The sequence below is a fragment of the Caulobacter sp. FW305-C-30-S16 genome, from assembly GCF_058783025.1.
This window is the reverse complement of record NZ_JBYSYH010000001.1, coordinates 496409-550681: the sequence shown is the minus strand read 5'-3', so window position 1 is coordinate 550681 and position 54273 is coordinate 496409. Positions and strand designations below refer to the sequence as shown.

At 68.6% G+C, this 54273-nt stretch carries 58 protein-coding genes (2 of these 58 only partly in view); 18 read left to right on the top strand and 40 right to left on the bottom strand.

What is annotated here, in order from left to right:
* The 4 genes in view from AC3WJT_RS02640 to queG are tightly spaced (at most 55 nt apart) and all read left to right on the top strand, a layout consistent with a single transcriptional unit that may run on beyond the window.
* A protein-coding gene (locus AC3WJT_RS02640; RefSeq protein ID WP_492341510.1) for a citrate synthase/methylcitrate synthase crosses the window boundary here: on the top strand, nt 1–362 show its 3' end. It extends 724 nt beyond the left edge of the window; 362 of the gene's 1086 nt are visible here — the last part of the coding sequence; the start codon falls outside the window, past its left edge; the stop codon is at nt 360–362.
* Between the two features lie 55 nt (nt 363–417).
* Nucleotides 418–1356 carry a cation diffusion facilitator family transporter gene (locus tag AC3WJT_RS02635; protein ID WP_492341509.1) on the top strand — a complete coding sequence of 313 codons (939 nt, stop codon included), beginning with the start codon at nt 418–420 and terminating at the stop codon, nt 1354–1356.
* Between the two features lie 55 nt (nt 1357–1411).
* The gene (fzlA, locus tag AC3WJT_RS02630; protein ID WP_492341508.1) at nt 1412–2098 is read left to right on the top strand and encodes an FtsZ-binding protein FzlA; all 687 of its coding nucleotides are present in this window, start codon (nt 1412–1414) and stop codon (nt 2096–2098) included.
* Nucleotides 2079–3161: a tRNA epoxyqueuosine(34) reductase QueG gene (gene queG, locus AC3WJT_RS02625; protein ID WP_492342362.1), complete on the top strand. Its 1083-nt coding sequence runs from the start codon at nt 2079–2081 to the stop codon at nt 3159–3161. Before fzlA ends, queG begins: the two co-directional genes overlap by 20 nt.
* Nucleotides 3162–3233: 72 nt before the next feature.
* On the opposite strand, the gene argE is transcribed toward queG, so the two are convergent.
* Nucleotides 3234–4403: an acetylornithine deacetylase gene (gene argE, locus AC3WJT_RS02620; RefSeq protein WP_492341507.1), complete on the bottom strand. Its 1170-nt coding sequence runs from the start codon at nt 4401–4403 to the stop codon at nt 3234–3236.
* Nucleotides 4404–4533: 130 nt separating this feature from the next.
* Here argE and purU point away from each other — a divergent pair, with 130 nt between their 5' ends.
* Nucleotides 4534–5376, top strand: a complete 843-nt coding sequence (gene purU / locus AC3WJT_RS02615; RefSeq protein WP_492342361.1) for a formyltetrahydrofolate deformylase — start codon at nt 4534–4536, stop codon at nt 5374–5376.
* A gap of 29 nt (nt 5377–5405) precedes the next feature.
* Here purU and AC3WJT_RS02610 read toward each other — a convergent pair whose 3' ends face one another.
* The 3 genes from AC3WJT_RS02610 to AC3WJT_RS02600 are packed head-to-tail and all read right to left on the bottom strand — an operon-like array spanning nt 5406 to nt 8248.
* Entirely contained in the window at nt 5406–5924 is a 519-nt protein-coding gene (locus tag AC3WJT_RS02610) for an FKBP-type peptidyl-prolyl cis-trans isomerase (RefSeq protein WP_492341506.1), read from the bottom strand.
* Between the two features lie 11 nt (nt 5925–5935).
* The gene (locus tag AC3WJT_RS02605) at nt 5936–7138 is read right to left on the bottom strand and encodes a threonine ammonia-lyase (protein ID WP_492341505.1); all 1203 of its coding nucleotides are present in this window, start codon (nt 7136–7138) and stop codon (nt 5936–5938) included.
* Nucleotides 7139–7168: 30 nt separating this feature from the next.
* The gene (locus AC3WJT_RS02600; protein ID WP_492341504.1) at nt 7169–8248 is read right to left on the bottom strand and encodes a GNAT family N-acetyltransferase; all 1080 of its coding nucleotides are present in this window, start codon (nt 8246–8248) and stop codon (nt 7169–7171) included.
* Between the two features lie 145 nt (nt 8249–8393).
* Here AC3WJT_RS02600 and AC3WJT_RS02595 point away from each other — a divergent pair, with 145 nt between their 5' ends.
* On the top strand, nt 8394–9656 hold the full coding sequence (locus AC3WJT_RS02595; RefSeq protein WP_492342360.1) for a Xaa-Pro dipeptidase: 1263 nt from the start codon (nt 8394–8396) through the stop codon (nt 9654–9656).
* 119 nt (nt 9657–9775) lie between these two features.
* Here AC3WJT_RS02595 and yihA read toward each other — a convergent pair whose 3' ends face one another.
* The 8 genes from yihA to AC3WJT_RS02555 form a co-directional block, all read right to left on the bottom strand.
* On the bottom strand, nt 9776–10345 hold the full coding sequence (gene yihA, locus AC3WJT_RS02590) for a ribosome biogenesis GTP-binding protein YihA/YsxC (protein ID WP_492342359.1): 570 nt from the start codon (nt 10343–10345) through the stop codon (nt 9776–9778).
* 65 nt (nt 10346–10410) lie between these two features.
* Nucleotides 10411–12339 carry a membrane protein insertase YidC gene (gene yidC / locus AC3WJT_RS02585; protein ID WP_492341503.1) on the bottom strand — a complete coding sequence of 643 codons (1929 nt, stop codon included), beginning with the start codon at nt 12337–12339 and terminating at the stop codon, nt 10411–10413.
* Between the two features lie 7 nt (nt 12340–12346).
* A complete protein-coding gene (gene rnpA / locus AC3WJT_RS02580) occupies nt 12347–12748 on the bottom strand; it encodes a ribonuclease P protein component (RefSeq protein WP_492341502.1) in 402 nt (133 codons plus the stop codon).
* Between the two features lie 49 nt (nt 12749–12797).
* Nucleotides 12798–12935, bottom strand: coding sequence for a 50S ribosomal protein L34 (gene rpmH, locus AC3WJT_RS02575; protein ID WP_488901179.1), 138 nt, complete (start codon nt 12933–12935; stop codon nt 12798–12800).
* A gap of 101 nt (nt 12936–13036) precedes the next feature.
* Nucleotides 13037–14017 (bottom strand): NADPH:quinone oxidoreductase family protein, encoded by a 981-nt coding sequence (locus tag AC3WJT_RS02570; RefSeq protein WP_492341501.1) that lies wholly within the window; start codon nt 14015–14017, stop codon nt 13037–13039.
* A gap of 41 nt (nt 14018–14058) precedes the next feature.
* On the bottom strand, nt 14059–15105 hold the full coding sequence (locus AC3WJT_RS02565) for an alpha/beta hydrolase (RefSeq protein WP_492341500.1): 1047 nt from the start codon (nt 15103–15105) through the stop codon (nt 14059–14061).
* Nucleotides 15106–15118: 13 nt separating this feature from the next.
* On the bottom strand, nt 15119–15742 hold the full coding sequence (locus tag AC3WJT_RS02560) for a TetR/AcrR family transcriptional regulator (protein WP_492341499.1): 624 nt from the start codon (nt 15740–15742) through the stop codon (nt 15119–15121).
* A gap of 79 nt (nt 15743–15821) precedes the next feature.
* Nucleotides 15822–16475 carry a 2-hydroxychromene-2-carboxylate isomerase gene (locus tag AC3WJT_RS02555; protein WP_492341498.1) on the bottom strand — a complete coding sequence of 218 codons (654 nt, stop codon included), beginning with the start codon at nt 16473–16475 and terminating at the stop codon, nt 15822–15824.
* Nucleotides 16476–16554: 79 nt separating this feature from the next.
* On the opposite strand from AC3WJT_RS02555, the gene AC3WJT_RS02550 reads away from it, so the two are divergent.
* Nucleotides 16555–17217, top strand: coding sequence for a TetR/AcrR family transcriptional regulator (locus tag AC3WJT_RS02550; protein ID WP_492341497.1), 663 nt, complete (start codon nt 16555–16557; stop codon nt 17215–17217).
* Between the two features lie 36 nt (nt 17218–17253).
* On the opposite strand, the gene AC3WJT_RS02545 is transcribed toward AC3WJT_RS02550, so the two are convergent.
* Nucleotides 17254–18621 (bottom strand): flavin-containing monooxygenase, encoded by a 1368-nt coding sequence (locus AC3WJT_RS02545; RefSeq protein ID WP_492341496.1) that lies wholly within the window; start codon nt 18619–18621, stop codon nt 17254–17256.
* A 78-nt stretch (nt 18622–18699) separates the two neighbouring features.
* Nucleotides 18700–19020: a hypothetical protein gene (locus AC3WJT_RS02540; protein ID WP_492341495.1), complete on the bottom strand. Its 321-nt coding sequence runs from the start codon at nt 19018–19020 to the stop codon at nt 18700–18702.
* Nucleotides 19021–19130: 110 nt separating this feature from the next.
* On the opposite strand from AC3WJT_RS02540, the gene AC3WJT_RS02535 reads away from it, so the two are divergent.
* Nucleotides 19131–19670 carry a lysozyme gene (locus tag AC3WJT_RS02535; RefSeq protein WP_492341494.1) on the top strand — a complete coding sequence of 180 codons (540 nt, stop codon included), beginning with the start codon at nt 19131–19133 and terminating at the stop codon, nt 19668–19670.
* Between the two features lie 29 nt (nt 19671–19699).
* Here the strand turns inward: AC3WJT_RS02535 and AC3WJT_RS02530 are convergent, their stop codons facing one another.
* Genes AC3WJT_RS02530 through AC3WJT_RS02520 form a run of 3 tightly spaced genes read right to left on the bottom strand, consistent with a single transcriptional unit; the run spans nt 19700 to nt 21706 of the window.
* Entirely contained in the window at nt 19700–20179 is a 480-nt protein-coding gene (locus AC3WJT_RS02530; RefSeq protein WP_492341493.1) for an NUDIX hydrolase, read from the bottom strand.
* Nucleotides 20176–21081, bottom strand: coding sequence for an SDR family oxidoreductase (locus AC3WJT_RS02525; protein WP_492341492.1), 906 nt, complete (start codon nt 21079–21081; stop codon nt 20176–20178). Before AC3WJT_RS02525 ends, AC3WJT_RS02530 begins: the two co-directional genes overlap by 4 nt.
* Before the next feature lie 58 nt (nt 21082–21139).
* Nucleotides 21140–21706: a septation protein IspZ gene (locus AC3WJT_RS02520; protein ID WP_492341491.1), complete on the bottom strand. Its 567-nt coding sequence runs from the start codon at nt 21704–21706 to the stop codon at nt 21140–21142.
* A gap of 199 nt (nt 21707–21905) precedes the next feature.
* Between AC3WJT_RS02520 and greA the strand changes: the two genes are divergently transcribed.
* The 3 genes from greA to AC3WJT_RS02505 all read left to right on the top strand — a co-directional run bounded on the left by greA (nt 21906) and on the right by AC3WJT_RS02505 (nt 24153).
* Nucleotides 21906–22385, top strand: coding sequence for a transcription elongation factor GreA (greA, locus tag AC3WJT_RS02515; protein WP_492341490.1), 480 nt, complete (start codon nt 21906–21908; stop codon nt 22383–22385).
* 116 nt (nt 22386–22501) lie between these two features.
* Entirely contained in the window at nt 22502–23422 is a 921-nt protein-coding gene (locus AC3WJT_RS02510) for a class I SAM-dependent methyltransferase (protein ID WP_492341489.1), read from the top strand.
* Complete coding sequence (locus tag AC3WJT_RS02505) at nt 23419–24153, top strand: pseudouridine synthase (protein ID WP_492341488.1); 735 nt, start codon at nt 23419–23421, stop codon at nt 24151–24153. Before AC3WJT_RS02510 ends, AC3WJT_RS02505 begins: the two co-directional genes overlap by 4 nt.
* A 23-nt stretch (nt 24154–24176) precedes the next feature.
* On the opposite strand, the gene AC3WJT_RS02500 is transcribed toward AC3WJT_RS02505, so the two are convergent.
* The 9 genes from AC3WJT_RS02500 to AC3WJT_RS02460 form a co-directional block, all read right to left on the bottom strand.
* Complete coding sequence (locus AC3WJT_RS02500) at nt 24177–24863, bottom strand: helix-turn-helix transcriptional regulator (protein WP_492341487.1); 687 nt, start codon at nt 24861–24863, stop codon at nt 24177–24179.
* Between the two features lie 137 nt (nt 24864–25000).
* Nucleotides 25001–25519: a methylated-DNA--[protein]-cysteine S-methyltransferase gene (locus AC3WJT_RS02495; protein WP_492341486.1), complete on the bottom strand. Its 519-nt coding sequence runs from the start codon at nt 25517–25519 to the stop codon at nt 25001–25003.
* Entirely contained in the window at nt 25500–26987 is a 1488-nt protein-coding gene (locus AC3WJT_RS02490) for an AlkA N-terminal domain-containing protein (RefSeq protein WP_492341485.1), read from the bottom strand. The genes AC3WJT_RS02495 and AC3WJT_RS02490 overlap by 20 nt, the downstream gene beginning before the upstream one ends.
* A gap of 321 nt (nt 26988–27308) precedes the next feature.
* Nucleotides 27309–28109: a DUF72 domain-containing protein gene (locus tag AC3WJT_RS02485; protein ID WP_492341484.1), complete on the bottom strand. Its 801-nt coding sequence runs from the start codon at nt 28107–28109 to the stop codon at nt 27309–27311.
* A gap of 128 nt (nt 28110–28237) precedes the next feature.
* Nucleotides 28238–29626, bottom strand: coding sequence for an L-serine ammonia-lyase (locus AC3WJT_RS02480; protein ID WP_492341483.1), 1389 nt, complete (start codon nt 29624–29626; stop codon nt 28238–28240).
* 161 nt (nt 29627–29787) lie between these two features.
* The gene (locus tag AC3WJT_RS02475; protein ID WP_492341482.1) at nt 29788–31464 is read right to left on the bottom strand and encodes a M28 family metallopeptidase; all 1677 of its coding nucleotides are present in this window, start codon (nt 31462–31464) and stop codon (nt 29788–29790) included.
* Between the two features lie 76 nt (nt 31465–31540).
* The gene (locus AC3WJT_RS02470) at nt 31541–32272 is read right to left on the bottom strand and encodes an SDR family NAD(P)-dependent oxidoreductase (RefSeq protein WP_492341481.1); all 732 of its coding nucleotides are present in this window, start codon (nt 32270–32272) and stop codon (nt 31541–31543) included.
* A gap of 61 nt (nt 32273–32333) precedes the next feature.
* Nucleotides 32334–33542, bottom strand: coding sequence for an alanine racemase (locus AC3WJT_RS02465; RefSeq protein ID WP_492341480.1), 1209 nt, complete (start codon nt 33540–33542; stop codon nt 32334–32336).
* Nucleotides 33542–34522, bottom strand: coding sequence for a threonine ammonia-lyase (locus AC3WJT_RS02460; protein WP_492341479.1), 981 nt, complete (start codon nt 34520–34522; stop codon nt 33542–33544). Before AC3WJT_RS02460 ends, AC3WJT_RS02465 begins: the two co-directional genes overlap by 1 nt.
* A 65-nt stretch (nt 34523–34587) precedes the next feature.
* Between AC3WJT_RS02460 and AC3WJT_RS02455 the strand changes: the two genes are divergently transcribed.
* The gene (locus tag AC3WJT_RS02455; RefSeq protein ID WP_492341478.1) at nt 34588–35808 is read left to right on the top strand and encodes a M20 metallopeptidase family protein; all 1221 of its coding nucleotides are present in this window, start codon (nt 34588–34590) and stop codon (nt 35806–35808) included.
* Nucleotides 35809–35815: 7 nt separating this feature from the next.
* On the opposite strand, the gene AC3WJT_RS02450 is transcribed toward AC3WJT_RS02455, so the two are convergent.
* The 11 genes from AC3WJT_RS02450 to AC3WJT_RS02400 all read right to left on the bottom strand — a co-directional run bounded on the left by AC3WJT_RS02450 (nt 35816) and on the right by AC3WJT_RS02400 (nt 45675).
* A complete protein-coding gene (locus AC3WJT_RS02450) occupies nt 35816–36796 on the bottom strand; it encodes a type II secretion system F family protein (protein ID WP_492341477.1) in 981 nt (326 codons plus the stop codon).
* Nucleotides 36797–36806: 10 nt separating this feature from the next.
* A complete protein-coding gene (locus AC3WJT_RS02445) occupies nt 36807–37787 on the bottom strand; it encodes a type II secretion system F family protein (protein ID WP_492341476.1) in 981 nt (326 codons plus the stop codon).
* A 6-nt stretch (nt 37788–37793) separates the two neighbouring features.
* Nucleotides 37794–39323, bottom strand: coding sequence for a TadA family conjugal transfer-associated ATPase (locus AC3WJT_RS02440; RefSeq protein ID WP_492341475.1), 1530 nt, complete (start codon nt 39321–39323; stop codon nt 37794–37796).
* A 6-nt stretch (nt 39324–39329) separates the two neighbouring features.
* Nucleotides 39330–40805 (bottom strand): CpaE/TadZ family protein, encoded by a 1476-nt coding sequence (locus AC3WJT_RS02435; protein WP_492341474.1) that lies wholly within the window; start codon nt 40803–40805, stop codon nt 39330–39332.
* Between the two features lie 3 nt (nt 40806–40808).
* Nucleotides 40809–41492, bottom strand: coding sequence for a CpaD family pilus assembly protein (locus tag AC3WJT_RS02430; protein ID WP_492341473.1), 684 nt, complete (start codon nt 41490–41492; stop codon nt 40809–40811).
* Nucleotides 41493–41497: 5 nt separating this feature from the next.
* Complete coding sequence (locus tag AC3WJT_RS02425; protein WP_492341472.1) at nt 41498–42979, bottom strand: type II and III secretion system protein family protein; 1482 nt, start codon at nt 42977–42979, stop codon at nt 41498–41500.
* Nucleotides 42976–43863: a Flp pilus assembly protein CpaB gene (gene cpaB / locus AC3WJT_RS02420; protein WP_492341471.1), complete on the bottom strand. Its 888-nt coding sequence runs from the start codon at nt 43861–43863 to the stop codon at nt 42976–42978. The genes AC3WJT_RS02425 and cpaB overlap by 4 nt, the downstream gene beginning before the upstream one ends.
* 143 nt (nt 43864–44006) lie before the next feature.
* A complete protein-coding gene (locus tag AC3WJT_RS02415) occupies nt 44007–44528 on the bottom strand; it encodes an A24 family peptidase (protein WP_492341470.1) in 522 nt (173 codons plus the stop codon).
* Between the two features lie 128 nt (nt 44529–44656).
* Complete coding sequence (locus tag AC3WJT_RS02410) at nt 44657–44821, bottom strand: Flp family type IVb pilin (RefSeq protein WP_492341469.1); 165 nt, start codon at nt 44819–44821, stop codon at nt 44657–44659.
* Between the two features lie 268 nt (nt 44822–45089).
* A complete protein-coding gene (locus AC3WJT_RS02405; RefSeq protein WP_492341468.1) occupies nt 45090–45254 on the bottom strand; it encodes a Flp family type IVb pilin in 165 nt (54 codons plus the stop codon).
* 256 nt (nt 45255–45510) lie between these two features.
* Complete coding sequence (locus AC3WJT_RS02400; protein ID WP_492341467.1) at nt 45511–45675, bottom strand: Flp family type IVb pilin; 165 nt, start codon at nt 45673–45675, stop codon at nt 45511–45513.
* A gap of 295 nt (nt 45676–45970) precedes the next feature.
* On the opposite strand from AC3WJT_RS02400, the gene AC3WJT_RS02395 reads away from it, so the two are divergent.
* The 3 genes from AC3WJT_RS02395 (at nt 45971) to AC3WJT_RS02385 (ending at nt 47587) form a co-directional block, all read left to right on the top strand.
* The gene (locus AC3WJT_RS02395; protein ID WP_492341466.1) at nt 45971–46450 is read left to right on the top strand and encodes a pilus assembly protein N-terminal domain-containing protein; all 480 of its coding nucleotides are present in this window, start codon (nt 45971–45973) and stop codon (nt 46448–46450) included.
* Between the two features lie 61 nt (nt 46451–46511).
* On the top strand, nt 46512–47057 hold the full coding sequence (locus tag AC3WJT_RS02390; protein ID WP_492341465.1) for a TadE/TadG family type IV pilus assembly protein: 546 nt from the start codon (nt 46512–46514) through the stop codon (nt 47055–47057).
* The gene (locus AC3WJT_RS02385) at nt 47054–47587 is read left to right on the top strand and encodes a TadE/TadG family type IV pilus assembly protein (RefSeq protein ID WP_492341464.1); all 534 of its coding nucleotides are present in this window, start codon (nt 47054–47056) and stop codon (nt 47585–47587) included. The genes AC3WJT_RS02390 and AC3WJT_RS02385 overlap by 4 nt, the downstream gene beginning before the upstream one ends.
* On the opposite strand, the gene AC3WJT_RS02380 is transcribed toward AC3WJT_RS02385, so the two are convergent.
* Genes AC3WJT_RS02380 through AC3WJT_RS02370 form a run of 3 tightly spaced genes read right to left on the bottom strand, consistent with a single transcriptional unit; the run spans nt 47580 to nt 51252 of the window.
* The gene (locus tag AC3WJT_RS02380) at nt 47580–48332 is read right to left on the bottom strand and encodes an aminotransferase class IV (protein ID WP_492341463.1); all 753 of its coding nucleotides are present in this window, start codon (nt 48330–48332) and stop codon (nt 47580–47582) included. The genes AC3WJT_RS02385 and AC3WJT_RS02380 overlap by 8 nt on opposite strands.
* Nucleotides 48329–49663 carry an anthranilate synthase component I family protein gene (locus AC3WJT_RS02375; RefSeq protein WP_492341462.1) on the bottom strand — a complete coding sequence of 445 codons (1335 nt, stop codon included), beginning with the start codon at nt 49661–49663 and terminating at the stop codon, nt 48329–48331. The genes AC3WJT_RS02380 and AC3WJT_RS02375 overlap by 4 nt, the downstream gene beginning before the upstream one ends.
* A 38-nt stretch (nt 49664–49701) precedes the next feature.
* The gene (locus tag AC3WJT_RS02370) at nt 49702–51252 is read right to left on the bottom strand and encodes an MFS transporter (protein ID WP_492341461.1); all 1551 of its coding nucleotides are present in this window, start codon (nt 51250–51252) and stop codon (nt 49702–49704) included.
* Between the two features lie 288 nt (nt 51253–51540).
* On the opposite strand from AC3WJT_RS02370, the gene rpoN reads away from it, so the two are divergent.
* The 3 genes from rpoN to hpf all read left to right on the top strand — a co-directional run.
* On the top strand, nt 51541–53037 hold the full coding sequence (gene rpoN, locus AC3WJT_RS02365) for an RNA polymerase factor sigma-54 (RefSeq protein ID WP_492341460.1): 1497 nt from the start codon (nt 51541–51543) through the stop codon (nt 53035–53037).
* 54 nt (nt 53038–53091) lie between these two features.
* Nucleotides 53092–53712 (top strand): exopolysaccharide biosynthesis protein, encoded by a 621-nt coding sequence (locus AC3WJT_RS02360; RefSeq protein ID WP_492341459.1) that lies wholly within the window; start codon nt 53092–53094, stop codon nt 53710–53712.
* 75 nt (nt 53713–53787) lie between these two features.
* Nucleotides 53788–54273 carry the 5' portion of a ribosome hibernation-promoting factor, HPF/YfiA family gene (gene hpf, locus AC3WJT_RS02355; RefSeq protein WP_492342358.1) on the top strand. 135 nt of this gene lie beyond the right edge of the window, so 486 of the gene's 621 nt are visible here — the first part of the coding sequence; the start codon lies at nt 53788–53790; the stop codon falls past the right edge of the window.

Here is a 54273-nt window from a genome sequence, read left to right as displayed (position 1 = left end):
TTGGCCACCGGGTCTATCGGGTTCGCGATCCCCGCGCGGATGTGCTGAAGGCTGCTGTGCGGCGGATGAGCGAAGGCTCCAGCGTCCTGCCCGGCCGTGTGGCCTTCGCCGAGGCCGTCGAGAAGGCCGCCCTGGCCATCCTCAAGGACCGCAAGCCGGACCGGCCGCTGGACATCAACGTCGAGTTCTACACCGCCCTGTTGCTGGAGGCGCTGGCCTTTCCGCCCACGACCTTCACCGGCGTCTTCGCCATGGGTCGCGTGGCCGGCTGGATCGCCCATGCGCGCGAACAGCTGGCCGGCGGACGCCTGATCCGCCCGGCGTCGCAGTACATCGGCCCGCAGCCGCGCCAGGCGGCCTGACACCCGCGAGTCGTTCGCGCTGGGGTCGGCGGGCGCGGGACGCTAGAACGGCGGCATGACAACCACGCCCCTGACCCCGGCCCAGACCGCCGTCCTGACCCGGCGGGTCACCAGCCTGTCGGTGGCGACCGCCGTGGTCCTGGTGGCCGCCAAGACGGCCGCCTGGCTGGCCAGCGGCTCGGTGGCGCTGCTGGCCTCGCTGGCCGACTCCGGCCTCGACCTGCTGGCGTCGCTGATCACCCTCTACGCGGTGCGCTACGCCGTCGCGCCGCCGGACGCCGAGCATCGTTTCGGCCATGGCAAGGCCGAGGCCTTCGCCAGCCTGATGCAGGGCGGGCTGGTGTTCGCCTCGGCCGCCCTGATCGGCCGAGAGGCCATCGTCGGCATCATGGATCCGAAGCCGATCGCGGCCGGCGGCTGGGCGATCACGGTCATGGGCCTGTCCGTCCTGCTGACGCTCGGACTGATCACCGTCCAGTCCTGGGTGCTCAAGCGCACGCGGTCGGTGGCCGTCGCCGGCGACCGGGCCCACTACGCCGCCGATCTGGCGTCCAACATCGCCGCCATGGCCGGGATCGCCGGCGCGGCGTTGCTGGGTCTCGCCTGGCTCGACGCCGCCGCGGGCCTGCTGGTGGCGGCCTGGCTGCTGTGGGGCGCCATCGGCGTGTTCCGCGAGGCGGGCAACCAGCTCATGGATCATGAGCTGCCGGAGGGCGACCGGGCCCGGATCATCGCGCTGATGAAGCAGGACCCGCGCATCCAGGATGTGCACCAGCTGCGGACGCGCGCGTCCGGACCCTATATCCACATCCAGATGCATGCCGACCTCGACCCGGACAGCACGCTGGCCGCGGCGCACGAGGCTATGGTGGCGGCGGAGAACCGGGTCCTGGCGGCCTTTCCGGCCGCGGACATCATCATTCACCCCGATCCTCACGGTCGGGCGGAGCCGCACGGCGGGACTTTCGGCGAGGCCGAGCACGCGGCGCGGTAAACGCGCCCTTAACGCCCCCCGGCGTTAGCTGCGCGACGAATCAGTCAGGCCCGCGATGAGCGTCGAACGCATCCTCCATCACTTTCCGCTCGATCCGGCCTCCCGGCAGGTGCGGCTGGCGCTGGGCGAGAAGCGGCTGCCGTTCACCGAGGTGCAGGTGCGCTGGTGGGAAAGCCCCGCCGACTTCGCCCTGCTCAACCCGTCGGGCGTGCCGCCGGTGCTGGTCGAGGGCTCAGGTCCCGGCCGGATCGTCGTCTGCGAAACCCGGGCGATCCTCGAGCACCTGGAGGAGCAGAACCCCGAGCCAGCGCTGCTGGGCCGCGAACCTGCCGAACGCGCCGAAGCCCGCCGCTTGCTGCAGTGGTTCGACCGCAAGTTCGACGCCGAGGTCTCCGGCTTCCTGCTGCACGAGAAGATGGAAAAGCGTCTGCTGGGCCTGGGCGCCCCGGCGCTCGCCAACATCCGCGCCGGCCGCGACGCGCTGAAGCTGCACATGCAGTACATCGAGGGCCTGCTGGCCCACCGCGACTGGCTGGCCGGCAAGCGCATCTCGCTGGCCGATATGGCCGCCGCCGCCCACCTGTCGGTGATCGACTACTTCGGCGACGTGCCGTGGAACGACTTCACGATCGTCCGCACCTGGTACATGAAGATCAAGTCGCGGCCCTGTTTCCGGCCGCTGCTGGCGGACCGCTGGCCGGGCATGGCCCCCGCGCCGCACTATCACGACCTTGATTTCTGACCCTGACAGAGCTCGCCTGCGCGCCGGAGCCCTCGGCCTCGGCTTTGACGTTTGCGGGTTCGGCTCGGCCGCCGACGCCTGGCCGGCCGGCGCGCGGCTGGAGGCCTTCGTGGCCGAAGGGCTGCACGGAACCATGGGCTGGATGGCCGAGACGCTGCCCCGCCGCGTCCATCCGACCGGCATGTGGCCCGAGGCCCGCTCCGCCGTTGTCCTCGGCCTCAACTATGGTCCCGACCGCGACCCGCTCGAGGCGCTGAAGGCGCGGTCGACGGGCGCGATCTCGGTCTATGCGCAGGGCGACGACTATCACGAGGTGATCAAGGGGCGGCTCAAGACGCTCGCCGGCCAGATCGTGGCGCGGCATGGCGGCGATGTGAAGGTGTTCGTCGACACCGCGCCGCTGATGGAGAAACCGCTGGCCCAGCGGGCGGGCCTCGGCTGGCAGGGCAAGCACACCAATCTCGTCTCGCGCGAGTTGGGGTCGTGGCTGTTTCTCGGCTCGATCCTGACGACGCTGGAAATCACGCCGGACGCCGCCGAAGTCGATCACTGCGGCAGTTGCCGCGCCTGCCTCGATATCTGCCCCACGGGCGCCTTCCCGGAGCCCTACCGGCTCGATGCGCGGCGCTGCATCTCCTACCTGACCATCGAGCACGCGGGACCGGTCCCGGAGGACCTCCGGGCGGCGATGGGCAACCGCATCTACGGCTGCGACGACTGCCTGGCCGTCTGCCCCTGGAACAAGTTCGCCGCCGAGGCGCGGGAGAGCGCCTTTCACGCGCGGGAGGAACTGCAGTCGCCCCCGCTGGCCAGTCTGGCGGCCCTGGACGATACAGCCTTCCGGGCGATGTTCCGCAAGAGCCCGGTCAAGCGCATCGGCCGCGACCGGTTTGTACGCAACGTCCTCTACGCCATCGGCAACAGCGAGGATCCAACGCTGTCGGCGTCGGCGGCGGCGCTGACGGGGGACGCGTCGGAGGTGGTGCGCGATGCGGCAGTGTGGGCGTTGGGTCGGCTGGGGGCGATGCTCCCCTTCGGGGGAGCTGTCCGCGAAGCGGACTGAGGGGGTCACCCGAGATCTGAGCGGACCCCCTCCGTCGCTGCTGCGCAGCGCCACCTCCCCCGATGGGGAGGATCAGGAGGCTCGCAGCGTCTCCGCCAGCCGGATCATGAAGGCCGCGCCCTGGCGCATCTGGTCGATCTCGACGTACTCGTCCGGCTGATGGGCCTGGTCGATCGCGCCGGGACCACAGATGACGGTCGAGAAGCCCGCGCCCTGGAACTGGCCGCCCTCGGCCGCATAGGGCACGGCGCGAACCGGGCCGTTGTCGCCGGTCAGGCCACGCACGAAGGCCTCAGCCGCGCCGTTGTCCGGCGCCATCGACGGCACATTGGCGAGCATCTCGAACACCGCGCCGCAGTCGGGATCGCGGGCCTTCAGTCGCGCGTCCAGGTCGACGACCCGGGCGATGAACGGCGCCAGCACGACCAGCGGGTCGTCGCCGGGCTCGGCGCGGACGTCGAAGACGATCTCGCAGCGACGGGCGAGGATGTTGGCCGCCGTGCCGCCGTCGATCCGGCCGATCGTCAGGCTGGTCCCTTTCGGCTCGAACGGCGAGGCGGGGTCGGCATTCGCCGCCAGATCATCGGCCAGTGTCGACAGGGCGCTGATCAGCTCCACAGCCGCCATGTTGGCCGAGACGCCGAGGTGGGTCTGGCTGGAGTGGGCCTCGCGGCCGCTGACCACCACGCGGAAGAAGGCCGCGCCCTTGTGGCCGCCGACCGCCTTCATCAGCGACGGCTCGCCGACGATGCACAGGGCCGGCCGGGGCAGGTCGCGGGCGATCACCGCGATCATGTCGGGCGCGCCGAAACAGCCGACCTCCTCGTCGTAGGAGAAGGCTAGATGGACCGGCCGCTTCAGGCCGTCGTGGAACAGCGGCACGGCGGCCAGGGCGAGGGCGATGAAGCCCTTCATGTCAGAGGACCCGCGGCCATACAGCCGGCCGTCGCGCTCGGTCAGGACGAACGGATCGGACGTCCAGGGCTGGCCGTCGACGGGGACCACGTCGGTGTGGCCCGACAGGATGACGCCCCCTTCGGCAGCAGGGCCGATGGAGGCCAGCAGATTGGCCTTGTCGCCGTCGCGGCTTGCGATGCGTCGGCTGACGATCCCCTGGTCCGCCAGATGAGCCTCGACCCAGTCGATCAGGGCCAGGTTCGATCCGCGCGAGGTGGTGTCGAAGGCGACGAGCTTGCCCAGAATGGCGATGGCGTCGTCGACGAGAGAGGCGGCGTCGGTCATGGGGTCTGTTTAGGATCGATCCGCCAGGGCGCCTATCCTCTCCCGATTGGGAGATGAACGCGTGGCGCGCGCAAAGGCTTGCCCTGAACGGCCTTCCCCCCTTAAGCCCTCCCCCATGTCGACCCAGGGCCTGATCCTCACCCTCGCCTGTCCAGACCGCCGCGGCATCGTGGCGGCGGTGTCCGCGTTTCTGGCGGAGCGGGACTGCAACATCCTCGACGCCCAGCAGTATGACGACGCCGAGACGGGCGTCTTCTTCATGCGTGTGGTGTTCTATCCGGACGGCCATGGCGCCGACGCCCTGCGCGTGGACTTCGCGCCGGTGGCCGACAGCTTCTCGATGACCTGGAGCCTGCGCGATCCGGCAGTGCGCAAGAAGGTCATGATCCTGGCCAGCAAGTCGGACCACTGCCTTTCGGACCTGCTCTACCGCTGGCGCATCGGCGAGCTGCCGATGGACATCGCCGGGGTGATCTCCAATCATCCGGCCGAGACCTATCGCAACGTCGATCTCACCGACCTGCCGTTCCACCACCTGCCGGTGACCAAGGACACCAAGCTGGAGCAGGAGGCGCAGGTCTGGTCCCTGATCCGCGACTCCGGCGCCGATCTCGTGGTGCTCGCCCGCTACATGCAGGTGCTGTCAGACGGCCTGGCGGCCAAGCTGGAGGGGCGCTGCATCAACATCCACCACTCCTTCCTGCCGGGCTTCAAGGGCGCCAAGCCCTATCACCAGGCCCATGCACGCGGGGTGAAGGTCATCGGCGCCAGCGCCCACTTCGTCACCGGCGATCTCGACGAAGGCCCGATCATCGAACAGGACGTCGAACGCATCAGCCACCGCGACACCCCCGATGACCTGATCCGCAAGGGCCGCGACATCGAACGCCGCGTGCTGGCCCGGGCCCTGCGCTGGTCGCTGGAGGACCGGGTGCTGCTGAACGGTCGCAAGACGGTGGTGTTTACGGACTAGGACGACCTCTCCCACTTGGGAGAGGAAAGCTAGTTTCCGAACCCGGTGCTCCCAGCCGCCGGGAGAACCCCGATCAGCTGGATGCGGAAGATCAGCACGGCGTTGGGCGGGATCGGGCCGCCGGGGGTGCCCTGCTCGCCGTAGCCGAGCGCGGGCGGGACGTAGAGGATCCATTCGTCGCCGGGCTTCATCTTCTGCAGCGCTTCGATCCAGGCGGGGATCAGGCCGCCCAGCCGCATGACGGCCGGGGCGCCGCGCGCGAAAGAGCTGTCGAAGATCTCGTCCGTGACCAGCTTGCCTTCGTAGTGGACCTTGACCTCGTCCTGACGACGCGGCGACACGCCGGAGGCCGGGCCGGAGGCGACCACCTTGTAGAGCACGCCCGACGGCAGCTTCTGGATGCCCGGCTCCTTGGCCGTCTTTTCCATATAGGCGGCGGCCGAGGCGGCGTTGGCCTGGATCAGCGAGGCGTCGGCTTCCGCATTCTTTGCACAGCCGGCGACGGCGAGGCTGGCGAGGGCGGCGACGATGAGGACGCGTTTGAGCATCAGCGAAACTCCTAGACCGTGCGCGGCGGGTAGCCGCAGTCGCGCAGGGCGACCATGATTTCCTGGGTGTGCTGGGCGTCGCGGGTCTCGATCATGATGTCGAACTCCGCGCCCTTGGCCGGCACGTCGAGGGCGAGGCGGTTGTGGGCCACCTCGATGATGTTGCCGCCCATCTCGCCGATCACCCGGCTGACGGTGGCCAGCAGGCCCGGGCGGTCGTCGCCGATGATCCGCAGCGAGACGAGCCGCTGGGCCCGCACCAGTTCGCGGGTCAGGACGGAGGCCAGCAGGCGGGTGTCGATGTTGCCGCCGCAGAGGATCAGGCCGCACTTCTTGCCGCGGAACCGCTCCGGGTAGGCGAGCAGCGCCGCCAGCGACGCCGCGCCGGCGCCCTCGGCGATGGTCTTCTCGACATTGCAGTAGAGCGCCACGGCCCGCTCGATATAGGGCTCTTCCAGCAGCAGCACGTCGTCGATCAGGGGGCGGGCGACCGCATAGGTCTTGGTCCCGACCTCTCGCACCGCGATACCCTCGGCGATGGTCTGGCCGCCGGCCTCGGCGTTCAGGCCGCGCATGCGGGCGGTGAAGCTGGGGAACATCGCCGGCTCGCAGCCGATGATGCGGATGTTCGGATTGATCGCCTTGGCCGCCGTCGCCACGCCGCTGATCAGCCCGCCGCCGCCGATCGGCACCGGCAGGATTTCCAGGTCGGGCACGTCTTCCAGCATTTCCAGGGCGATCGTGCCCTGGCCGGCCATCACGTCGTAGTCGTCGAACGGATGGACGAAGGTCAGGCTGCGCTCCTCGCGCAGCTGCTGGGCGTGGGCGGCGGCCTCGTCATAGGTGTCGCCGAAGATGACCACGTTGGCGCCGTGCTGGCGGGTGTGCTCAACCTTCACGAAGGGCGTGCCCTTGGGCATCACGATGGTCACCGGCACGCCGAGGCGGGCGCCGTGATAGGCGAGGCCCTGGGCGTGGTTGCCGGCGCTGGCGGCGATCACGCCGCGCGAGCGCTCCTCGTCGCTGAGCAGCAGCAGCTTGTTCAGCGCGCCGCGCTCCTTGTAGGCGGCGGTGAACTGCAGGTTCTCGAACTTGACCCACACCTCCGCGCCGGTGATCTCCGACAGGGTGCGGGAATAGCGGCAGGGCGTGCGCTCTACGTGGCCTTCCAGCCGGGCGGCGGCGGCCCTGATATCGTCAAGGGTGATGGTCATGGGGACTTCAGACGGGCGGGGCGCCAGCCTTCACCGCAAACCCCGCATGAGGTCAAGCCGCCGCATGGCCTTTCCGGGCAGTTCCGACATCCGGCCAAGCGGCAGGGACTCGGCGGCCTTGCGCACCGCATAGGCCGTTTCGCGCATCAGCGCCGCCGCCGACGGGGCGCCGATGAAGCCGTGGGTGACCCCGACCTGCACATTGCCGAGCTCGCGCTTGAACCGGTAGGTCCCCGCGCCGAGATCGAGCCGGCTGTAGGGCGTGTCGTCCATCCAGCGCAGGATGTCCTGGAACAGCAGCATGCCCGGCGAATAGCGATCAAACTTCGGATCGTGACTGATGATCCAGCTGTGGATGTTGCGCCCGCCGCGCAGGTTCATCTGCGCCGCCGCCAGCTCCTCGCCGATGTGCAGGGTGAACAGGATGCCGCCGAAGTCCGGATCGCGGCTGGCGAACAGACTGCGCACGAGCGGCAACGGCCAGCCGTCGGCGAACAGGTCGGTCTGGCCTGTCGCCTGCCACTGCGCCTGTTTCCAGGCGACGAGCTGGTCGAAGTCGGACTTCGAGCGGGAGAAGGCGGTGAAAGTCACCGGGCCGAGGTCGCGCTCGGCCTTGCGGCGCTTCTTGTCGGTGTCCTTCAGCGCCGAGACGCCGGCGGCCTTGCGCTCGGCTTCGTAGGCCGCGTAGCCGCCCGCGACGTCGATGACGTGGGAGTCCTCGCGGCCGCGCGCCAGCGGCGCGAACAGGGGCTGGTCCTCAAGCATCTGGGAGAAGTCGAACCGGCCGACGCCGAAGGCCTCGGCGATCCGGCGGGGATCGATCCGCAGGCCGGGTTCGGCCACCAGGCCCTGATAGTCGCACATCGGCGCGCCGGCCGGCATGGCGGTGAAGGCGTTGACCTTGGCGGCGATGAAGCCCTTCGGATCGGCCATTCCGCCCAGCACGGCGACGCGAAGACGCGACCCGGCGCCCTGGGCGCGGGCCACCGCGCGCGGCCAGAACGGCGAGAGGAACGGACTGTCGAGGGCCGGGTCGGCCGCCTGCAGCGCCGCCCACCGCTCGACGGCGAACGCGGTCATCTCCCAGGGTCTGACGACATCGATCTGCACGGTAGCTTCCCCGGAGGCGGCGTATTCCGAAAGACCCTAGCGCCCAACTGTTGCGGGAGGGTTTAGGCGCGGACCGATCTGGTCCGGACCGGCAAATACCCATAAGGGTCGAAGGGACACAGAGGGGATCCCTGTCATGCGCCGTATGCTCGCCGCCTTCACCCTGACGTTCGCGGTGCTGTCCGCCGGCGTCGCCCAGGCCAAGACCGTGGCGGTCACCGCCGCCCGCCTGCTGGATGTGGCGACCGGCAAGTATGTCGAGCAGCCGGTGGTACTGATCACCGACGGCCGGATCACCGCCGTGGGGGCCGCCGGTACAGTGACGATCCCGGCCGACGCCGAGCGGGTCGATCTGCCGGGCCAGACCCTGCTGCCCGGCCTGATCGACATGCATGTGCACCTCGATTCCAACCCGAAATACGGCGGCTACGGCGGCCTGCGGTTCACCGACAGCTTCTGGGCTGTGGTTGCGGTGCCGAACGCGGCGGCGACGCTGAACGCCGGCTTCACCACCGTGCGCAATGTCGGCGCCGACCGCTACAACGACGTGGCCCTGATGGAGGCGATCAGCGAGGGCCTGATCCCGGGACCGCGGATCGTTCCGGCCGCCTACGCTCTGGGCGCCACCGGCGGTCACTGCGACTCGACCTACTTCCCTCCGTCTGTCGAGCTGACCTCGCCGGGCGTCTTCGACGGACCGGAAGAGGCCCGCAAGATGGTCCGCAAGATGAAGAAGTACGGCGCGAAAGTGATCAAGATCTGCGCCACGGGCGGCGTCTTTTCCAATGACGCCGTCGGTATCCAGCAGCTGACCGTCGAGGAGATCAAAGCGATCGTCGACGAGGCCCACATGGATGGCATGAAGGTCGCCGCCCATGCCCACGGCCCGGAGGGCATCCGAGCGGCCATCCTAGGCGGCGTCGACACCATCGAACACGCCAGTCTGGTCGACGACGAAGGCATTCGCCTGGCCGTCAAGGCCGGCTCCTACTTCGGCATGGACATCTACAACACCGACTACACCCAGGCCGAGGGCCGGGCGAACGGCGTACGCGAAAGCGAAATCAAGAAGGACGCCGACATCGGCGAGGCCCAGCGGCAGAACTTCTGCAAGTCGATCAAGGCCGGGGTGAAGCAGGTCTACTCGACCGACGCCGGCATCTATCCGCATGGCTGGAACGCGAAGCAGTTCGCCGTGATGGTCCGCTATTGCGCGACGCCGCTGCAGGCGATCCAGGCCGCCACGGTCAACGCCGCCGCCGCGCTGGGCCAATCGGGCGATGTCGGCCAGGTGGCCGTCGGCCGCTACGGCGACCTGATCGGCGTCCAGGGCGACCCGCTGGCCGACGTGACGGTGCTCGAGCGCGTGACCTTCGTGATGAAGGGCGGCGTGGTGGTGAAGCGGTAGCTTGCGTGGTTCGAGACGCTCGCTTGAGGCTCACTCCTCACCATGACGACCATGGGTGCGCCCATCCCTGGACGTCATCCTGAGGAGCGATCCCTCAGGATCGCGTCTCGAAGGACACCCTAAACCCCGCAGGTCGCCTTGATCTCGGCGCGCAGGACCGGGATGTTGAAGCCCTTCTCCGACGAGGTCGCCAGCACGCGCGGGAAGGCGGCCGGACGTTTGACGATCTGGCCCTGCGTCTTTTCGACGACCGCCTCGACCTCGGCCGGTTTGATCTTGTCGGCCTTGGTCAGGATGATCTGGTAGGACACCGCCGCGTTGTCCAGGGCGTCGAGCGCCTCGGTATCGGGCTCCTTGAGCCCGTGCCGCGCGTCAATCAGCAGATAGACCCGCTTCAGGTTCGGCCGGCCGCGCAGATACTGGCGGCCGAGGTTCTGGAACTTGTCCTTCGAGGTGCGGGAGACCCGCGCGAAACCGTAGCCGGGCAGGTCGACCAGCCGCATCTTCTCGTCCAGCAGGAAGAAGTTGATCTCCCGCGTGCGGCCCGGCTCGTTCGAGGCGCGGGCGAGGTACTTCTGGCCGACGAGGGCGTTGATCAGGCTCGACTTGCCGACGTTCGAGCGGCCGGCGAAGGCCACCTCAGGCAGGTCCGCCGGCGGCAGCCCGTCCATCTTCACCGCCCCCATCATGAAGGTGCAGGGGTGGGCGAAGAGGACCCGGGCGGCCTCGATCTCCTCGGCGTCGAAGGCCTCGGTCACGCTGGCGCCTTACCCTCCCCGCGGATGCGGGCGATGAAGTCGTCGATCGGGTTGTCGGTCTTGAGCCGGTGCATGATCACGTACTGCTGGAAGATCGAGAACACGTTCGAGAAGGTCCAGTAGACCAGCAGGCCGGCCGGGAAGGCCGCCATGATGAAGGTGAACATGATCGGCATCAGCTGGAAGATCCGCTGCTGCATGGGATCGGGAGCCGGCGGGTTCATCGCCGTCACCAGCCACATGGTGAAGCCGTAGAGCAGCGGCAGAACGCCGATGTGCAGGTACTGGGCGAGCAGGCCGCCGATCACCGGCACCGTCGCCGGGTCATAGGGCAGCAGGCCGAACAGGTTCAGGATCGTCGTCGGATCCTGCGCCGACAGGTCGTGCAGCCAGCCGAAGAACGGCGCGTGACGCATTTCAATCGTCACCGACAGCACCTTGTAGAAGGCGAGGAAGACCGGGATCTGGATCAGGATCGGGATACAGCCGGCCATCGGGTTGACCTTCTCGCGCTGCATCAGCGCCATGGTCTCCTGCTGCGCCTTGACCGCGTCGTCCTTGTAGCGGGCCTTGATCTCGGCCATCGGCTCCTGGAGCTTCTTCATCCGGGCCATCGACTCGGAGCTCTTCTGGGCCAGCGGGTAGACCAGCAGGCGCACGCAGAGGGTCACCGCCAGGATCGCCAGGCCGAAGTTGCCCAGGTGGCTGAAGAAGAACTCCAGCGCCAGGAAGAACGGCTTGGTCAGGAAGCTCAGCACCCCCCAGTCCACGGCGTCCTCGAAGCGCGGGATGCCGAAGGTCTTCTGGTAGGCCTTGAGCGTCTTCACTTCCTTGGCGCCGGCGAACAGCCGGGTCGTGGTGGTGATCTGGCGACCCGGGTTGATCAGCCGCGGGGTCCCGCCGAAGTGGGCGTCATAGATGTCCACGCCCTGGGTGGTGGTCAGGCCGTACTCGCCGGTTATCTTCTCCGACTGGTCCGGCACCAGGGCCGCGAGCCAGTATTTGTCGGTCAGGCCGAGCCAGCCGCCGGGCGACTGGAAGCTCTTGACGATCACGGCCTGCCCGGGGGCGTAGACCTGTCCGGCGCGGGCGGCTTCGCTGGCCAGGGACTCGGCCTTCTTGGCGGCGTCCTTCTTCCAGGGAGCGAACTTGAGCAGACGCAGCTCGGCGGCCGCCTTGTCAGGCAGGTCGCCCATCGCGCCCACGGCGCCTTCGTGGACGTTCTGGGCCTTGTCCTGGTGCTTGGGCAGGCCTTGCCGCTGGACCGAGGCGTAGGGGCGGATCGTGATCGGCGCGGCGCCGAGGTTGGCCACGGTGTCGGTGACCGTGAACATGAACTTGTCATCGATCGCGATGGTGCGGGTGAACACCAGACGGTTGGGCGCGACATAGGTCAGCTCGACGGGCTTGCCGGGGGCCAGAACGGTGTTGGCCGAGGTGACGGTCCAGACGGTGTCCGGCGTCGGCAGGCCCGGGACCTTCGGAGTCGGCACGCCGGGGGCGACCTCGTCGGTCCAGCCGAAGTCGGCGAACCAGGCGTTCTGCGCGCCTTCCGGGCGCAGCAGCTCAACCGGCGGCGATCCCTTGGCCAGGGTTTCGGCGTAGCGGAGGGCGTCGCCGTTGCGCGCGGTCAGGAACAGGTCGTCGATCCGCGCGCCCTGCAGGCGCAGCGAACCGGTCAGGGACGGCGTTGCGATGGTGATCCGGGGACTGGCCGCCTTGGCCGCATCGCGCGAGACGATAACGGTGGGGCCGCTGACCGCCTTGGGCGCGGCGGCCTGCTGGGCGGCGACGGCGCGCTCCCGCTTCAGCGCGTCCTGCTTCTTCTTGTTGGCCGGATCCAGAACCAGGGTCTGGTAGCCGATGAGCATGGCGAACGCGATCACCATGAAGATGATCATGTTGCGGGAATCATTGTTCGGCATGACGCGCTTAACCGGTGCGGGAGGGATCGGACGTCGCGGCGGGTTGCGCGGACGCAGGGTCTTGATCGGCGGCGAGCCTTAACAGCGCGCTTTTCACATCGTCAAGGAGACGGGCCCAGGGGCGCGTCGTCGTGCCGCCCCGGGCGATGAAGACATAGTCGGATCCGGCGCGTCCCGCCTCGGGCAGGAGAAGCCGTGCGGCCTCGCGCAGGCGGCGTCGGGCGCGGTTGCGGACGACCGATCCCCCGACCCGTTTGGTGGCGGTAAAACCGGCCCGGATGACGGAGTCTTCGTCGGCCCGGTCGCGTCGCTGCACGACCACGGCGCCGCGGGCGACGGAAGGCGCTTTGGCGGCCGCGAGGAACTCGGGCCGCTTTCTGATGCGCTCTATGATGGGTTTCGTATCCAAGTCGTCCCGGCCCCGTGCACGAGGCAGATGGGGACGCGCGCCGCCAATACTAGGCGGTCAGGCGCTTGCGGCCCTTGGCGCGACGACGCGCAACGATCTTCTGACCGCTCTTGGTGGCCATCCGCGCGCGGTAGCCGTGACGGCGAGCGCGCACGAGACGCGAAGGCTGAAAGGTCCGCTTGCTCACGGGTTAGCTCCGAAATCTAAAGGTCTGGACGCGCCAGGCGGGGCCCGTCGCGATGAGCGGGGGTGGATACGGGAAGGCAGGGGGCGAGTCAACCCAAGGCCCTACAGGTCCGGGCGGATGATCGCCTTGCCGACCACCTTGCGGTCGGCCAGCAGGTCGAACGCCTCACGCCAGTCGGCCAGCGGCAGTTCGGCATGAACGCGCGGACGGATCGTCCCGGCCTCGGCCATGGCCCAGACCGCGGCCATGTTCTCACGGCCACGCTCGGGGAACTGACGGCCGTACTCGCCGGCGCGCACCCCCATCACCGAGAAGCCCTTGATCAGCGGCATGTTGACCGAAACGGTCGGAATCCGGCCGGAGGTGAAGCCGATCACCAGCAGCCTGCCGTCGAAAGCGATGCAGCGCACGCTCTCGTCGAACACCTCGCCGCCGACGGGGTCATAGATGACATCCGCACCGCCGCCGGTGATCGCCTTGACCTCCTCGCGGAAGCCCTTGCCGACATTGAGCACGGCGTCGGGCGCATACTCGTCGGCGACGACCTTGAGCTTGTCATCCGAGGCCGAGGTCGCGATGACCCTGGCGCCGAGGGCCTTTGCGAGGTCCACGGCGGCCAGGCCGACCCCGCCGGCTGCGCCGTGCACCAGCACCCACTCGCCGGGCTCCAGCCGCGCCCTGCGGACCAGCGCCACGTAGGCGGTCAGATAGGCCGCCCCGACGGCGGCCGCCCGCGAATAGTCGAGGTTGTCAGGCTTGCGCCGGATCGCCGCGGCCGGCAGCACGGCGAACTCCGCGAACCCGCCGAGCTTGGCGCCGCCGACTACCGCGTCCCCGACGGCGAAGGTGGTGACCCCCTCGCCCAGGGCCACGACATCCCCCGCCAGCTCCATCCCGCCAACGAACGGCAGCGGCGGCTTCATCTGGTACTCGCCGCGAGTCATCAGCAGGTCGGGGAAGTTGACGCTGGCCGCGCGAACCCGGACCAGCACCTCGCCGGGACGCGGCGCGGGGGTCGGAATGTCACGCAGGGCGACGCCGGCATAGTCCGGACCCAGGCTGTCGACGACGAGCGCGCGCATTTCCACCCCTGATCCGCTCATCCCGGTGAAGCCTGCAAGGCCTACTTCAGCATCCCGTCCGCCGCCTGGCGGACGAAGCCGGCGATCTCGCGGCAGGCGGTGTCGGCGGGCGGGATCGCGCCGGTGAAGGCGGTGAACCCGTGCGCCAGACTGTCGTAGCAGCGGTAGATGACCGGCACGCCCGCGTCCTTCAGCCGCTTGGCGTAGCACTCGCCCTGGTCGACCAGCGGATCGAACCCGGCCGTGACCACGATGGCCGGCGCCAGGCCCGACAGATCCTCGGTCTTGATCGGCGACAGGCGCGGGTCGGCGGGGTCGGCGTCGGGGCCCATGTAGTGGCCCATGAACCAGGTCATGGTGTCGCGCGACAGGGGGTAGGCGTCGGCGTAGGTGGTCATCGACTGGGTTTCGCTGGCCACGTCCACGGCCGGATAGATCAGCAGCTGCAGGGCCGGCTGGGCCTCGCCGGCGCGCTTCAGGTCCTGGGCGACGATGGCGGCGAAATTTCCGCCCATGGAGTCGCCGCCGATGGACGCTGTGCCCGGCGCCGCGCCGAAGCGGGCCGCGTTGTCCCGGCCCCAGCGGAAGGCCGCCAGCACGTCGTCGAGGCCGGCCGGGAAGCGATGCTCGGGCGCCAGTCGGTACTCGACCGACAGCACGGCCGTCCGCGCGATCCGGGCGAGGATGCCGCAGAAGGCGTCGCAGGTTTCCAGGTCGCCGATCACGCCGCCGCCGAAGTGGGCGAAGACCATCAGCGGCGCCGCCGAATCCTGATCGGCCGGGCGATAGGCGCGCAGCTTCAACGGCCCGCCGGGGCCGTCGATCGACAGGGTCTCGGTACGGACGCCGGCTTCGGGCTTGCCGCTCATCATCGCCAGACCGCCGGCGCTGGCCGCACGGGCCTCCTCAGGCGACAGCGAGGACATCGGCGGCATGCGCCCGGCGCTGGCCGCAAGGAACTGCAGGCGCGGGTCGAGCGTGCGGCCGCCCTGCCAGACCACCCCGCCGCCGGACATCATGCGCAGCACCGGAGACGGCAGCGACAACATGACCTTCAGGATGGCCTTCTGGACGGCGGGATCAGCCATTCGGTCTCTCGGGTCAGGGCGCCAGTCGGGGCAGGGCGGGCAGACCGCCCAGGATCAGTCTGGTGGCGAAGTCGGTGGCTTCGACGGTGTTTATCGGTCGCCGTTCGAGCATCTTGTCGCCGACCTGCCGCGCCACGGCGATGCAGGCGGCCGCCAGATAGTCGGCGTCGACCCGCGGCGCGCCGCCGTGCTCGATCGCCTTGGAGAAGGCGTCGCGAACCTCTTCGAACACCCGCTCCATCTCCGGCGTCTGCACGGCCATCTGCGGGTGGCGCTCGCCGGCCGGCCGGTTGGTCTGCCAGGTTTCATGCTCGTCGGCGATGAAGTCGAAATAGGCCTGGATCGCCGCGCGGAGGTAGCCGTCGAAGCTGTTCGACGCCTCCCAGCAGGCGCGGAGGATCGGCCGGAACCGCGCCGCGCCGTCGTCGGCCAGGGCCTCGAACACCTCATCGCGCGAGCGGAAGTAGTTGTAGAAGGTGCCGGACGCCAGGCCCGTGCGGCGGATGATGTCGCGCACCGTCGCGACTTCGTAGCCGAGCTCGGAGAACACTTCGCGCGCGGCGTCCAGGATCGCCCGGCGATTGGCGACCTTGGTCTGCTCGCGTTTTCCCGAGGCAAGAATGGCGACGTGACTCATCTCCGGCAGGCTAACAGGTCGCGCCGCCCGCCGGGAAGAGGAAGGTGAAGCTCTGTCACGCTTTGAACGGACCGAAAGTTCAGGCCCGCGCCTGCAGCCCGTTCTGCTTCATCCGCCAGATCAGCACGTCGAGACGGTCCTGGCCGAAGAAGACCTCGCCCTCGAAGACCATCGTCGGCACGCCCCAGTGGCCCGCCGCCTCCAGCGCCTGCTGGTTGGCCTGTATGGCAGCGTCCAGACGCTCGGCGTCATCGCGGGCGGCTGTCTCGAGGGCCACGGGGTCGAGCCCCGCCCGCTCCGCCGCGCCGGCCAGGTGGTCGCCCTCGTGCCAGTTGTCGACAGACCCGCCCCAGATCACCCGGCCCGCCTCGGCGATATAATCCAGTCCCCTGCCCGCCTCGGCGGCGGCCTGACCCATGCGGGTGATGCGGTAGATGTAGGGCTGGTCCTTCGGCACTTCGCCGGTGGCGATATCCATGACGACGGGGTCTGGCCGCGGCCAGCGGATCGGCGTGCCCTGCATCTGGCCCAGGCGGTAGACGTCGCGCGCCAGATAGGGCGGCCAGAGCGGGTTCACCTGCTTGAAGAAGCCGTCGATCCGCACCGCGATCGGCATGACGGGCCGGACGTTGATCGCCACGTCATACTCAGCCCGGAATTTGACGAGGCTCGGCGCGATCAGCCACGAATAGGGGCTGCGGAATGACCAGAAGACGTCGACACTGAGAGTCATCGTTCCACTTCCTGATGCGGAAACCGTTTTGTTACCGGCGAGTATACCGAACGATGACCGGTGAGCCATGGGGGATTCTATGACTGGTCGAATCGGTACAGCGCCGCCGCCCGCGCGGGCGCTGACGGCCGCCGCCCGCAGCGAACGGGCCCGCGCCCGTCCGCGGGAGATTCTCGATGCGGCCCGCGACGTCTTCGCCCGCAAGGGTTTCGAGGCGACGCGCATGGACGAGGTGGCCACGGCCGCCGGAGTCACCAAGCCGGCGGTCTATCGCTATTTCCCCGGCAAGGACCGGCTGATCGCCGCGTTGCTGGAAGAGGACCTGGCGATCCCGTTTCGTCAGATTTCCGCATGGACCGAGGCCTATAACGGTCCGATCGAGGGCCTGATCGAGGGCTTCGCCGATCGGGTGGGCGACATGCAGTCGCGAGGCCTGACCCGCGGCTACCTGATCCTGGCGCTCGACGAATCGGGACGCCGGCCCGAGATCGCCGCCTTCATCCGCGACCAGATCCTCGCGCCGGGCATGATGGTCCTGGCTCGCGCCTTCTTCCTGGCGATGGAACGGGGAGAGCTGAGCAAGGGCCATGATCCGGCGTTCATGGCGCGGATGTTCTTCGCGCCGTTCCTGCAGTCCTCGCTGGGCGCGATCGGATACGCCCTGCCGGTCGGCGACGATGTCGAACAGGCGCGCTACCGCCGCTTCCACACCTCGGCGTTCCTGCAGGCGTTCAGGGCGTAGCGCGGGGACAAGCACTTCAGTGCGCGTCCCTGATCTCTAGGCCTTCACGGCTTCCGCGCGCGCCTTGACCGGCAGGGTATTGCCGGCCGCCTTCGCCCGCTTCTCGCCCTTGACGATCTCCTTCATCAGGTCATGGCAGTAGATGCCGAAGTCGACCTGGATCGTGTGGCGTTTGGAGGCGTAGTACTGGCCCTTGTGGGTCTCTTCGTCCTTGACGGTGATCGCCTTCATGTCGGCCTCCGACGGCGGCAGGTACTTGCCCGTCAGATAGGCGGCGACCAGCTTGGACTGCTGCTCGGCGAAGTTCACCAGGGTCGGCAGCGGCTGGGCCAGGGCCATGTAGAACAGGTTCGGCACGCCGGGTTTCATCATCCGCTTGAACAGCGGCAGTTGGTGATCGGCGTCCGGGACGAGATCCGCGTCATCAAAGAACGGGAACCGCATGTCGTAGCCGGTCGCGAAGATGATGGCGTCGACCTGTTCGACCGTGTCGTCGGCGAAACGGACGTTGCCGCCCTCGAGCGCCTTGATCGCCGGCTTGAACTTGATGTCGCCGCAGCCGGCGCGGGTCAGGAACTCGCCGCTGACGGACGGGTGGGCTTCCAGTGGCTCGTGGTCGGGCTTGGGCAGGCCGTAGTCTTCCATATTGCCGAGCGTCTTGCGGATGGTCTTGCGGGCGAGGCTCAGGCCGAGCTTGCGCGGCATCCAGTGCGGCATCGACGATTTGTCCGCCGGCTTGCCGTTCATGTACTTGGGCAGCACCCAGACGCCGCGGCGAGCGGAGACCCACAGGTTCTTCGCGATGGGCCGCTGGGCCAGTTCACTGGCGATATCCATCGCCGAGTTGCCCATGCCGACGACGACGATGTTCTTGCCGCGCATGTCGACCGGCTCGAACGGGTCGCGATAGGCGTGGCTGTGGAAGGCAGCGCCCTCGAACTCGCCGGGGTAATCCGGAATGCGCGGGCTCCAGTGGTGGCCGTTGCAGACGAACAGGACGTCGTACAGCCGGGTCTCGCCGGTCGAGAGGGTCACCTCCCAGAGGCCGTCGGCATTGCGCCGGGCCTTCTCGACGCCGGTGTTGAAGGTGATCGTCTCGCGCAGGCCGAAGTGGGCGACGTAGTCCTTGAAGTACTGGAACAGCTGGGCGTGCGACGGGAAGTCCGGCCAGTCAGACGGCACGGGATAGTCCTCGAACGCCAGCCGCCACTTTGACGTGTCGATGTGCAGGCTCTCGTAGCAGGCCGACATCCCGTTGGGGTTCTTGTAGTACCAGTTGCCGCCGATCTCGTCGGAGACCTCAAAGCAGTCGTAGGGGACGCCGACGTCCTTCAGCCGCTTGGCGGTCGTGAAGCCGGAGCAGCCGGCCCCGATGATGCAGGCCTTCGGCAGACGTTCGGCCATGGCGGCGCTCCCTGACTTATCGTTGTTCAGGGAACCCTATCGGGCATGACGTGCGCGTCAACCGTGACGCAAGGGCGCCTAGCCGCAGCTGGCGACGCAGCGACTCCAGTACTGCGGGCAGAGCTCATCCTCGCCCGCGAGACAGAAGTAATAGGTCTGGGAGCAGCTCAGCCGGCACTGGCTGCCGCCGGTGGTCGCGAGCGTGACGGCGGTCGGCTGAAAGGGCGGCGGCAGAAGCGGCGCCTCTTCCTCCGGCGGCGGCGCAGGGGCGGCGCTGACGCTGCCGCGCAGGCCGGCCTGGTCGCCTGACGTCTGACCGACCGCGATCCGGCCCTGCTGCGCCGCGGCGGGCGCGGCGAGGGCGAGGGACAGGACCAGACAGGCGACGAGGCGGCGCATGGCAGCCACCTTGCGGCAGGTTCGTTAAATCCCGATTAACCATACCCCTTGCGCAAAACGGGTATTTTACGCCAGCATCCGACAGGGTTGTATCAATGTCGGGGGCGACCATGACGACCATGAGGATGTCCATCGCGGGCGCGAAGGAACTCGCCGGGCATGAGGCGATCGTTCTGACACGCTATCTCGACTCCGTCGGGGTCTGGACGATCGGCATCGGCCACACGGCGGCGGCCGGTCCTCCGGACCCGGACCATCCTGCACCCGCGCTGTCGCTCGCGGAGGCCTTCGCCCTGTTTCGGCAGGACCTCGCCACCTATGAGGCGGACGTGAACGCCGCCGTCCGCATCCCGCTGGCGCAGCATGAATTCGACGCCCTGGTCTCGTTCCATTTCAACACCGGCCGGATCGCTACGGCGTCGCTGACGGCCTCGATCAACGCCGGGAACACGACCCTCGCGGCGACGCAGTTCATGAACTGGAAGCGTCCCGCCGCAATCATTCCCCGGCGCAGGAAGGAGCAACTGCTGTTCCGCAGCGGGGTCTACTCCAACGCGGGCAAGGCGACGCTGTATCCGGCGACGGCCGCCGGCGCAGTTCAATGGAGCAAGGGCAAGCGCGTCAGCCTGGACGACCTGTCGCCGTCCTGAACACGGCCTTCAGGGACAGGGTGCTGACCTCAGCGTCCGAGGATCACCGGTTCAGCGGGCAGGTCGCCCGCCAGCACCGCCGGAAGATGAACGATCAGTTCCTCCGGAAAGAACACATCATCACTGCCGAAAATCTCCTCCGGCGCCCACCAGCGCATGGCGGTCACGACACGCCGCTCCAGCTCGGTCCAGTGGTGGTCGACGATCTCCTCATGAGGCGCCTGCGCAAGGAAGTAGTGCTCAAACAGGCGGCGTGGTTCGCCCTCGATCAGAAGATCCAGCTCGCGGGTCCAGACCTTCGGGCCGAGAACCATTTCGGTCAGGCCGGTTTCCTCGCGCAGCTCCCGCCAGGCCGCCGCCTCCAGGCTCTCGCCGTCATCGACGCCGCCGCCGATCGTGCACCAGCCGCCGCCCGCGTTGTCCGGATCCTCGAAGCGCATGAGCAGCAGCCGACCTGCCGGCGAGATCAGCAGGAGCCTTACGGTCGGCCTTGCCCGGGGTGTCGTCATACCGTCCGCTGGGCCCGGTCCTTCTCGTTGGTCGACTTGATCATGTCCTTCACGGCCTGCCACTGGTCGTCGCCCCATTCGGTCATGCGGGAGAAGTTGCCGCCGCTGGCGTTGTACTGGCCGCCGTCGATGGCGATGGTCTGGCCGTTCACATACTCTGACCCCTTCGACAGAAGATAGACCGCCAGATTGGCCAGTTCGGCCATCTCGCCGACCCGGTTCATGGGATTGCCGCTCATGTTCTCGTAGGCGCTCTGCTGCTGCCCGGGATTGAGCCGCGCGCTCATGCCCTCCGTCGGGAAGGGGCCCGGCGCGATGGCGTTGAAGCGGATGCCCTTGGGGCCCCATTCGACGGCCAGGGACTGGGTCATGACGTTGAGGCCCGCCTTGGACATGGCGCTGGGCACGGTGAACGGCCCGCCGTTCCACACCCAGGTGGTCAGGATCGAGATCACCGACGCCTTGCGGCCCTCGGCGATCCAGCGCTTGCCGCATTCGAGGGTGACGAAGAACGACCCGCGGAAGACGATGTTGGCGATGGCGTCGAAGCCGCGCGGCGAGAGGTCCTCGGTGCGGCTGATGAAGTTGCCGGCGGCATTGTTGACCAGGCCGGTCAGCGCGCCGCCGTCGGCCCAGATCGTATCGATCATGTCCTTGATCGCTTCAGGCACGCGGATGTCGCAGGGGATGCCGACAACCTTGCCGCCATGGGCGGCCATCAGTTCCTTCGCCGTCTCCTCGAGCACCACGCCGCGCCGCCCGCAGATATAGACCTCCGCGCCCAGCATCAGGCAGGCCTCGGCCATGACCTTGCCCAGACCGGTGCCGCCGCCGGTTATCAGGATCCGCTCCCCGTTCATCAGGCCGGGGCGGTACATCAGGTCGTCGGGTTTGAAGGTCATGGCGGCTCTCCCTGTTTTCCGCAGAAGGGTCCGCCTTACGGTAGGGCGGTCAAGGGGGTCAGGCCGCCTCCACCCCGGACAGGGCCCGCTGCGCCCGGACGCTGCGGATCGTCAGGTGACGCACCGTGGCGAACTGGATCGCGAACAGGACGATCTTCGAAACGGTCGGGAAGATCGCCAGGAACGCCGGCCAGATTTCCGGGAACTGCACGGCGACCACGAGGTTGGCGACCGCGGTCAGCGCCATCAGCGCCGCCCAGACATAACCGAAGAGGATCATCGGCCCCTCGCCATGGCCGACGGCCACGGACGGCATGTAGCGCAACATCCAGCCCCGCTTCAGCATCATCACGGTCAGGATCAGATAGATCAGGGTTGGCTTGGCCATCAGGAAGCGGATGTCGTGAAACATCAGGCTCGCCGCGCCGAACATCAGCACCAGCGCCAGACTGGCCCACTGCAACGGCGCGACCGGCTTGCGCAGCAGCATCCACAGGGCGACGTGGCCGATGCCGAAGCCGATCGCCGCCACGGTCGCGATCTGCCGGTCCACGTTCATGGCGATCAGCGCCGCGAACAGCAGGCTGGAGAGAAGGTCGTTCGCCAGCGGGCGAGCGGCGTGCATGAAGTTTCGCATGTGACGGGGTCCGGTTGGATCTGATGGTTCAAGCCTAGACCTTGTGACCTGCACCCGGTGAATCCGCTCACGAAGCCGTCGTGGCGTTCCACGAAGTTCACCCGGCGATTGGCGCTTCGCGAATTGCGATCGCCTCGCCAGGACAATCTGTCCCCCGGCCTTGCCCATTCTCCGCTAGGCTGGCGCCATGAGCGTCGCCTTCACCAAGGAAGAGGATTACGAGTCGGTCGCGGCCAATCTGCCTGACCGGCCGATATCGCCGCACCCCAATCTCGTCACGCAGCATGGTCTGGCCCTGATCGAGGCGGCGCTGGCCGAGGCGCGCGCTGCGATGAGCTCCGCCAAGTCCGGCGGCGACGTCAGCGCCGACCGCACCGCCATGGCCCGGGCGACGCGGGACCTGCGCTACTGGTCCTCGCGCCGCGCGACCGCCCAGCTGGTCGAGCGTGGCGAGGACGACGGGACCCTGCGGTTCGGCGACGCCGTGACGTTTGAACGCGAGGACGGTCGCCGCCAGACCTTCCGCATCGTCGGCGAGGATGAGGCCGATCCGGCCAAGGGCAGCGTGTCGTACATCTCGCCGCTGGGCCAGGCGCTGCTGGGCAAGTCCGTCGGCGACGAGGCGGTGCTGGCGGGCGCGACCGTCGAGATCGTCGCGATCGGATAACGGCACGCCCTGGGTCCGTCTTCCCGGCGAAGGATCGGGTGTCGACACCGCGCCCTTCCACCATCTGTTCAGCCCGTCCGGGATGACAGTCGGGGGAAAGCCGCTATAGGGACCGCGTGACTGATCAATCTCCCCTTTTCGGCGTCTATGGCGCCCCGCCGCGCGAGGTGGCCGAGGCGGCCGCCGGCGCGATCCAGTTTTCGCCGCTCGTCCCTGGCAGTGCGCGACTCGAGGACCTGACCGAGGGCGCGCTCGCGGGCGTCACCCTGCTGGCGCCGCCGGGCACGGTGGAGCGCCGCTACGCCATGGCGCAAAGCCTGCGCGCCCTGTCGCCCGAGGGCCTGCTGACCATCGCCGCGCTGAAGGACAAGGGCGGCTCGCGGCTGCGCAAGGAGCTGGAAGCCTTCGGCTGTTCGGTCAACGAGGAGTCGCGGCGGCACCACCGGATCTGCACCGTCCGCCGCCCCGCAACGCCCGTGGGGCTGGACGAGGCCATCGCCGACGGCGCGCCGCGCTTCCACGACGGACTCAACGCCTGGACCCAGCCCGGCGTGTTCAGCTGGGACCGGGTCGACCCGGGCAGCGCGCTGCTCGTCAAAACCCTGACGCCGCTGGCCGGCAAGGGCGCGGATTTCGGCGCGGGCATCGGCTTCCTGTCGAAAGCCGCCCTCGCCTGCCCCAAGGTCGAAAGCCTGTTGCTGATCGACAGCGACCGGCGGGCGATCGACGCGGCCAGACGCAACATCGACGACCCGCGCGCGACCTTCGCCTGGGCCGACGTGCGCGCCGCCGGGATCGAGCCGGGCAGCCTCGACTTCGCGATCATGAACCCGCCGTTCCACGACGGCGGGGCCGAGGACAAGCAGCTGGGCCAGACCTTCATCCGCCAGGCCGCCAACGCCCTGCGGCGCAGCGGGACCCTGTGGATCGTCGCCAACCGCCACCTGCCCTACGAGAAGGTCCTGGCCGAGGTGTTCAAGGTCTCGCCATCGCGGGCCGACATCGCCGGCTACAAGGTGTTCGAGGCCCGCAAGTGAGCAGGGCGCCGACCCTGCGTCTGGACCGGCTGCTGGCCAACCTCGGCTACGGCTCGCGGCGCGAGATGCAGGCGCTGGCGAAGAACGGCCGGATCACCTTCGACGGCGCGCCGATGACGGACGCGGACAAGCACGTGCCGCTGACCCGCGACCTGCCCGATCACCTGCACCTCGACGGCAAGCCGATCGATCCGCCGCCGGGCATCGCCCTGATGCTGCACAAGCCACTGGGGACCACCTGTTCCCACAAGGAGGCGGGGCCGCTGGTCTATGACCTGCTGCCGACCCGCTGGCGCATGCGCGATCCCGCCATCTCGACCATCGGACGTCTCGACAAGGACACCAGCGGCCTGCTGCTGCTGACCGACGACGGCGCGCTGCTGCACCGGGTGATCTCGCCGAAGAACCATGTCGCCAAGCGATACCGCGTGACGCTGGACCGCCCGCTGCGCGGCGATGAGGCTGAGACCTTCGGGGCCGGCGGACTGATGCTCGAGAGCGAGACAAAGCCGCTTCTTCCGGCGGTGATGGAGACCCTGTCGCCGACCGAGGCGCTGCTGACGCTGACCGAGGGCCGCTACCACCAGGTCCGGCGGATGTTCGCCGCCATGGGCAACCACGTGACCGCCCTGCACCGGGAAAGCATGGGCGGGCTCGACCTCCCCGCGGACCTGGAGCCCGGCACCTTCCGCCTGATGACCGACGCGGACCTGGCGGCCATCTTCGCCTGAGGGAACCTTCGCCGGGACGGCCGTCAGCGCGGTTTCGCCAGCGTCTTGCGCCACTTGGCCCGCAGGATCGTCGGGCGTTCCGGGTAGCGTTCGTCCAGGAAGGCCGCGTCGATGACGCGGTCGGTGCGGAAGCTGCGGAAGTCCTGCCGCAATTCGCACCAGGCGATCAGCAGCCGCACCGCGTCCATATAGCCGACGGCGACGGGCCAGATCGTGCGGCGCGTCTCCCGCTCCTGCTCGTCGCGATAGTGCAGTTCCAGCTTCAGGCCCGCATGGATCGAGGCGCGCACCCTGGCCATGTCGAGGCCGTCGGGTCGATGCCAGTTGCTCGGCGTCGAGCGGGTGCTGGGATCGAGGATCAGCGGCCGCAGCCGCTCGGGCACAGTCGCGCTGATCTTCGCCACCAGATCCAGCGCCGCCCGGGCGAGCGCCGGATCGCCCCGGCTGGCGACCCACTGGGCGCCCAGCACCGCCGCCTCGATCTCGTCGGCCGTCAGCATCAGCGGCGGCAGGTCGAAGCCGCCCTCCAGCACATAGCCGACGCCGGCCTCGCCGCGGATCGGCACCCGCTGGCTCATCAGGTCGGCGATGTCGCGATAGATGGTCCGCTTGGAGGTCTCCAGCTCCTCGGCCATCACGTCGGCCGTCACAGGCCCGCGCCCGCGGCGCAGGATCTGGATGATCTGGAACAGGCGGTCGGCGCGTCTCATGGCGGGGTTCTAACGAGGACCTGCTGACAGCATGATGGCAGCAGGCTGGCGGGAGCAAGGGGGACATGTACCGAAGGTACGTGTCCCCTAAACCTGAGCTGCTCGATTGGGGGACACGTACCTTCGGTACATGTCCCCTATCCCGCCCCCTCATGCGCCAGCAGCCAGCGTTTACGCTCGATCCCGCCGCCGAAGCCGGTCAGGGACCCGTCGGCGCCGATCACCCGGTGGCAGGGGATGACGATGCCGATGGGGTTGGCGCCGTTGGCCAGGCCCACCGCGCGAACCGCGGTCGGGCGGCCGATGCGCACGGCCTGCTGACGGTAGGTGCGGGTCTCGCCCGCCGGGATTTCTGTCAGCGCCCGCCAGACCTGGCGCTGAAAGTCCGTGCCGGCGACGCGGTACGGGATCTCCGCCAACGCCGTCATTTCGCCGTCGAAATAGCGGCCGAGCGCAATCGCGATGGCCTTCGGCGTTTCGCCCTCGATCACCGGAACCCCGGCGTAGTGGATCTTCATCAGCCGCCGGGTGCGCGGGCTGTCGTTGTCGAAGTCGAGCACGCGGATGACCTCGTCCGGATCGACGACGATCTGCAGCGTCGCGACCGGCGTCTCCAGCCAGCTTCGGATGAGGCGTTCAGGCCGCGCGCTTGGCATCGGCGATCGCCTTCAGCACCACGGTGTCGGACGCCCAAAGATGCAGGGCCGCATAGGCGCGCCACGGTCGCCACTGTTCGGCCCGTGACAGCAGCTCGGCCGGCGAGGGGCGAACGCCGTCGACCTCCAGCGCCCGCATCAGCCCGATGTCGGCCGCAGGGAAGGCGTCCGGCTCGCGCAGCTGGCGCATGGCGATGTACTGGGCCGTCCATTCGCCGATGCCGGGCAGGGCGCGCAGCCTGACCACCGCCTCCTCGAGGCTGGCCTGCGGTCCGAACAGGGCGGGGTCGGCATGCACCGCCGCCGCGATCGAGCCGATGGCCCGCGCCCGGGCGCCGGGCATCAGGCCGAGGCCCGCGATGTCCTCGCCCGCCATGCGCGCGGGGCGCGGGAAGGTCAGGGTCAGGCCCGGCCGGGCCCAGCCCTCGGCCAGGGGCTCGCCGTACTCGGCAGCCAGCCGTCCGGCCAGCTTCACGGCCGCGGGCACGGTGATCTGCTGGCCGAGGATCGCCCGCACGGCCAGCTCGAACCCGTCCCAGGCGCCCGGCACGCGCAGGCCGGGCCTGGCGGCGACCATGGCGGCCAGCGCCGGATCGACGCTCAGATGCTCGCCGATCTGCAGCGGGTCCGCCGACAGGTCGAACACGCGCCGGACCCGCGCGAGGATCGTCGGCAGGGCGGTCAGTTTCGGAAAGCGGACCTCGACCGAAAGCCGGTTGCCACTGGCGTGAGTGACCGACAGCGTCCCCGCGTCCTCGCCGACCGTGATCGTGCGGCTGTAGGTGTCGCCGACCACCGTCTCAACGCCCGGGATGGCCCGCAGCCTCAGGAAATCGAGCAGGCCGTCCCAGTCGTAGGGCGGCTTGTAGCGCAGGTGCAGCCGGATCGATTCGCCGGCCGGCTCCCGCACGCCCCGGCGGCGCAGGGCCAGCGGCGGGCGGTTGTAGAGCCGCTGGAACGTCTCGTTGAACCGCCGCACGCTGCCGAAGCCCGCGGCCAGCGCCACCTCGCCCATCGGCAGGTCGGTCTCGTGGATCAACTGCTTGGCCAGCAGCACCCGGCGGGTCTGGGCGACGCCGACCGGCGAGGCGCCGAGATGCTCCTTGAACAGCCGCCGCAGCTGGCGGTCGCCGACGCCCAGCCGTCCGGCCAGGGCCTCGACATCGCCATCGTCCAGCGCCCCGCCCTCGATCAGGGTCAGCGCCCGACGCACCGTCGCCGAGGTCCCCAGCCAGGCGCCGAGATCCGGCGAGGTCTCCGGCCGGCAGCGCAGGCAGGCGCGGAAACCGGCCTCCTCGGCGGCGGCGGCGCTGCGATGGAAGGTGCAGTTCTCGCGCTTGGGCGTCCGCGCCGGACAGACCGGCCGGCAGTAGATGCCCGTGCTCGTCACCCCGATGAACAGCCGTCCGTCGAACCGGGCGTCGCGCGTTTCGATGGCGCGGTAACAGGCGTCAGGGGTGAGATCCATGCGGGGATAGTCGCGCGGCGGCGACGGCGAGTCTCGCGGTTTTCGGACTCTGTCGTCGAAGTGGTTTTGGCAGATCCGCCCTGATGTCTTGAAGGCCAGTGTTGCTCCGGCGGGCGGCCTGCTCAAGGACCGCTTCGCGGCCGCGGAGCGGCGACCCCACAGGGGTCGTCCTTGACCAGGACGACCGGCCGGAGCGCATCATTCCATCAAGGGCAAAGGGCCGGTGTCATCAGGTCAGAGGGGACATGTACCGCAGGTACGTGTCCCCTAAGCCCGCGTCTGCTCGATTGGGGGACACGTACCGAAACCGGTACATGTCCCCTATCTGTCCACCAGCCCCTGCAACGCCACCGCCCCATGCGGGGCCCGCACCTTGCCCTCGTGGATAATGAAGGCGAACACGTCACGCGGCTTGGCGACAGGAAGGAACCCCGGATCGACCTTCGGCAGGTCCTCCGGCTCGCCGCCGCCGGCCCAGGTCTTCAACCGGCCGGCCCATTGGTCCAGCATCGCCGCGTCGTAGGCGGTCTCCACATCGTCCGACCCGGTCTGCAGCCGGGCGTAGACGAAGTCGGCCGTCACGTCCGCGATCTCCGGATAGGTGGCGTGGTCGGCGTAGACATTGGCGATGTTGTGCTTGCGCAGCAGGGCCGGGAACTCGGGGGTGCAGAAGCTGTCGTGCCGCACTTCGACCGCATGGCGCAGCGGCACGCCGTCGAGCGTCTTCGGCAGCAGGGACAGGAAGCCCTCGAAGTCGTCGGGGTCGAACTTCTTGGTGTTGGCGAACTGCCAGAAGATCGGCCCCAGCTTGTCGCCCAGTTCGCTGATGCCCTGGTCGAAGAATTTGCCGAGGCTCTCGCCGGCGTCCGCCAGAACCTTGCGGTTGGTGGTGAAGCGGCTGCCCTTGACGGTGAACACGAACCCGTCCGGCGTCTCGTCCCGCCACTTGCGCCAACTGTCGGGCTTGAAGCTGGAATAGTAGGTGCCGTTGATCTCGATCGAGCGCAGCTGACGGCTCATGTAGCCGAGCTCGTCCTTCTGCTTGAGCGTGTCCGGGTAGAAGACCCCGCGCCAGGGCTCGAACGTCCAGCCGCCGACGCCGACGCGGATTTGGGTGGTCATGCTCATCTCAACCTCCGCTCATCCCGGCGAAAGCCGGGACCCAGGTGTTTTGGCGTTCAGCACCGCTCTGTCAGGAAAAAGCCTGGGTCCCGGACTTCGCCGGGATGAGCGGATCCAGGAAATACTCCTCAGCACTCCACCCGGTTCACAGCCAGCCCGACCGCCAGCCCGCCCAGTGAGGTTTCCTTGTAGATCTCGTTCATGTCCTCGCCGGTGCGTTTCATCGTGGCGATGACCTTGTCGAGCGACACCGAGTGCTCGCCGTCGCCCAGCAGGGCCAGTCGGGCGGCGTCGATGGCCTTGATGGCGCCCATGGCGTTGCGCTCGATGCAGGGGATCTGGACCAGGCCGCCGATCGGGTCGCAGGTGAGACCGAGATTGTGCTCCATGCCGATCTCGGCGGCGTTCTCGATCTGGCTGTTGCTCCCGCCCAGCGCCGCGCAGAGGCCAGCGGCGGCCATCGAGCAGGCGACGCCCACCTCGCCCTGGCAGCCGACCTCCGCGCCGCTGATCGAGGCGTTCTTCTTGTAGAGGGCGCCGATCGCGCCGGCGGTCAGCAGGAAGGTGCGGCGACCCTCCGCCGTGCCCTGGTAAAACCGGTCGTAGAACCGCAGCACCGCCGGGATCAGGCCCGCCGCGCCGTTGGTCGGGGCGGTGACCACCTTGCCGCCGGCGGCGTTCTCCTCATTGACCGCCAGGGCCCAGAGGTTGACGAAATCCATCGCCGCCAGCGGGTCGCTGATCTGGCGTTCGACCTTGGCCATGATCGCCTGGTGCACCTGCTGCGCCCGGCGCTTGACGTTCAGGCCGCCCGGCAGCGTGCCGCCGATGCGCATGCCGCGATCGATACAGGCCTCCATGGCGTCGAAGATGGTGTCGAGCCCGGCGGTCACCTCGGCCTCCGACCGCTGGACGCGTTCATTGGCCATCATCGCCTCGGCGATGGTCACGCCCGCCGCCTGGGTCATCGCCAGCAGCTCGGCGCCTGACTCGTAGGGGTAGGGCACGGGCGGCCCCTCCTCGTCGCCGGTGTTGCGCAGGATCTCGTCCTCGTCGCGCACGAAGCCGCCGCCGATGGAGAAGTATGACCGCTGCAGCACCACCGTCTCGCCCGCAAAAGCGGTCAGGGTCAGGGCGTTGGGATGCTGCGGCAGCCGCTCACGGCCGGCCCAGACGATGTCGCGCGCCTCGTCGAAGGCAATGCCCGGGCCGTCGCCGCCCAGCGTCATCCACTGCTCCGCGCGCAGGCTGGCCAGGGCCGCCTCGCCGGCGTCGGGATCGAGCGTCGCGGGGACGAACCCCATCAGACCGAGCATCACTGCCGTGTCCGTCGCGTGCCCCCGGCCGGTGAGGGCCAGCGAGGCGTAGAGCTTGACCTCGACCCGGCTGATCGCCGCCGGCAGGCTGGCCGCCCGCAGCAGGCCGACGAACCGCACGGCGGCTGTCATCGGGCCCATGGTGTGCGAGCTCGACGGCCCGATACCGGGCTTGAACAGGTCGAAGACGCTGACGGTCATTCTGCCTCCGGGTCGTGCCGGCGAACCTGTACGGTTCCCCCTCCCCGTCTTCCCGGCGATGGCCGGGATCCAGAGTCAGCGGCGGTGTCGGGTCGGTCCCCGCAACGCGCCGCCCTTTGATCCGGGCCCCGGCCTTCGCCGGGGAGACGGAAACCTGGGAACTACTGGCGCGCGGTCGCCGTGGCGTCGCGGGCCGCCTTGAACTCCGAGCCCGCGCCCCAGACCGGCCAGCGGTTCGACGTCGCCAGGTCGCGACCTAGGTCGTAGAGCATGGTGATGTCGGCGGCGATGCCGTCCATCGACCAGCTGTCGGACCATTCATCGGCCGGCTGGTGATACATGCTGGTGCGGTAGCTCTGGTCAAAGGCCTGGCCGGCCGCGAGACCGCCAGTGACCATGTCCTGGCCCGACCCGAACGAGATCGCCGGCACGCCGCGCTTGGCGAACGGGAAGTGATCGGAGCGGAAGAAGTAGCCCGCTTCCGGCGAGGGATCAGGCGTGTAGGTGCGGTTCCGTTTGGCGCCCTCGGCGATCAGCATGTCGAGCAGCTCGAGTTTGGCGTTGCCGGAGATGGTGAAGTCGCGCGCCGGGCCGGTGGGGTCCAGGGCGTCGGTGTTCAGCACGCCGACGGTGGTGGCCAGCGGATAGAGCGGGTTGGCGGCGTAGTATTCCGAGCCCAGCAGGCCGCGCTCCTCGGCGGTCACCCACAGGAAGACGATCGAGCGGTCGGTGCGCGGGGCGGCCTTGTAGAGGCGGGCCATCTCCAGCAGCGCGGCTGTGCCCGTCGCGTTGTCCACGGCGCCATTGTAGATCGTGTCGCCCTTCGCGTCGGGACGGCCGACGCCCAGGTGATCCCAGTGGGCGGTGTAGAAGATCGTCTCGTTCGGCCGCTTGGCGCCCGGCAGGATGGCGACCACGTTCTTCGAAATGATCACCTCGTGCTTGACCTTGTAGTCGCCCGAGAGGGTCACGCCCTTCAGCTCGACCGGCTTGAACGCGCGGGTCTGGGCCTCGCGCTTGAGGGTCTCGTAGTCATAGCCCGCGGCGGCCAGCCAGGCGGCGGCCGTATCACGCTGGACCCAGCCCTCGACAGGGGCGTGCGCCTTGGTCGGGTCCGTGCGGACGATGTCGAACATCTCGTTGGTGTTGGAGTTCTTGACCGTCGCCCAGCCGTAGGAGGCGGGGCCTGTCTCGTGCACCACGATGAAGCCCAGCGCGCCCTGGCGGGCGGCTTCCTCGAACTTGTAGGTCCAGCGACCGTAGTAGGTCATCGCCTTGCCGCCGAAGTCGCCCCCCGCCTTGCCGGCCACGCCGGCCTCGTAGTCGGCGTCATTGATCATCACCAGGACGATCTTGCCCTTCAGGTCCATACCCTTGAAATCGTCCCAGTCACGCTCGGGCGCCTTGATGCCGTAGCCGGCGAAGACGATCGGCGCGCCCGAGAAGGTGACGCTGTCGACGTTGGTCTGGGCGGCGCGGATGGCGATCTCCTCGCCCTGTGTCAGGGCGGTGGTCTTGCCGTTGATGGTCACGCCGAGGCTCGGCGTTCCGACGATCTGGAAGCGGGCCAGCGGCACGTCCTGGGTCCAGGCGCGCTTGCCGTCCTTCAGGTCGCCGCCGGGCTCGAGACCGATCTTCTGCAGCTGCGCAACCAGGAAGGCGACCGTCTTCTCCTCGCCCGCCGTGGCCGGCGCGCGGCCCTCGAAGGCGTCGGAGGACAGCGTCTTGATGTTGCCGGCGAGGGCGGCGGTGTCGACGACCGGGGCCGGAGCTGGGGCCGCGGCGACCGCGATCAGGGGAACGGCGCAGAGGGCTGCGGCGATCAGAAGCTTTTTCATGGAACAGCGCTCTTGATGGCGAGGATTTTGCGGCCTGGACCCTATCGTCCGAAATCGTTCACCGCAAAGCGCAAGTTCAGAGGGTCAGGCCGCCGTCGACGATGATCGTCTGTCCGGTGATGTATCCGGCCAGCGGCGAGGCGAGGAACAGCGCCGCGCCGGCCATGTCGGCCGGGGTGCCCAGTCGATGCATCGGGATGCCGCGCAAGGCTCCGGCCAGACGGTCGGGATGCTCGGTGGTGACCTTGGTCAGCTTGGTGTCGACGAGCCCGGGCGCCACGCCGTTGACGCGCACGCCGTCTGTCGCCCAGGCCTGTCCGAGCGTGCGGGTCAGGGCCACGACCCCGGCCTTGGAGGCGTTGTAGGCCGGGTTGCCGCGCGTGGCGTGATAGGCCGAGGTCGAGCTGATGGTGATGATGTTGCCGCCCGACGCCTTGAGGTCGGGCAGGAAGCGCATCGCGCAGGCCATCATGCTGTCGAGGTTGACCGAGACCACCTTGCGGAAGCCGTCCATTTCGAACTCGCCCTTGCGATAGAGCACCGTGCCCTGGGCGAGGATCAGCACATCGAGGCCGTCGAACGGCGAGGCGGCGGCGGTCACCGCGTCGGAATCGGAGGCGTCGACGCGGGCGAAGGTCAGGCCCGACAGGTCCGAGCCGTCCTCGACCCGATAATCGGACGCCTCACGCGTGCCCCAGACAGCGACCTGCGCGCCGCGCTCGCGGAAGGCGTGGGCGATGCCGTTGCCGATGCCGCTCGTGCCGCCGACGACCAGCACCCGCTTGCCGGTGAAATCCATGTCGTTCATCGCGTCGCTCCCTGTTTCCGGCAGTCTGCGCGGATGACGCGGGGACAGGGCAAGTCCCCGATCAAGCCTCGGTCTCTCCCGCGCGGGAGCGGACACCCGCCCGGCTGGACCGGCGGGCGTCGATCGCCCAGCGCTCGATGTCGCCATTGTCGGAGACTACGTGCAGGGCGTCATAGAGGTTGATGGTCGGGTCGCAGTGGCCGGGCTGGAGCCAGACGAGGGCTCCGAGGGCCGGGGCGTCCGCGGGCCAGGGCGCGGCGGGGTCGGCGTCGAGGGCGTCGACCGCATTGACGAAGTCGCCGCTCTTCAGCGCCGGCAGGCCCGATGGGTGGATGATCATGCCGTGCTCGTCGCCCATCGGCCGCCAGAGCGATCCGTCGGCGGCCCCCGCCGCCAGGCGGGCGGGCGGGCCGTCGCTGGAGAAGGCCTTGAAGCCGGCGTCGACAGTGACGTGGCTCTTGTGGTTGGCCGAGACGACGCTGGCGACGACGAACAGCGCCTGCTGAAACGGCCAGCCGCCCTCGGGGCCGCCGCAGACTTCGTACTCGACATCCATGACCGCGTATGAGCCGGCCTGGATCTCGGTGAAGACGCCGGAATCGAGGTCCCAGGCGTGCGTGCCCGTGCCGCCGCCGGTGACGACGCCAGGCGCCAGGTTCGCCGCGCGCAGCGCCTCGACCACCTTGGCGAGGTCGGCCGTCACGGCATCGTCCGCCGCCCGTCGCTTGGCGACGTCGTCGAGATGCTGCAGGTGGCCGGCGTAGGCCTGGACGCCGGCGTAGTAGAGGCCCTCCGTCGCCGCAGCGAGGCCGGCCAGGGCGACGATCCTCGAGGGATGGGCGCCGGTGCGGTGGGTGCCGGGATCGATGTCGATGACGCAGTCCAGCGTGACGCCCGCCGCGCGGGCCGCGGCGCCCAGCCTCTCGATCTGGCTCTCGTGATCGACGGTCGCGCCGATCCGGGCGCCGGACTTCGCCAGGGCGGCCAGACGCTCTGCGCCCCAGGGCGCGTGGGGCGCGGTGACCAGCACATCGCGGATGCCGCCGGCGACGAAGGCCTCGGCCTCGCCGACCGTCTGTGCGCAGAGGCCGACCGCGCCGCCCGCGACCTGCAACCGGCCGAGCGTCGAGCACTTGTGCGTCTTGCCGTGCGCGCGAAGCCGCACGCCGGCCTTGTCGCAGCGGCTCTGCATGGTCGCCAGATTGTGATCGAGCGCCGAGCGCAGGACGACCAGCAGCGGGGTCTGGGGCGGGACGAAACCAGGGATCATCAGAGCTCTCCCGCGAGGATACGGCTGAACAGGGCCGGGTCGATGTTCCCGCCCGACAGGACAATGCCGACCGTCTGGCCGGACACGTCCAGCTCCCCGGCCAGCAGGGCGGCCAGGCCGACGATTCCGCCGGGCTCGACCACCAGCTTGAGCGTCGCATAGGCGAAGCGGATCGCCTCGGCGACCTGGGCGTCGGTGACCGTCAGGACGCCGTCCAGCGTGCGCTGGTTGATCGGGAAAGTGATCGCGCCCGGAGACGGCGACTGCAGCGCGTCGCAGATCGAGCGCGCGGCCGGATCGATGGACTCACGCGCGCCACTCGCCATCGAGCGCGCCGTATCGTCGAACGCCGAAGGCTCGACACCATAGACCTGGACGCCAGGCAGGAGGTGCTTCACCGCCGTCGAAACGCCGGCCGCCAGACCGCCGCCGCCGACAGGGGTCAGGACCACGTCGAGCGCCGCGCCGGCTTCGCCCGCCTGGGCGACGAGCTCAAGCCCCACCGTGCCTTGTCCGGCGACGATGTCTTCGTCGTCGAAAGGCCAGACGATGGTCATGCCGCGATCACGCGAGATGTCGCGGGTGATGACGTCGCGATCCTCGGTGTAGCGGTCGTAGTGGATCACCTCGGCGCCGTAGGCCCGGGTGTTGGCCACCTTCATCGCCGGCGCATCGGCCGGCATGACGATGACCGCCGGGGCGCCGAGCATCCGCGCCACGAGGGCCACGCCCTGGGCATGGTTGCCGGACGAACAGGCGACGACGCCTCGGGCCCGTTCAGCGTCGGACAGCTGGGAAATCTTGTTCATTGCGCCGCGGAACTTGAACGCCCCGGCATGCTGCAGCGTCTCCGGCTTCAGCAGGACGCGGGCGCCGAGGCGCGCGTTCAGCGCCGGGCTTTCGACCAGCGGGGTCCTGACCGCGTGGCCCGCGATCCGGGCGGCGGCGGCTTCGATGTCGGCGAAAGTCACGGTGCTCATGCGCCTCTCCTAGACCGATGCGACAAAAAGGGCGACGTTGCGATCATCACATCCGGAGTCCGTTTATGAACGCCCTGACCATCGATCGCGAAGGCTGGACCGCCGCCGGCGACGACTTGCTTCACGACGCCATCGAACTGCGCCGCGCGATCCACATGGAGCCGGAGCTGGGGCTGCATCTGCCGAAGACCACGGAGAAGGTGCTCAAGGCGCTGGAAGGCCTGCCGCTGGAGATCCGTCAGGGACCGTCGACCACCGGGGTGCTGGCGATCCTGCGTGGGTCGGCCAACGGGCGGACGGTGCTGTTGCGCGGCGACATGGACGCCCTGCCGCTGACCGAGGACACCGGCCTGGAGTTCACGTCGCGCACCGAGGGGGCGATGCACGCCTGCGGACACGACACGCACGTAGCCATGCTGGCGGGAGCGGCGAAGGCCCTCTGCGCGAAGCGGGACCAGCTGGCCGGGACGGTGATGTTCATGTTCCAGCCGGGCGAGGAAGGCTATCACGGCGCGCGCTTCATGCTCGACGACGGCCTGATCGAGCCCCTGCCCGACGCGGCCTTCGCGCTGCATATCTCGCCCAACATGCCGACGGGGGTGTTCGCCGGCCGGCATGGTCCGCTGCTGGCCTCGTCCGACAGCATCCGTATCAAGGTCATCGGCGCGGGCGGCCACGCCTCGATGCCCCAGGACGCCATCGACCCGATCCCCGTCGCCTGCGAGATCGTCACGGCGATGCAGACGATGATCACCCGGACCATCTCGGTGTTCGACCCGGCGGTGATCACCATCGCCCATATCGAGGGCGGCACGACCTACAACATCATTCCCGAGTTCGCCCGCATGCGCGGCACGTTGCGGACCCTGTCGGAGCACACCCGCGAGGCGGCCCACGAAGGCATCCGCAAGGTCGCCGAGGGGATCGCCGCGGCCCACGGCTGCCAGGTCGAGGTGGAGATCGAGCGCGGCTTCCCGGTCACCGTCTGCTCCGGCCGCGAGGTCGATCTGGCTGAACGGGTTGCGAAGGACCTGTACGGCGACAGCGCCTGGATGACGATGAAGACGCCGATGATGGGGGCGGAGGACTTCGCCTATGTCCTGCAGAAGGTCCCCGGACTGATGGCCTTCCTCGGCGCGGCGCCGACGGGCGTGGGCGGCGACTACCGATCCTGCTGCGCCCTGCACTCCAACCGCATGACCCTGGATGAACAGGTGATGGCGCGCGGCATCGCCATGCACTGCGCGTACGCCGAAGCGGTGCTGTCAGGCGCGCTGGCGGATTAGACCGGCGCTACTGCTTCGCCAGGGTGTCCTGCACCGTGATGATCGCCGGGCCGAGGATCATCACGAACAGCACCGGCAGGAAGAACAGGATCATCGGCACGGTCAGCTTGGCCGGCAGGGCGGCGGCGGTCTTTTCGGCGGCTGACAGGCGCAGCTCGCGGTTTTCCTTGGACATGACCCTCAGGGCCGAGCCGAGCGGGGTTCCGTAGCGCTCTGCCTGGATCATGGCGGTGGCCACCGCCTTGATGCCCGGATGGTTGGTCCGTTTGGCCAGACCTTCGTAGGCCTGGCGCCGTTCGGGCAGGTAGCTCAGCTCGGCGCTGACGAGCGTCAGTTCCTCAGCCAGCTCGATCGAGGAGCCACCGACTTCCTGGCTGACCTTCTGGATCGCCGCCTCGATCGACATGCCGCTTTCAACGCAGATCAGCAGCAGGTCGAGAGAGTCGGGGAAGGCCGCCACGATCGACTCGCGGCGCTTCTGGGCGATGTTGCTGATGTAGACGTTCGGCGCGTAGTAGCCGACCAGCAGGGCGGCGACGCAGATCGTGAACCGGCTCATCGGCGGCAGGCCGAAGTCGTTGACCACGAAGAGGTAGAAGGCCGCCAGCAAGGCGAAGACGAACGGCATCACGAAGCGGAAGAAGTAGAAGGCGCTGATCGGCCGGGGGCCGCGGAAGCCGGCCTGGGCCATCTTCTCGGCGACCTTGGGGTCCTCCAGCAGGCGTGACAGCTGCAACCGGTCGACGACCTTGCGATAGAGGCCCTCGTCGGTCTGGCGCAGGCTGCTGCCCGCGTTGCGCTTGGCCATTTCCTCGCGGGAGCGGCGGCGCAGTTCCTCCCGGCGGTTGGCCACCGACTTGAGCCGGCCCTCGAGGCTCGACTTGTTCATCATCGGCAGGACGAGCGTCAGGATGGTGGCGAAGCACACCACTCCGACGAAGGCCGTCAGCACGTTGTCCGGGTCGGTCAGGAACTGGACGAGATCCATCGGGTCCGCCTCAGAACTTGAAGTTGATCATCTTGCGCATCACGAAGATGCCAAGACTCATCCAGAACACCGCCCCCATAAGCATCAGGTGGCCGCGCGGATCGGTGAACATCGGCGCCATGTATTTGGGCGAGGTGACCGAGATCAGGGTCACGACCCCGGGCGGCAGGCTGCCAATAATGAACGAGGAGGCGATGGCCTCTGACGACAGCGCCTTGATCTTCTCGCGCATCAGCTTGCGACCGCGCAGCACGACGGAGAGATTGTTCAGCGCCTCGGCCAGGTTGCCGCCGGTCTTCTGCTGGATCGCCAGAACGATCGCGAAGAAGCGCAGCTCGTTGGTCGGCATGCGCTCGTACATCTTCTCCAGCGCCTGATCCATTGGCGCGCCCATGCCGACGCTCTCGACCAGGCGGCGGAACTCGCCAGCGAGCGGCTCGGGGCACTCCTTGCCGATGATCTTGAGGCAGTCGTGGACCGGCAGGCCGGACTTGATGCCGCGGACGATGATGTCAATGGCGTCGGAGAAGGCCTCGGTGAACTTCTTGATCCGCGCCTTGGCGAGGAACCCGACGATCCAGCGTGGCAGGCCGAGACCCGCGGCGAAGGCCAGGCCGAGCGCGATCAACGGCGACTTGCCGAACGGCAGCACGATCGCGCCGACGATCAGGCCGAACACCGCGCTGGCGATCCAGAACTGCTTGGGTGTGAAGGCGAGGCCGGCCTGCTGCAGCTTGGCCGTGATCGACAGCAGGGCCTTCTTCTGCAGCTTGTCCTGGTCCTTGAGCGTCTTGAGGATCTGTTTGCGTCGGGCCTCGGGCGAGTTGGCGGCTGCGCGGGCCGAGCGCACGCGGGTCGCGGGACTGCCGCCGCTGACAATCGCCTGGGCGCGCTTGGTCGTGCGGGCGCTGGCGCTGTCGCCGCCGGCGAAGACGAAGCCGAGACCGGCGATGGTCACAAAGGCGAGGACGGCGACGAGAACCATCATCATGGCCGTCTACTCCGCCGCGTCGAGGGCTTCCGCCAGCTCGCGCTCAAGCCCGTAGTAGCGGGCGCGGTCCCAGAAGCGGGGACGGGCGATGCCGGTCGAGCGGAACTTGCCGAGTACGCGGCCATTCTCGTCCTCGCCGGTCATTTCGTAGACGAACAGGTCCTGGGTGACGATCACGTCGCCTTCCAGACCAACCACTTCGGTGATGTGGGTGATCCGGCGGGAGCCGTCGCGCAGACGCGCGGCCTGGATGATCACATCAACCGACCCGGTGATCATCTCGCGGATGGTCTTGGAGGGCAGGCCATAGCCGCCCATGGTGATCATCGATTCCATCCGGCTGATGGCTTCGCGCGGGCTGTTGGCGTGCAGCGTGCCCATCGAACCATCGTGGCCGGTGTTCATCGCCTGCAGCAGGTCGAACGCCTCGGGCCCGCGGACTTCGCCGACGATGATCCGCTCGGGACGCATCCGCAGGCAGTTCTTCACCAGATCGCGCATGGTGATCATGCCCTGGCCTTCGAGGTTCGGTGGCCGGGTTTCGAGGCGCACCACGTGCGGCTGCTGAAGCTGCAGTTCGGCCGCGTCCTCGCAGGTGATCACCCGCTCGGTCGGGTCGATGAAGGCGGTCATGGTGTTCAGCAGGGTCGTCTTGCCCGAACCGGTGCCGCCCGAAATGACGATGTTGCAGCGGCAGGCCCCGATGACGCCGAGAACCCGCGCGCCTTCCGGACTGATGGACTTGAAGTCCACCAGGTCCTTCATCGTCAGCTTGTCCTTCTTGAACTTCCGGATCGTCAGGGTCGGGCCGTCCAGCGCCAGCGGCGGCGCGATGACGTTGACCCGGGACCCGTCCGGCAGGCGGGCGTCGCAGATCGGCGAGCTTTCATCGACCCGGCGGCCGACCTGGCTGACGATCCGCTGGCAGATGTTCATCAGCTGCGCGTTGTCGCGGAACCGGACGTTGGTCAGCTGGACCTTGCCGCCGACTTCGATGAACACCCGGTTGGCGCCGTTGACCATCACGTCGGCGATGTCGTCGCGCGACAGCAGGGGCTCCAGCGGCCCGTAGCCCAGAACGTCGTTGATGATGTCCTGGACCAGATGCTCGGTCTCGGCGACCGACATCTGGACGTTCTTGATCGCCACCAGTTCGGCGACGATGTCCTTGATCTCTTCGGCCGCCGACTTCTGGTCCAGCTGGGCCAGCTGGCTGAGGTCGATGGTGTTGAGCAGGGCGTTGAAGATCGTCGTCTTGGTCGCGTGGTAATAGTCGCTCTGCTCACGGACGATCTGCGCGGTCGGGCTTTGCGTCGACCGCAGCTGGTCCAGGCCCTTCATCGGCTTGGCCGACGTCCGCTGCGGGCCGGGGGCGACCGTCGCGGGGTTGTGCGGTTCGGCGGCGCGGGAGCCCGCCTCCGCCTTCACCGGCGCAGCGGCGGGTTGCGGTCGCGTCGATATGGCCGCGCCGTCCGCGGCGGGCGGGGGCGCCCTCCGTTCCGGAGCCGGACTGCCTTCGGACCGTTTGCCGAACACGCTGGGCTACTTCTTTCTGAACAGGCCGCCGAGAAGCGACGATTTCCGGGCAGGCGGGGGGTCCCGGCGGGCGACCAGGCGCGCCAGTTGGTCAATGCCCTCGGCGGCCTTTGACTTCGGCGCGACCTCGCCCAGCATCTGGCCGTGGTTGGCCGCCTGGCCGAAGGCCTTGGGTTCGAACGGCAGCACGATCGAGGGCGCGATGCCGAGGGCTTCGCCGAAGTCCTTGACCGGGATCTCGGGACGGCCGGGCACGCCGACCTGGTTCAGCACGAGGCGGGGCGGCGCGTCGTTCGGCCGGGCCTGACGGACCAGGTCGATCATGTTCTTGGCGTTGCGGAGCGACGCCAGATCGGGCGAGGCGACGATGACCATGTCGTCCGACGCGATCAGCATCTTGCGCTTCCAGCTGCTCCAGGCGTGCGGCAGGTCGAGCACGACGAAGGGGGCGGCGGCGCGGATCTTCTGGGAGACCTCCTCGAAGGCGTCCGGATGGATGTCGAAGTCGTCTTCCAGGGTCGCCGGCGCGGCGAACAGGGAGAGGCGGTCGGTCACCCGCGCCATCATCCGGTCCATCAGCACGGGGTCCAGCCGGTCAGGCTGGCCGAGCGCGTCCGCGATGCCCTGCAGCGGGTCCTGGTTGAAGTTCAGACCGGCCGTGCCGAACGGCAGGTCGAAGTCGGCCAGCACCGTGCCGGCCTGCATCCTTTCGGCCAGGCACCAGGCGAGGTTGTGGGCGATCGTCGAGGCCCCGACGCCGCCGCGGGCGCCGACCACCGCGATCTGGCGACCGACGAACGGCGCGGCCGGATCGGCATAGAGGCTGGTGATCGAGCGGATCACCTGCAGCGGGCTCAGCGGCGGGACCAGGTACTCGCTGACGCCGCGCCGCATCAGCTCGCGATACAGGGCGATGTCGTTGGTCGAGCCGATCGTCATAACCTTGGTGCCCGGATCGCAGACCTCGGCCAGACGGTCCAGCAGGGCGAGCAACTCGGGCGCCGAATCAAGGCTTTCGACGATCACGAGCGAGGGCGTCGGCTGGTTCTGGTACTGCTCGACCGCCGCCTGGAGACCGCCCGGCAGCACAGTGGTCGCCGCGCGGGCCATGCGGCGATCGGCGGCGGCCTGTTCGATCAGTTCCGCCGTGTCGGGGCGGGCGCAAAACACGTGGATCGAGATGCGCGGCACGCTGACGTCGCCCAGGGCGCCGTCCCCGCCGACCAGCATCTCGGGCGCGTGACTGGAGGCCGGGCGAGCCGGCTCGGGCATCGAGGCCGGCGTCGACTGCAGGTCCAGGAAGGGGTCCTCGTCGGCGCTCTGCCGGGCCAGCGGGAAATCGGCGAACGGATCGGCCGCTTCGGCCCCACGGGCGGACGCGGACCTGGACGGCTCGCGCCAGGGATCGCCCGGCGACGCCGCGAAGTCGTCGTCAGCGTCGAAGGCCAGGTCAAAGGGATCGTGGTCGGTCGGGCCGGGCATGGGCTACTGCACCGCCGTCGAAACAGCGCCGGACGCCTGCTCGTCCTTCGCGGTGGAGGTGACTTCACCCGCTCGGTATTTGCCGAGCACCGTGGTCCGGCGGCCGGTATCGGCCGGGTCCATCGGGCGAGCCCCCCGCAGGTCGCCGGGATTGGCCACCTGGGCGGCCATGTTCGCGGTCACCGCGCAGCCAAGATTTCCGTAGGGGTTGTTGGCCGCCGTGCGGGCGACCGAACCCCATTCGCCACAGCGCGGGGCCACCGCGACATAGCGCTCGAAGCCGATCACGATCGGGGCGTTCGCGGTCCCGGCGCCGTCATAGCCAATCAGACGCACCCGCTCGGGCGCGGCGCCCTGCTCGAGGAGGAAGGCCCGCGCGTCGGCGCTGACCCTGTAGGCGCCCGAGCCCTGCGTGCCGGTCGGGGCGGCGACGGTGATCACGCCGCCCTCGGCGATCACCCAGCGGGCATGGAACTCGGCGAGGGCGCGGGCCTGGGTGCCCGACAGACCCGTGGGGTGCGGCGCGAGCCGGATTTCCTCGGGCTGGGCGACGACCTGCACGCGGCTGGACCAGGTATCGAGCGGAGTCAGGGCCAGCGAACCGGTCGCGGGCGGAGGCGTCGAGGCGCAACCGGTCAGAACCAGGGCGGCGGCGAGGGGCGTCAGACGGACAAGGGATGACATCATGGCGCTTACTCGATCACGTAACCGATGGGGCCCTGATAGGCGCGGCCCGCGTTCGCTCCCGGCGGCGCGCCGACAGCCTTGTTGAGTCTGCCGAACAGCAGGGTTTCGGCGTCGTTGGCGAACTGCAGCCCGTCCGCGGGCGTCTGGAAGGCGCCGGGGTTGGTCGGGTCGACGATGAAGGCGGTGACGATGACCACCATCTCGGTGTCGCCCTGCAGGAAGTCGCGCGAGCGGAACAGCGAGCCGATAATCGGCACCGAACCAACGCCGGGCAGGGCGTCGAGGTTCTCGCGGGTCGTCTGCTGAATCAGGCCGGCGATCATCATCGACCCGCCCGACGGCAGCTCGATCGAGGTCTCGGCGCGGCGCACGGTCAGGGCCGGAATGGTCAGGCTGGTTCCCGACGTGCCGCCGCTGAGGGTGAAGGCGCCCTGGGTGGTCAGTTCGGAGATCTCGGTGGAGATCTTCAGCGAGATGCGCCCGCCGGACAGGACGACCGGCGTAAAGGCCAGACCGACGCCGAACGGCTTGTACTCGACCGTCACCGAGCCGTTGCTGGAGTCCTGGTTCACCGGAACCGGATACTCACCGCCGGCGAGGAACTTGGCGGCTTCGCCGGACACGGCCGTCAGGTTCGGCTCCGCCAGGGTGCGGACCAGGCCGACGCGTTCGAAGGCGCGGATAGAGCCGGTCAGGATATCGGCCGGCGTGTTCGAACCGGTGTAGGAGCCGCCGACCGTGACGCCGCCGCCGAGCGTGCCGTTGATGCTGAAGTTGGCCGCCTGGCCCAGCGTGATGCTGCCTGAACCCTGCTGGAGGATCGCGTTCAGATTGACGCCCAGCTGCTTGATGACGCTGCGCTGGACCTCGACGACCCGCACGCGGAGCATCACCTGGTCCTTGCCGGCGATGCTGAGCATGTTCAGCACCTGCTCGGGCTTGGACACGTAGCGCAGGGCGATCTGGGCGGCCTTGTCGGCGTCGCCGGCGTTGGCGACCAGACCGGTCAGGATCACCGCGTCGCCGATCGGCTCGACCTGGACGCGGGCGCCGGGCAGCACCCGGTTGATGGTTTCCGCCAGCGCGCCGAAGTCGGCGTCGACGCGAATGTTCAGGGACAGGATCCGGCGACCGGAGGCGTCGAACAGGATCGCGTCGGTCTGGCCGGACGTCATCCCCAGCACATAGATCTGGCGCGGCGTGCGCAGCACGGCGTCGGCCACGGCCGGGTTGGTGATCAGGATGTCGCGCACATCGACCGGCAGCTCGATCACCGCCGACTTGCCGCGCGGCAGGGCGAGGTTGCGCGTCGCGCCGCCCGCGCCGAGGTCGACCCGCACGGTCGCCGGGCCAGTGCCCGGGCCGCCGGACAGGCTCTGCGCCTGAATCGGGAAGTCCTGGGCCGAAACGACCGGCGCCGCGGCCTGGACGAGGGCGGCGGCGAGCAGGGCGGGCGCTGCGGTGCGCAGGAGACGGGACTTGTTCATCGCGACACCGTCACTTCACTTGACTGCCCGGCCCGATAGACCCGGATCGTCCTGCCCGGCCCGCTTGGTCCGGAGCCGCCACTGCCGGCGGGGGCGCCGGCGTCGGTGTAGGCGCGCAGGGCGAGGACGAGTGTGCCGCCCTTCTTGGCTTCCGCCTGGGCGTCGGCCAGCAGCTCGGCGTCGCCGGCCGCGACCTCGAGCGTAGCGACCGCGCCGACGATGGTCTTGGCGTCCTTGGCCACTTCGGCCGACTGGTCGATAGCCAGAACCCGCAGGTTCCGCAGGACTGTCTGGGTGGTCAGCCCCTTGTCGCCGGCGTCCTGGCTCAACAGCACATCGACCCGGTCGCCAGGCATGATGAAACCGCCGGCGGCGGTGTCGACGCTGACCGGCACGGCCATGGCGCGCATACCAGGGGTCAGAACGACGGAGAGGAAGTTGCCTTCGCCGGCGCGAACGATCTTGCGGGCGATGATCGGCTCGCCCTGCAGCAGGGGTTCGCGGACGACCGCGCCGACGATCGACTGGACCGCCGCGCCGCCGAACAGGTTGCCCGCGGCTTCGGCGGCCTTCTTCGCAGCGCCGGCGGCGCCGGCCTGCTGCACCTGGGGCGCGGCGCCGTCGGTGATGTAGGCGGCGTTGAGGTTGGCGGCCGGCCAGTCCTGCCAGATCATGTCCGCCGCCGTCAGGCGTGCGCCCACGAGCAGGTCGTGCTGGGCGACCAGAACCTTGACGGTGGGCGCGGCCGTCGGCGCGGCCGGGGCGGCCGCATCGGCGGCGACGCTCTCGGGCTTCTTGGGCGCAAAGGCGCCGCGCACGACAAACGCCAGCGCGATGGCGGCGATTGCGGCGATCACCAGGATGAAGAGGCGGACGGCGCTCATGAAACTCGAACTGGCCCCGCAAGGGGTGAAGCAGTGTCAGGCCCGGCCGGTCTGGCCCGGGCGAGCGGGCGATTCGTCACCGGCCATTCTGGCGGCAGCCCCAGCTTTTGGGCCGCCATGGTTAACGTCCGCCTAAGCCGCGCCTAGGAAAGACCCCGGAAGAGCGCGGTCAGCAGACTTTCCGGGAAGGCGGCCAGGGCGCCGAACGCGATGGCGATGCCGTAGGGTACGTTCTCGCCGGGCGTCGCGAGGCGGCCGATCCAGCCCGGCCCCCGCGAGACCAGCGGGCGCAGCCACACCGAGCGCAGGGCCAGCAGCATCACCGCCAGCGCGCCGCCGGCGAGGGCCGTCACGAGGAGATAGGACAGCAGGGCCCCCAGCCCCATCCACAGTCCGGCCGCGGCGAACAGCTTGGCGTCGCCGCCGCCGATCCAGCCGACCGCGAACATGCCCATGCCGGCGATCAGGGTCGCGAGACCAATCAGACAGGCGATGCCGATCTGCGACGGGCTGGCGCCCATGATCAGCGCCGTCGGCAGGAAGGCCGCGGCCAGGGCGATCGAGATCCAGTTGGGAATGGTGAAGCTGACGGCGTCGCGCATCGCCCCGACGATCACGAGGGCCGGGAAGGCGAACAGCAGGACGGTCTGGACCAGATGAAGCATGGGACTCCGCCGGAGGACTTTGACCGACCTTCGCGCGCTGCGGTGAACCGATCATTTACGCGGGCTGAAAAAGCGAAGGGCCGCGGATTGCTCCGCGGCCCTGGCCTCTTGAACGTGAACCGGACGGTTTAGGTCAGGTTGCCGTTGATGGTCGTGAAGGCGGTGTTCAGCTTGGTGCCGAGGGTCGTCACGGCGGTGATGATGACGACGGCGATGAGGGCGACGATCAGGCCATACTCGATGGCGGTGGCGCCGGATTCGTCCTTGGCAAAGCGGCTCATGAACTTGGTCATTGGTAGTTCCCCTTCCTGTGACCGCTTCAGTGAACCGGTCGGTTGATTGCAAAACCCAGGGCCCGTTCAAGTAAACTCAGAAACTCGTTGGGCCTTCGATGAGCAATATGGCGGGCGAACGTGAATCTCTCATTGAGCGGGATAGTTAAAAGCCGGAAACCAATGGTATTTCATAACTCGTTTTGAGCCGGCCGGCGCGGGCCGGAAAAGCAGAAAGGCCGCGGATTTCTCCGCGGCCTCCTGTTTTCGACGGTGAGCTGGACGCGTCTTACGTCAGCTTGCCGTTGATGGTCGTGAAGGCGGTGTTGAGCTTGGTGCCCAGGGTCGTCACGGCGGTGATGATGACCACCGCGATCAGCGCGACGATCAGGCCGTATTCGATGGCGGTGGCGCCGGATTCATCGCTGGCGAAACGCTTCATGAACTTCGTCATTTGTGTAGCCCCTTCAGTAGACCGGCCTTTTGCCGGCTGGATTGATGTCTGTTGCAGGACCCGGAAACAGCAACCTCGCGCGGTCGCCGGGCCTTCGAGTGAGACTGTCGCAGAGGATCGTGAATCGATGATTGATGGCCCGGCGTCCGGAGCTGCAAAAAGCGCGTGGTTCACGGAAATAAACCTGGACGCCGGATAGCAGAAAGGCCGCGGATTTCTCCGCGGCCTCCTGTCTTCGACGGTAGAGCGACGCGTCTTACGTCAGCTTGCCGTTGATGGTCGTGAAGGCGGTGTTCAGCTTGGTGCCGAGGGTCGTCACGGCGGTGATGATGACGACGGCGATGAGGGCGACGATCAGGCCATACTCGATGGCGGTGGCGCCGGATTCATCCTTGGCGAAGCGGGTCATGAACTTGGTCATTGCTGTATCTCCTGTCAGCAGGTTTGCGGTGATGGGGATCAAGCCGCATGGCCTGCTCGCCCTCGAAAACAAGGCCAACCTAGACCGGCGCGTTTAATGGCCAGTAAACAGCAAAGTATTGTCGAAAATTTTGTATGGTTTACTTAAGTTTACTATTACCATCTCTTAACCATGAGGGCGAAACAGCGCCAGGAGTCCTTATAGAATCACGTGCGGGCGCGCGCGGGACAATTTCAGCCTTTGTTGACCATTCGGGCCGACTCTGCGGCGTCCAAAGCCGAGGTCTGTTTTCGCCATGCGCCGCCATCTGGCCCTTCTCGCCGCCCTTTCCGTCCTGACCTGGGCCGGCGCCGCCGCCGCCCAGGGGCTGACGGTTCGCATCGATCAGGCCACGCGGGTGGCCCTGTCGGCCCCGGCCCGCGACGTCGTGATCGGAAACCCCTCGGTCGCCGACGTGACGATCCTCGATGCGCGCAACCTCCTGGTGATGGGCAAGGGCTACGGCGTGACCAACATCGTCGTGATCGACGCCCGCGGCCGCACGATCCTGGACCGCCAGATCGTGGTCTCCGCCTCCGACGACGGGCGCGTGTCCTTCTATCGTGGACCGGACGTCTACAACTACGCCTGCGCGCCACGCTGCGAGCGGACCCCGATGCCGGGCGAACGGGACTCCGGCTCGGGCGTCTACAGCCAGTGGTCCGGCCCCTACACCACCTATTCCGACCGCGCGGCCGCAGCCGCAGCGGCGGCGAAAGCCGCTGCTCCCGAGTAAACCGACGGTTAGGGACGACCGGCTAGACTGCCTCCTCCACAGGGAAGAGGCGTCCCGGACCATGGCCAGACCGGCCCGCAAGACCAGGACATTGCTGAAACGCTTCGGACGCGCCCGCGAGGGCTCGGCCGCGGTGGAGTTCGCGTTCGTCGCGGGCCCTTTCCTGGCGCTGATGTTCGGCATTCTCGACCTGGGCCTGGTGTTCCTGGTCTCCACGACGCTCGAGAACGCCGTCGACGAGGCCTCGCGCAAGATCCGCACCGGCGAGTTCCAGACCGCGGGCGGCACCGCCTCGACCTTCAAGACCACCGTCTGCGACGAGATGAGCTGGCTCGGGTCCGGCTGTTCCTCTTCGGTCTACGTCGATGTGCGCACCTTCCCCAAGTTCGCCGACGTCACGACGACCGATCCGACGACCAATGGCGCGTTCGACAACACCAAGACGGTCTTCTCGACCGGATCATCGGAGTCCATCGTCGTCGTCCGCGTCTATTACGAATGGTCGCTGATGACGCCGCTGCTGAACCCCGGCCTCAAGAACCTGTCCAACGGCAAGCGCCTGATCTCGGCCACGGCGACCTTCCGCAACGAGCCCTACGCATCATGATCCGGTTTCTCAGAAAGCTGGCCCGCGACAAGCGCGGCGTTTCCGCCGTCGAGTTCGCCCTGATCGCGCCGGCGATGGTCGCCAGCTATTTCGGCATGGCCGAGATCACCCAGGCCCTGCTGGCCGAGCGCAAGGCCGCCCACGCCGCATCGGCGATCGGCGATCTGGTCGCCCAGTCGTCGAGCGTCAGCAGCTCGGATGTCACCGACATCTTCGAGATCGCCTCGACGATCATGAAACCCTATTCGACCTCGACGCTGAAGATGCGCGTCAGCAGTCTGACGGCGGACAGCGGCGGCACGCCCAAGGTCGACTGGAGCAGCGGCTCGGGGCTGACCGCCCTGACCACCGGCGCGACGGTCACCGGCGTTCCGACCGGCGTCATCGCCGCCGGCCAGAGCGTGGTGATGTCGGAAGTCACCTACAGCTACGACTCGCCGGTCGACCTGATGATGCCCAACGCCGTGACGTTCACCCGCAAGTTCTATCTGCGGCCGCGGAAGTCGGACAAGGTCGCCAAGACTAACTGACCGCCTCGAGCGCCGCGGCCAGGTCCTCGACCTTCCGATGGGTGCGAAGCGGCGTTCCGTCGAGACTGGCGACCAGCCTGACGCCGATCAGGCTGCTGGTCAGGAAGATGGCGTCTGCGCCTTCCAGCATGGCGCGCGGCGCCTGGACCTCCTCGACCTTCGTCAGGGCCATCACCTGGCGCCGCATGATCCCGTCCAGCACGCCGCAGTCGCGGTGCGGGGTGAACAGCTTGCCGCCGCGCAGCCAGAAGATGTTGGCTGCAGCCGCGCAGGCGATTTCGCCGCGATTGTTGAGCAGCAGCGCCTCGGCCGGCGAGGCCATCCGCCGGGCCAGAACGTTGTCGACATAGGACAGGGTCTTGAGCCGGGCCGAGGGCGAGCCTTCGTTGCGGCGCAGCTCGCTGGTCACCAGCGCCACCGGGCCGAGCGGCCGGGGCGAGAGCGCGGCGCTGGCGAAGATGTGCGGCTCGGGCAGGTCCGGCCGCTCCAGGCCCCGTCCGCCGGAGCCGGCGGTCAGGGTCATGCGCACCACCGCCCGGCCGGTCCGGAAGCCGGAGTCATCGAGGGTCGACTGGCAGAGTTCGCGGGCGTCCTCCAGGTCGGGCGCCGACAGGCCGAGCGCCATGCAGCCGCGTTGCATCCGGTCGATGTGCTCGTCGAACAGGACCAGCGTCCCGTCCTTCGCCAGGATGGTTTCAAACAGGCCGTCGCCGAGCAGCAGCCCGCGGTCGTCGAGAGGCATCATGGCAGGGACTCCGTCAGGGCGCGCAGAAGGGCGGCGATCTTGGTTTCGGTTTCGAGGCGTTCGGACGCCGGGTCGCTGTCGGCGACGATCCCGGCGCCGGCCCGGGCTTCATAGCGCCATCCGCCGGCGTCCTCGACCAGCCCGACCGTACGGATCAGCACGCTGGAGTCGAAGGCGCCGTCGAAGCCGGCCCACAGCAGCGCGCCGCAATAGGGTCCACGCGGCGGCTCCAGCCGGGCGATCGACTTCATTGCCTGGACCTTGGGCGCGCCGGTGACCGATCCCGGCGGGAAGGCGGCCTCGAGCAGGTCGATCGCGGTCAGACCGGGCGCCAGGACGCCGCGCACGGTGGACACCAGATGGTGGACGTTGACGAAGCTCTCGACCCGGAACAGCTCCGGCGTCGTCACCGCGCCGGGCGTACAGACGCGCGACAGGTCGTTGCGCATCAGGTCGACGATCATCAGGTTCTCGGCCCGGTCCTTTTCGCTGGCGACCAGCTCGGCGACGAGGGCGGCGTCCTCGGCGGGCGTCGCGCCACGCGGCCGGGTGCCCTTGATCGGCCGGGTCTCGACCGACAGCGAACGGCCGGCGCCGACGCTGATGAACCGCTCCGGCGAGTTCGACACCACGGCCAGGCCCGGCAGGCGCAGATAGCCGGCGAATGGCGCCGCGCTCTGGCCGACCAGTCGCGCCAGCAGGTCATAGGGAATGACGCCTTCGTCCAGCCGCCCGGTCCAGCGGCGGGCGATGTTGGCCTGGAAATACTCGCCGTCGTGGATCCGCGCGATCACATCGGCGACGGCGGCTTCGTAGTCGGCGGCAGGGGTCGGCGGGTCGGCGCGACTGACCAGGCCGCCGGGACGCGGCGCCCGCTCCGGCGCGTTCAGCCAGGCCGCGGCGGCCTCCGCGCCGGCCTCGTCCTCGCCGATGGCCAGCACCCGACGGGCCTGGTGATCGAAGGCCAGCAGGGACGGATAGCGGCCCACCGCGAGGTCCGGCCAGGGCGCCTGCCGCGCCAGCTCCAGCGCCTCGACCCGGTCGCCCAGTTCGTAGGTCGCCAGCCCGGCAAGCCCGCCCTGGAACGGCGGACCGTCCGCCCGGGTCGCTCGCGCCGGGCCGAGCAGCGCCTTCATCGGCGAGAACGGCTCGCCGGCCATGTCCGGCCTCACGGTCAGGGTGAGGTCGGGATCGCGCAGCAGATAGGACCAGCGCGCGCGCTCGCCCTCGCCGCCGGACAGGAAGGCGCAGGTCCACGGCGCGTCGGCGAAGGCCGACAGCACCGCCTCCGGGGCCCTCCAGGGCCGGTCCAGGATCGTCGCCGTGCGCATGGAGGGCCAGATAGCCCTCCGGCGCGGCGCCGCAAAGGTCAGACGGGCTGTTTGCCGCCGCCCTTGACGAACATCATGCCCAGCAGGCCGAACGCGAGCAGGCCGGCGATCGGGATGAACCCGCCCGCCTGGCTCTGCGTCAGGCTGGTGAACAGGCCGACCAGCATCGATCCGATCCATACCGTCAGGGTTCCCGACAGGGCGTACAGACCGAAGAAGGACGGCAGCTTGTCGGCCGGAACCAGCCGCGTCAGCAGCGTGCGGCTGGACGCATACTGGGCGGTGACGAACACCGCGACGCCGAAGCCGATGAGCAGATAGAGAGCCTCCGGCAGGGTGCGGAACATCGGGCCGTTCCACAGCGGTGCATGGGCGGCGGGGTCATAGCTCCAGAAATAGAGGATCCGGTCTCGGCCCATGCCCAGCCAGGCGATCAGGCAGATCAGCGAGCCGGTGATCTCGATCCGCACCGCGTTGCGTGGCCCGAACAGGCTGTCGAACAGCGCGCCGCACAGGCCGCCGGCCACCGCGAAGATGCTCAGCAGGATGCCATAGGCCAGCATCTCGAGAATCTGCCACTGCATGACTCCCGCCGTGTAGATGCCCGAGAAGATCAGCAGGGCGGTCATGCCGTCGTTGAACAGCATGCGGGCGCCCAGGTAGATCACCGCGTCCCGCTCGGTGACCAGCACGCCCAGCACCTCGCGCAGCTTCGCGGGGCCCCGCGCCGCCGCGGCGATCAGCGACCAGGCAACGCCGCCCATGTGCTGGGCGGCCTTGCCGAAGGCCGAGATGAAGCTGACGCCGCTCTTCGGCGCATCGGGAGTGAACAGGAACAGCGGGATCGCGAACAGCACCAGCAGCACCGCCGCGATCGGGGCGACGACCCGCGAGGTCTCCGCCTGGCTGGGGTCGAGCCCGAACAGCGGCTGGTCGGGCACCAGCGGCCAGCCGGCCACGGCCGGGTTGCCCGGCAGGGCGAAGGCCAGCAGGCAGAAGGTCAGGGTGATGACGGAAAAGAAGTTGCCCGCCGAAAGGGCGAGGCCCGAGGCCTGGGGCGCGTGCTGGTGGCCCGCCGCGCGGATCAGCATCGAATTGTGGATCACCTCGCAGTAGGCGAACAGGACCCCGATAATCCCGAACAGCCAAAGGCCGGCCATTACCGGCAGGCCCTCGCCGCCGGGTTTGGAGAACCACAGGGCGAAGATCATCGGCGCCATGGCCGCGACGATCGCCAGCATCAGCGGCTTGCGCGCGCCGTACCGGTCGATGGCCATGCCGAGGATCGGCGCCGTCAGGGCGATCAGGATGCTGTTGAGGGTGCTGACCGTGGCGATCATCGCCTGGCCCTTCACCGGATCGCCGACCACCGCGGTCGTGAAGTAGGGGGCGAAGATGTAGATGGTGATCAGGATGACATAGGGGTCGCGGCCGCCCTGGAAGATCGACCAGCTCCAGCCGCCGAGCGACAGCCGGCCCGCCGCCGGGGGCGCCGCCGCGGCGCCGCCGGCCGGTTCGACGCCATCGGGCAGCACCTCGCCGAGCACGGTGAGATCGTGATCAGCCTCGTTCGGCGCGCGGTCGCTCATGCGGCGTTGGTCCTTCCCTGGAGAGAGGCCGACTGCCGCGGCCTTGAGCTCACGGTGGACTTCAAACGCGTGTTTGTCACGGGCGCCGCCGGGGCAGCGGGGCGATAATCCTGACCAGCGGGTTGGAGCGGGGAATTCAGGGCGGGCCGCCAACAGGCTTCACGCTCACGCGAGAGGATCGAGGTAGGGCCGGCCCAGCGCTGTGCAAGAACCGCGCCGCTTAAGGGCGGCGTTAACTGTCAGGCTGCTTAGCTGTCGGCTGGTTGTTCCGACGGGTGGGGGAAGCGCGTGGCGCTCGGTCCAAGACTTGAGCTGAGACAGGGCCAGAGCCTCGTCATCACGCCGCAGCTGCAGCAGGCGATCAAGCTGCTGCAACTGACCAATCTCGAGCTCGAGGCCTATGTCGAGGGCGAGCTGGAGCGCAATCCGCTGCTGGCGCGCGACGACCGCGACAATGAGCCGGAAGCCGAGCCCGTCCGCGCAGAGACCCCCGACTATTCCGCCGACCAGGTCCCCGACGGCGCGGCCCAGGCCGACATGGACGCCGGCCCGTCCGACCTCTCGCCCGGCGAGCGCGACGCCGGCGACGGCGACACCCGCGAGCCCGGCCAGGCCGGCGGCGACATCGACTGGTCCCGCGCGGGCCGGGGCGCGACCTTCGAGGGCGAGGACAGCCTGGAAGGCCGGCTGACCCGCGACAAGACCCTGGGCGAGCATCTGCACGACCAGCTGGCGGTCGCCCGGCTGAGCGAGCCGCAACGGGTCGTGGCCGCCGTGCTGATCGATGCGGTTGACGATGGCGGCTACATGCGCGCCGACCTGGTCGACATGGCCGAACGTCTCGGCTGCGAGCTGGCGTTTGTCGAGGAGGTCCTCGGCGTCCTGCAGGGTTTCGAGCCCGTGGGCGTCATGGCCCGCGACGTGCGCGAATGCCTGACGATCCAGCTGAAGGACCGCAACCGGTTCGATCCGGCGATCGCGGCCCTGCTCGACAACCTGGAACTGCTGGCCCGCCGCGACATGAGCGCGCTGAAGAAGGTCTGCGGGGTCGACGACGAGGACCTGCGCGAGATGATCGGCGAACTGAAGGCCCTGACGCCCCGGCCGGGCGCGGCCTTCGGCGGCGAGCCGTCCCAGCCGGTGGTGCCCGACGTCTTCGTCCGCGAGGGATCCGGCGGGCTCTGGCTGGTCGAGCTCAACACCGACACCCTGCCCAAGGTGCTGGTCGACCGGCGCTATCACGCCAAGGTCGCCGGCGGCGCGCGGACCGATCAGGAAAAGACCTTCGTCCAGGACTGTCTGGCCAGCGCCAACTGGCTGGTCAAAAGCCTCGACCAGCGGGCGCGCACGATCCTCAAGGTGTCCAGCGAGATCGTCCGGCAACAGGACGGCTTCCTCGCCTACGGCGTCGAACACCTGCGGCCGCTGAACCTTAAGACCGTCGCCGAGGCCATCGGCATGCACGAGAGCACGGTCAGCCGGGTCACCTCGAACAAGTACATCGCCACGCCCCGCGGGGTGTTCGAGCTGAAGTTCTTCTTCACCTCGTCGATCGCTTCCTCGTCGGGCGGCGAGGCCCATTCCGCCGAGTCGGTGCGCCACAAGATCCGTCAGCTGATCGACGCCGAGGGCGCCGAGAGCGACGTTCATTCCGATGACGCGATCGTCGACATCCTGAAGGAAGCCGGCGTCGATATCGCGCGGCGCACCGTCGCGAAATATCGCGAAGCGATGCGGATTCCGTCATCCGTCGAACGCAGGCGGATGCTACGCGCCTCTGCCTGATGCGCGGGACCGAACACCCGGTCGCGCGTTTCGTCCCGGATGCAGAGCGACGCCATGGATCCTGTTGACCGAAGACGACCGCTGTCGGACCTGCTGGCCGAGATAAGCGACGATCCGGATCCCGAAGTCACCGTCGGCGAGATCGTGCACCGCCTCGGCCGGCGCTCCTTCGGCGCATTGCTGTTCATCTTCGCCGCGCCGAACTGGCTGCCGCTGCCGCCGGGCTCGTCGACCTTTCTCGCCGCGCCGCTGATCCTGCTGGCGCCGCAGATCGCCCTGGGCATTCGCGGCCCCTGGCTGCCGCGCTTCATCGACGGGCGGAAGCTCAGGCGGACGGATCTCGCGGGCGCCCTGCGCAAACTGATCCCGACGCTGCAGCGGATCGAGAAGGTTTCGCGGCCCCGGCTGGTGTTTCTGTTCGGCCCGCTCGGGGACCGGCTGATCGGCCTGACGGTGACCCTGCTGTCCCTGGTGCTTCTGCTGCCGATCTTCCTAGGGAACATGGCCCCGGCGGCGGCGATCGCGGCGTTCGGCCTGGCGCTGATCCAGCGGGACGGCGTTCTGGCGCTGATCGGCTACGCCATAGCGGGCGTCAGCGTCGGGCTTCTGGTGGTCGGATGGCGCGTCGCCGCAGCCTTTTTCAGCCATATCGCCCAGGTCCTGGGCTTCGCCTGAGGGTCGCCGCTCACAAGAATGGGAGCAGGCCGTCGATTGCTTGACACCTATGTCCGGCAGGCGCGTTCTAGTCACATGCAAGTGCACGTTTCCGGCAAGCACGTCGACGTTGGGGAGGCCCTGCGTTCGCGGGTCTCGGACGACATCACCGCCACCATTGGCAAGTATTTCGAACGCGGCGGCACGGCCGACGTCGTGGTCTCAAAGGACGGCTACGCCTTCCGGGTGGACTGCACGATCCGGCTCGATTCCGGCCAGCTGCTGCAAAGTCACGGCCTGGCCGCGGAGGCCCACGGCGCCTTCAGCTCAGCCCTTGAGAAGATCGAGAAGCGGGTCCGGCGCTACAAGCGACGGCTCAAGAGCCATTCAATTCAGGCCGGCGCACGGCGCGAGGAGACGGCCGCGATGTTCGTCCTGCGCGCGTCCGACGATGACGTCGAGGACTGGGACGGCGTGGATGATCACGCGCCGCCGTCCGGCATGATCATCGCCGAAACCGAGGAAGTGCTCAAAACCATGACTGTTTCGATGGCGGTCATGGAGCTGGACTTGACCGAATCT

Excerpts from the sequence above, each read along its gene's own strand:
- AC3WJT_RS02635 (WP_492341509.1), top strand. The coding sequence starts at position 418 with ATGACAACCACGCCCCTGACCCCGGCCCAGACCGCCGTCCTGACCCGG.
- fzlA (WP_492341508.1), top strand. The coding sequence starts at position 1,412 with ATGAGCGTCGAACGCATCCTCCATCACTTTCCGCTCGATCCGGCCTCC.
- argE (WP_492341507.1), bottom strand. The coding sequence starts at position 4,403 with ATGACCGACGCCGCCTCTCTCGTCGACGACGCCATCGCCATTCTGGGC.
- AC3WJT_RS02610 (WP_492341506.1), bottom strand. The coding sequence starts at position 5,924 with ATGCTCAAACGCGTCCTCATCGTCGCCGCCCTCGCCAGCCTCGCCGTC.
- AC3WJT_RS02605 (WP_492341505.1), bottom strand. The coding sequence starts at position 7,138 with ATGACCATCACCCTTGACGATATCAGGGCCGCCGCCGCCCGGCTGGAA.
- AC3WJT_RS02595 (WP_492342360.1), top strand. The coding sequence starts at position 8,394 with ATGCTCGCCGCCTTCACCCTGACGTTCGCGGTGCTGTCCGCCGGCGTC.
- yihA (WP_492342359.1), bottom strand. The coding sequence starts at position 10,345 with ATGATGGGGGCGGTGAAGATGGACGGGCTGCCGCCGGCGGACCTGCCT.
- yidC (WP_492341503.1), bottom strand. The coding sequence starts at position 12,339 with ATGCCGAACAATGATTCCCGCAACATGATCATCTTCATGGTGATCGCG.
- AC3WJT_RS02570 (WP_492341501.1), bottom strand. The coding sequence starts at position 14,017 with ATGCGCGCGCTCGTCGTCGACAGCCTGGGTCCGGACTATGCCGGCGTC.
- AC3WJT_RS02565 (WP_492341500.1), bottom strand. The coding sequence starts at position 15,105 with ATGGCTGATCCCGCCGTCCAGAAGGCCATCCTGAAGGTCATGTTGTCG.
- AC3WJT_RS02560 (WP_492341499.1), bottom strand. The coding sequence starts at position 15,742 with ATGAGTCACGTCGCCATTCTTGCCTCGGGAAAACGCGAGCAGACCAAG.
- AC3WJT_RS02555 (WP_492341498.1), bottom strand. The coding sequence starts at position 16,475 with ATGACTCTCAGTGTCGACGTCTTCTGGTCATTCCGCAGCCCCTATTCG.
- AC3WJT_RS02550 (WP_492341497.1), top strand. The coding sequence starts at position 16,555 with ATGACTGGTCGAATCGGTACAGCGCCGCCGCCCGCGCGGGCGCTGACG.
- AC3WJT_RS02545 (WP_492341496.1), bottom strand. The coding sequence starts at position 18,621 with ATGGCCGAACGTCTGCCGAAGGCCTGCATCATCGGGGCCGGCTGCTCC.
- AC3WJT_RS02540 (WP_492341495.1), bottom strand. The coding sequence starts at position 19,020 with ATGCGCCGCCTCGTCGCCTGTCTGGTCCTGTCCCTCGCCCTCGCCGCG.
- AC3WJT_RS02535 (WP_492341494.1), top strand. The coding sequence starts at position 19,131 with ATGACGACCATGAGGATGTCCATCGCGGGCGCGAAGGAACTCGCCGGG.
- AC3WJT_RS02530 (WP_492341493.1), bottom strand. The coding sequence starts at position 20,179 with ATGACGACACCCCGGGCAAGGCCGACCGTAAGGCTCCTGCTGATCTCG.
- AC3WJT_RS02525 (WP_492341492.1), bottom strand. The coding sequence starts at position 21,081 with ATGACCTTCAAACCCGACGACCTGATGTACCGCCCCGGCCTGATGAAC.
- AC3WJT_RS02520 (WP_492341491.1), bottom strand. The coding sequence starts at position 21,706 with ATGCACGCCGCTCGCCCGCTGGCGAACGACCTTCTCTCCAGCCTGCTG.
- greA (WP_492341490.1), top strand. The coding sequence starts at position 21,906 with ATGAGCGTCGCCTTCACCAAGGAAGAGGATTACGAGTCGGTCGCGGCC.
- AC3WJT_RS02500 (WP_492341487.1), bottom strand. The coding sequence starts at position 24,863 with ATGAGACGCGCCGACCGCCTGTTCCAGATCATCCAGATCCTGCGCCGC.
- AC3WJT_RS02495 (WP_492341486.1), bottom strand. The coding sequence starts at position 25,519 with ATGCCAAGCGCGCGGCCTGAACGCCTCATCCGAAGCTGGCTGGAGACG.
- AC3WJT_RS02490 (WP_492341485.1), bottom strand. The coding sequence starts at position 26,987 with ATGGATCTCACCCCTGACGCCTGTTACCGCGCCATCGAAACGCGCGAC.
- AC3WJT_RS02485 (WP_492341484.1), bottom strand. The coding sequence starts at position 28,109 with ATGACCACCCAAATCCGCGTCGGCGTCGGCGGCTGGACGTTCGAGCCC.
- AC3WJT_RS02480 (WP_492341483.1), bottom strand. The coding sequence starts at position 29,626 with ATGACCGTCAGCGTCTTCGACCTGTTCAAGCCCGGTATCGGGCCGTCG.
- AC3WJT_RS02475 (WP_492341482.1), bottom strand. The coding sequence starts at position 31,464 with ATGAAAAAGCTTCTGATCGCCGCAGCCCTCTGCGCCGTTCCCCTGATC.
- AC3WJT_RS02470 (WP_492341481.1), bottom strand. The coding sequence starts at position 32,272 with ATGAACGACATGGATTTCACCGGCAAGCGGGTGCTGGTCGTCGGCGGC.
- AC3WJT_RS02465 (WP_492341480.1), bottom strand. The coding sequence starts at position 33,542 with ATGATCCCTGGTTTCGTCCCGCCCCAGACCCCGCTGCTGGTCGTCCTG.
- AC3WJT_RS02460 (WP_492341479.1), bottom strand. The coding sequence starts at position 34,522 with ATGAGCACCGTGACTTTCGCCGACATCGAAGCCGCCGCCGCCCGGATC.
- AC3WJT_RS02455 (WP_492341478.1), top strand. The coding sequence starts at position 34,588 with ATGAACGCCCTGACCATCGATCGCGAAGGCTGGACCGCCGCCGGCGAC.
- AC3WJT_RS02450 (WP_492341477.1), bottom strand. The coding sequence starts at position 36,796 with ATGGATCTCGTCCAGTTCCTGACCGACCCGGACAACGTGCTGACGGCC.
- AC3WJT_RS02445 (WP_492341476.1), bottom strand. The coding sequence starts at position 37,787 with ATGATGATGGTTCTCGTCGCCGTCCTCGCCTTTGTGACCATCGCCGGT.
- AC3WJT_RS02435 (WP_492341474.1), bottom strand. The coding sequence starts at position 40,805 with ATGCCCGGCCCGACCGACCACGATCCCTTTGACCTGGCCTTCGACGCT.
- AC3WJT_RS02430 (WP_492341473.1), bottom strand. The coding sequence starts at position 41,492 with ATGATGTCATCCCTTGTCCGTCTGACGCCCCTCGCCGCCGCCCTGGTT.
- AC3WJT_RS02425 (WP_492341472.1), bottom strand. The coding sequence starts at position 42,979 with ATGAACAAGTCCCGTCTCCTGCGCACCGCAGCGCCCGCCCTGCTCGCC.
- cpaB (WP_492341471.1), bottom strand. The coding sequence starts at position 43,863 with ATGAGCGCCGTCCGCCTCTTCATCCTGGTGATCGCCGCAATCGCCGCC.
- AC3WJT_RS02415 (WP_492341470.1), bottom strand. The coding sequence starts at position 44,528 with ATGCTTCATCTGGTCCAGACCGTCCTGCTGTTCGCCTTCCCGGCCCTC.
- AC3WJT_RS02410 (WP_492341469.1), bottom strand. The coding sequence starts at position 44,821 with ATGACCAAGTTCATGAGCCGCTTTGCCAAGGACGAATCCGGCGCCACC.
- AC3WJT_RS02405 (WP_492341468.1), bottom strand. The coding sequence starts at position 45,254 with ATGACGAAGTTCATGAAGCGTTTCGCCAGCGATGAATCCGGCGCCACC.
- AC3WJT_RS02400 (WP_492341467.1), bottom strand. The coding sequence starts at position 45,675 with ATGACCAAGTTCATGACCCGCTTCGCCAAGGATGAATCCGGCGCCACC.
- AC3WJT_RS02395 (WP_492341466.1), top strand. The coding sequence starts at position 45,971 with ATGCGCCGCCATCTGGCCCTTCTCGCCGCCCTTTCCGTCCTGACCTGG.
- AC3WJT_RS02390 (WP_492341465.1), top strand. The coding sequence starts at position 46,512 with ATGGCCAGACCGGCCCGCAAGACCAGGACATTGCTGAAACGCTTCGGA.
- AC3WJT_RS02385 (WP_492341464.1), top strand. The coding sequence starts at position 47,054 with ATGATCCGGTTTCTCAGAAAGCTGGCCCGCGACAAGCGCGGCGTTTCC.
- AC3WJT_RS02380 (WP_492341463.1), bottom strand. The coding sequence starts at position 48,332 with ATGATGCCTCTCGACGACCGCGGGCTGCTGCTCGGCGACGGCCTGTTT.
- AC3WJT_RS02375 (WP_492341462.1), bottom strand. The coding sequence starts at position 49,663 with ATGCGCACGGCGACGATCCTGGACCGGCCCTGGAGGGCCCCGGAGGCG.
- AC3WJT_RS02370 (WP_492341461.1), bottom strand. The coding sequence starts at position 51,252 with ATGAGCGACCGCGCGCCGAACGAGGCTGATCACGATCTCACCGTGCTC.
- AC3WJT_RS02360 (WP_492341459.1), top strand. The coding sequence starts at position 53,092 with ATGGATCCTGTTGACCGAAGACGACCGCTGTCGGACCTGCTGGCCGAG.